Annotated in this window: 44 protein-coding genes (2 of these 44 running past the window's edge); 27 read left to right on the forward strand and 17 right to left on the reverse strand. The window is 59.1% G+C overall.

Annotation, left to right across the window (positions count from 1 at the left end; genetic code table 11):
- Positions 1 to 75, forward strand: partial view of an isocitrate lyase/PEP mutase family protein gene (locus CVS29_RS15065; protein ID WP_245932266.1) — the end only. It extends 639 nt beyond the left edge of the window; only the last 75 of its 714 coding nucleotides appear in the window; its start codon lies off the left edge, out of view; the stop codon is at positions 73 to 75.
- A 103-nt stretch (positions 76 to 178) separates the two neighbouring features.
- Here CVS29_RS15065 and CVS29_RS15070 read toward each other — a convergent pair whose 3' ends face one another.
- Positions 179 to 970 carry an SDR family NAD(P)-dependent oxidoreductase gene (locus tag CVS29_RS15070; protein ID WP_110107152.1) on the reverse strand — a complete coding sequence of 264 codons (792 nt, stop codon included), beginning with the start codon at positions 968 to 970 and terminating at the stop codon, positions 179 to 181.
- Between the two features lie 134 nt (positions 971 to 1,104).
- Between CVS29_RS15070 and CVS29_RS15075 the strand changes: the two genes are divergently transcribed.
- Positions 1,105 to 2,979: an AfsR/SARP family transcriptional regulator gene (locus CVS29_RS15075; RefSeq protein WP_110107153.1), complete on the forward strand. Its 1,875-nt coding sequence runs from the start codon at positions 1,105 to 1,107 to the stop codon at positions 2,977 to 2,979.
- Between the two features lie 100 nt (positions 2,980 to 3,079).
- On the opposite strand, the gene CVS29_RS15080 is transcribed toward CVS29_RS15075, so the two are convergent.
- The 4 genes from CVS29_RS15080 to CVS29_RS15095 all read right to left on the reverse strand — a co-directional run bounded on the left by CVS29_RS15080 (position 3,080) and on the right by CVS29_RS15095 (position 8,560).
- The gene (locus tag CVS29_RS15080; RefSeq protein WP_110107193.1) at positions 3,080 to 4,675 is read right to left on the reverse strand and encodes a fatty acyl-CoA synthetase; all 1,596 of its coding nucleotides are present in this window, start codon (positions 4,673 to 4,675) and stop codon (positions 3,080 to 3,082) included.
- A 330-nt stretch (positions 4,676 to 5,005) separates the two neighbouring features.
- Positions 5,006 to 6,481, reverse strand: a complete 1,476-nt coding sequence (locus CVS29_RS15085) for an alanine/glycine:cation symporter family protein (RefSeq protein WP_110107154.1) — start codon at positions 6,479 to 6,481, stop codon at positions 5,006 to 5,008.
- A complete protein-coding gene (locus tag CVS29_RS15090) occupies positions 6,481 to 7,311 on the reverse strand; it encodes a maleate cis-trans isomerase family protein (protein WP_110107155.1) in 831 nt (276 codons plus the stop codon). Before CVS29_RS15090 ends, CVS29_RS15085 begins: the two co-directional genes overlap by 1 nt.
- 1 nt (position 7,312) lies before the next feature.
- A complete protein-coding gene (locus tag CVS29_RS15095; protein WP_110107156.1) occupies positions 7,313 to 8,560 on the reverse strand; it encodes a M24 family metallopeptidase in 1,248 nt (415 codons plus the stop codon).
- 286 nt (positions 8,561 to 8,846) lie between these two features.
- On the opposite strand from CVS29_RS15095, the gene CVS29_RS15100 reads away from it, so the two are divergent.
- The 5 genes from CVS29_RS15100 (at position 8,847) to CVS29_RS18530 (ending at position 13,085) form a co-directional block, all read left to right on the forward strand.
- Positions 8,847 to 9,983 carry a diaminopropionate ammonia-lyase gene (locus CVS29_RS15100; protein WP_110107157.1) on the forward strand — a complete coding sequence of 379 codons (1,137 nt, stop codon included), beginning with the start codon at positions 8,847 to 8,849 and terminating at the stop codon, positions 9,981 to 9,983.
- Positions 9,984 to 9,997: 14 nt separating this feature from the next.
- Positions 9,998 to 11,179: an ArgE/DapE family deacylase gene (locus CVS29_RS15105; RefSeq protein ID WP_211315153.1), complete on the forward strand. Its 1,182-nt coding sequence runs from the start codon at positions 9,998 to 10,000 to the stop codon at positions 11,177 to 11,179.
- A gap of 38 nt (positions 11,180 to 11,217) precedes the next feature.
- On the forward strand, positions 11,218 to 11,700 hold the full coding sequence (locus CVS29_RS15110; RefSeq protein WP_110107158.1) for a RidA family protein: 483 nt from the start codon (positions 11,218 to 11,220) through the stop codon (positions 11,698 to 11,700).
- 42 nt (positions 11,701 to 11,742) lie between these two features.
- Positions 11,743 to 12,669, forward strand: coding sequence for a LysR substrate-binding domain-containing protein (locus CVS29_RS15115; RefSeq protein ID WP_110107159.1), 927 nt, complete (start codon positions 11,743 to 11,745; stop codon positions 12,667 to 12,669).
- A gap of 239 nt (positions 12,670 to 12,908) precedes the next feature.
- Positions 12,909 to 13,085, forward strand: a complete 177-nt coding sequence (locus tag CVS29_RS18530) for a hypothetical protein (RefSeq protein ID WP_170121001.1) — start codon at positions 12,909 to 12,911, stop codon at positions 13,083 to 13,085.
- Between the two features lie 633 nt (positions 13,086 to 13,718).
- Here the strand turns inward: CVS29_RS18530 and CVS29_RS15120 are convergent.
- Genes CVS29_RS15120 through CVS29_RS15130 form a run of 3 tightly spaced genes read right to left on the reverse strand, consistent with a single transcriptional unit; the run spans position 13,719 to position 17,860 of the window.
- Positions 13,719 to 15,131, reverse strand: coding sequence for an alanine racemase (locus CVS29_RS15120; protein WP_110107160.1), 1,413 nt, complete (start codon positions 15,129 to 15,131; stop codon positions 13,719 to 13,721).
- A 9-nt stretch (positions 15,132 to 15,140) separates the two neighbouring features.
- The gene (locus CVS29_RS15125) at positions 15,141 to 16,856 is read right to left on the reverse strand and encodes an FAD/NAD(P)-binding protein (RefSeq protein ID WP_170121002.1); all 1,716 of its coding nucleotides are present in this window, start codon (positions 16,854 to 16,856) and stop codon (positions 15,141 to 15,143) included.
- Complete coding sequence (locus CVS29_RS15130; protein ID WP_110107162.1) at positions 16,853 to 17,860, reverse strand: pyridoxal-phosphate dependent enzyme; 1,008 nt, start codon at positions 17,858 to 17,860, stop codon at positions 16,853 to 16,855. Before CVS29_RS15130 ends, CVS29_RS15125 begins: the two co-directional genes overlap by 4 nt.
- A gap of 729 nt (positions 17,861 to 18,589) precedes the next feature.
- Between CVS29_RS15130 and CVS29_RS15135 the strand changes: the two genes are divergently transcribed.
- The 13 genes from CVS29_RS15135 (at position 18,590) to CVS29_RS15190 (ending at position 34,009) form a co-directional block, all read left to right on the forward strand.
- Entirely contained in the window at positions 18,590 to 20,221 is a 1,632-nt protein-coding gene (locus CVS29_RS15135) for an NAD(P)/FAD-dependent oxidoreductase (protein ID WP_170121003.1), read from the forward strand.
- Positions 20,222 to 20,386: 165 nt separating this feature from the next.
- Entirely contained in the window at positions 20,387 to 21,130 is a 744-nt protein-coding gene (locus CVS29_RS15140) for an SDR family NAD(P)-dependent oxidoreductase (protein ID WP_110107164.1), read from the forward strand.
- 197 nt (positions 21,131 to 21,327) lie between these two features.
- Positions 21,328 to 23,535 carry a glycogen debranching protein GlgX gene (gene glgX / locus CVS29_RS15145; RefSeq protein WP_110107165.1) on the forward strand — a complete coding sequence of 736 codons (2,208 nt, stop codon included), beginning with the start codon at positions 21,328 to 21,330 and terminating at the stop codon, positions 23,533 to 23,535.
- Positions 23,535 to 25,910 carry a malto-oligosyltrehalose synthase gene (treY, locus tag CVS29_RS15150; RefSeq protein ID WP_110107166.1) on the forward strand — a complete coding sequence of 792 codons (2,376 nt, stop codon included), beginning with the start codon at positions 23,535 to 23,537 and terminating at the stop codon, positions 25,908 to 25,910. Before glgX ends, treY begins: the two co-directional genes overlap by 1 nt.
- 27 nt (positions 25,911 to 25,937) lie before the next feature.
- The gene (treZ, locus tag CVS29_RS15155) at positions 25,938 to 27,725 is read left to right on the forward strand and encodes a malto-oligosyltrehalose trehalohydrolase (protein ID WP_110107167.1); all 1,788 of its coding nucleotides are present in this window, start codon (positions 25,938 to 25,940) and stop codon (positions 27,723 to 27,725) included.
- Between the two features lie 34 nt (positions 27,726 to 27,759).
- Positions 27,760 to 28,122 carry a VOC family protein gene (locus tag CVS29_RS15160; protein ID WP_218868079.1) on the forward strand — a complete coding sequence of 121 codons (363 nt, stop codon included), beginning with the start codon at positions 27,760 to 27,762 and terminating at the stop codon, positions 28,120 to 28,122.
- 280 nt (positions 28,123 to 28,402) lie between these two features.
- Positions 28,403 to 29,383 carry an ATP-binding cassette domain-containing protein gene (locus CVS29_RS15165; protein ID WP_110107169.1) on the forward strand — a complete coding sequence of 327 codons (981 nt, stop codon included), beginning with the start codon at positions 28,403 to 28,405 and terminating at the stop codon, positions 29,381 to 29,383.
- Positions 29,383 to 30,228: an ABC transporter permease gene (locus CVS29_RS15170; protein WP_110107170.1), complete on the forward strand. Its 846-nt coding sequence runs from the start codon at positions 29,383 to 29,385 to the stop codon at positions 30,226 to 30,228. The genes CVS29_RS15165 and CVS29_RS15170 overlap by 1 nt, the downstream gene beginning before the upstream one ends.
- 241 nt (positions 30,229 to 30,469) lie before the next feature.
- The gene (locus tag CVS29_RS18970) at positions 30,470 to 31,054 is read left to right on the forward strand and encodes a helicase HerA domain-containing protein (RefSeq protein ID WP_245932267.1); all 585 of its coding nucleotides are present in this window, start codon (positions 30,470 to 30,472) and stop codon (positions 31,052 to 31,054) included.
- Positions 31,023 to 31,553 (forward strand): ATP-binding protein, encoded by a 531-nt coding sequence (locus tag CVS29_RS18975; protein ID WP_245932268.1) that lies wholly within the window; start codon positions 31,023 to 31,025, stop codon positions 31,551 to 31,553. Before CVS29_RS18970 ends, CVS29_RS18975 begins: the two co-directional genes overlap by 32 nt.
- A gap of 372 nt (positions 31,554 to 31,925) precedes the next feature.
- On the forward strand, positions 31,926 to 32,795 hold the full coding sequence (locus CVS29_RS15180) for an aldo/keto reductase (RefSeq protein WP_110107171.1): 870 nt from the start codon (positions 31,926 to 31,928) through the stop codon (positions 32,793 to 32,795).
- Positions 32,796 to 32,870: 75 nt separating this feature from the next.
- Positions 32,871 to 33,572: a type 1 glutamine amidotransferase domain-containing protein gene (locus CVS29_RS15185; RefSeq protein WP_110107172.1), complete on the forward strand. Its 702-nt coding sequence runs from the start codon at positions 32,871 to 32,873 to the stop codon at positions 33,570 to 33,572.
- Between the two features lie 218 nt (positions 33,573 to 33,790).
- The gene (locus CVS29_RS15190; RefSeq protein WP_110107173.1) at positions 33,791 to 34,009 is read left to right on the forward strand and encodes a hypothetical protein; all 219 of its coding nucleotides are present in this window, start codon (positions 33,791 to 33,793) and stop codon (positions 34,007 to 34,009) included.
- Between the two features lie 112 nt (positions 34,010 to 34,121).
- Here CVS29_RS15190 and CVS29_RS15195 read toward each other — a convergent pair whose 3' ends face one another.
- The 5 genes from CVS29_RS15195 to CVS29_RS15215 all read right to left on the reverse strand — a co-directional run bounded on the left by CVS29_RS15195 (position 34,122) and on the right by CVS29_RS15215 (position 39,904).
- Complete coding sequence (locus CVS29_RS15195) at positions 34,122 to 35,105, reverse strand: DNA topoisomerase IB (RefSeq protein WP_110107174.1); 984 nt, start codon at positions 35,103 to 35,105, stop codon at positions 34,122 to 34,124.
- Between the two features lie 297 nt (positions 35,106 to 35,402).
- Positions 35,403 to 35,630 carry a hypothetical protein gene (locus tag CVS29_RS15200; RefSeq protein WP_110107175.1) on the reverse strand — a complete coding sequence of 76 codons (228 nt, stop codon included), beginning with the start codon at positions 35,628 to 35,630 and terminating at the stop codon, positions 35,403 to 35,405.
- 46 nt (positions 35,631 to 35,676) lie between these two features.
- The gene (locus CVS29_RS15205) at positions 35,677 to 36,243 is read right to left on the reverse strand and encodes a Dps family protein (RefSeq protein WP_110107176.1); all 567 of its coding nucleotides are present in this window, start codon (positions 36,241 to 36,243) and stop codon (positions 35,677 to 35,679) included.
- Between the two features lie 142 nt (positions 36,244 to 36,385).
- Positions 36,386 to 36,781, reverse strand: coding sequence for a hypothetical protein (locus CVS29_RS15210; protein WP_110107177.1), 396 nt, complete (start codon positions 36,779 to 36,781; stop codon positions 36,386 to 36,388).
- Positions 36,782 to 37,081: 300 nt separating this feature from the next.
- Positions 37,082 to 39,904 carry a cation-translocating P-type ATPase gene (locus CVS29_RS15215; RefSeq protein WP_110107178.1) on the reverse strand — a complete coding sequence of 941 codons (2,823 nt, stop codon included), beginning with the start codon at positions 39,902 to 39,904 and terminating at the stop codon, positions 37,082 to 37,084.
- A gap of 1,262 nt (positions 39,905 to 41,166) precedes the next feature.
- Between CVS29_RS15215 and CVS29_RS15220 the strand changes: the two genes are divergently transcribed.
- Positions 41,167 to 43,623, forward strand: coding sequence for a phosphoketolase family protein (locus CVS29_RS15220; RefSeq protein ID WP_110107179.1), 2,457 nt, complete (start codon positions 41,167 to 41,169; stop codon positions 43,621 to 43,623).
- Positions 43,623 to 46,916 carry a beta-phosphoglucomutase family hydrolase gene (locus tag CVS29_RS15225; protein ID WP_110107180.1) on the forward strand — a complete coding sequence of 1,098 codons (3,294 nt, stop codon included), beginning with the start codon at positions 43,623 to 43,625 and terminating at the stop codon, positions 46,914 to 46,916. Before CVS29_RS15220 ends, CVS29_RS15225 begins: the two co-directional genes overlap by 1 nt.
- 689 nt (positions 46,917 to 47,605) lie before the next feature.
- On the opposite strand, the gene CVS29_RS15230 is transcribed toward CVS29_RS15225, so the two are convergent.
- Positions 47,606 to 48,640, reverse strand: a complete 1,035-nt coding sequence (locus CVS29_RS15230) for an IS30 family transposase (protein WP_110107181.1) — start codon at positions 48,638 to 48,640, stop codon at positions 47,606 to 47,608.
- Positions 48,641 to 48,734: 94 nt separating this feature from the next.
- Here CVS29_RS15230 and CVS29_RS15235 point away from each other — a divergent pair, with 94 nt between their 5' ends.
- Positions 48,735 to 49,589 (forward strand): GIY-YIG nuclease family protein, encoded by an 855-nt coding sequence (locus tag CVS29_RS15235; RefSeq protein WP_245932270.1) that lies wholly within the window; start codon positions 48,735 to 48,737, stop codon positions 49,587 to 49,589.
- Between the two features lie 283 nt (positions 49,590 to 49,872).
- Here the strand turns inward: CVS29_RS15235 and CVS29_RS15240 are convergent, their stop codons facing one another.
- Together CVS29_RS15240 and CVS29_RS15245 are read right to left on the reverse strand one after the other, a co-directional pair.
- Positions 49,873 to 51,144 carry a M20 family metallo-hydrolase gene (locus CVS29_RS15240; RefSeq protein ID WP_110107183.1) on the reverse strand — a complete coding sequence of 424 codons (1,272 nt, stop codon included), beginning with the start codon at positions 51,142 to 51,144 and terminating at the stop codon, positions 49,873 to 49,875.
- Between the two features lie 48 nt (positions 51,145 to 51,192).
- Complete coding sequence (locus CVS29_RS15245; protein WP_110107195.1) at positions 51,193 to 52,845, reverse strand: thiamine pyrophosphate-dependent enzyme; 1,653 nt, start codon at positions 52,843 to 52,845, stop codon at positions 51,193 to 51,195.
- A 127-nt stretch (positions 52,846 to 52,972) separates the two neighbouring features.
- On the opposite strand from CVS29_RS15245, the gene CVS29_RS15250 reads away from it, so the two are divergent.
- The 4 genes from CVS29_RS15250 to CVS29_RS15265 all read left to right on the forward strand — a co-directional run bounded on the left by CVS29_RS15250 (position 52,973) and on the right by CVS29_RS15265 (position 56,735).
- Complete coding sequence (locus CVS29_RS15250; RefSeq protein WP_110107184.1) at positions 52,973 to 54,154, forward strand: RsbRD N-terminal domain-containing protein; 1,182 nt, start codon at positions 52,973 to 52,975, stop codon at positions 54,152 to 54,154.
- Between the two features lie 179 nt (positions 54,155 to 54,333).
- Complete coding sequence (locus tag CVS29_RS15255) at positions 54,334 to 55,689, forward strand: MFS transporter (RefSeq protein ID WP_245932271.1); 1,356 nt, start codon at positions 54,334 to 54,336, stop codon at positions 55,687 to 55,689.
- Positions 55,686 to 56,081, forward strand: a complete 396-nt coding sequence (locus CVS29_RS15260; RefSeq protein ID WP_211315154.1) for a RidA family protein — start codon at positions 55,686 to 55,688, stop codon at positions 56,079 to 56,081. The genes CVS29_RS15255 and CVS29_RS15260 overlap by 4 nt, the downstream gene beginning before the upstream one ends.
- Before the next feature lie 3 nt (positions 56,082 to 56,084).
- On the forward strand, positions 56,085 to 56,735 hold the full coding sequence (locus tag CVS29_RS15265; RefSeq protein WP_211315155.1) for an RraA family protein: 651 nt from the start codon (positions 56,085 to 56,087) through the stop codon (positions 56,733 to 56,735).
- 65 nt (positions 56,736 to 56,800) lie between these two features.
- On the opposite strand, the gene CVS29_RS15270 is transcribed toward CVS29_RS15265, so the two are convergent.
- Positions 56,801 to 57,671: the 3' portion of an NAD-dependent succinate-semialdehyde dehydrogenase gene (locus CVS29_RS15270; RefSeq protein WP_110107185.1), read on the reverse strand. Its footprint extends 506 nt past the window's final position; only the last 871 of its 1,377 coding nucleotides appear in the window; its start codon lies off the right edge, out of view; the stop codon is at positions 56,801 to 56,803.

Consider the following 57,671-nt stretch of genomic DNA (forward strand, 5'->3'; position numbering starts at 1 on the left):
GACGTCACACCGGTTCCCGCCGCAACGCCGTACCCGGACATGCAAGCCATGCTGGAGGAGTTCCACAATAGGTGACGGATGCGTTCAGGACTAGGGCCCGGCTTAGGGCTGGATTTCGAGCCTGAACGCACCGAAGTGGTGGTTGATCAGACCCTTCAGTGACGTTTTCCCGCCACTCTCATAGCAACCCCGTCAGCACCCCGCCGTCCGCGCGCACGACGGCGCCATTCGTCGCCGAAGCCTTGGGGCTGGCAAGGAATGCTGCCATGTTCGCGATCTCCGCAGGTGCTATGAACCGCTCCAGCAGTGAGGTGGGCGTCCCGGCCATGATCGCAGCCTTCAGAGCATCGGCGGTAATCCCCTGCTGCTGAGCCAACGACTCCACCGTCTCCGCCACGCCATCGGAATAGGTAGGCCCGCCCAGCACGGAATTCACTGTGACTGCCGTGCCACGGGTGAGCTTTGCAAGCCCGTTTCCCAGGGCCAACATCGCTGCCTTTGTAGCACCGTAATGAATCATGTCCGCCGGCACGTTCACGCCAGATTCGCTGCTCACAAAGATGATTCTGCCCCAGCCGCGGTTCAGCATCGCTGGCATCACGTGCCGAGCCAGCCGCACTCCGCTGAGCACGTTGACCTCGAAGTAGAGCTGCCAGTCGTCGTCGGAAATGTCAGTGAAAGGTTTCAGCTCAAAGAGGCCCACGTTGTTCACTAGGATGTCCACACTACCCAGTTCCTGACACAGCTGTGCTACCTGAGCGGGGTCGGCAAAATCGGTAGCCGCCCCGGAAACCAAAGCTCCGGGCACCTCGAGTTCTAGGCTCCGGACCGATTCTGCTAGCTTTTCCGGATCCCGGCCGTTGAGCACTACCGCTGCACCCTCCCGAGCCAGTGCCTTCGCAATCGCGTAACCGATCCCCTGGCTCGATCCACTGATGAACGCCTTCTTGCCTGTGAGTTCCAGATCCATGTATTTCCCTTGCTGTTGAGTTCAGCCATAGCGGCCACGTCCCGCACCGGCGGTTCCGGCGCAGCACCATCTTGAGAATCCCATGGACGGATCAGCGCCCGATCAGCCCGGCCACGGCCCACTAGACTGGACGGATGAGCCAGCTTCGGATCCGCGTCCTCGGGGCCATTGGTGCGGACGTGAATGGAATCGCGGTGCGCCTCTCGAAAGCGCGGCATCGGGAGATTCTTGGCATACTGATCACTGCCCGTGGCCGAACAGTGTCTACCCAGCAACTCGTGGAAGACCTATGGGAGGAGCCACCGGCCGGCGCTGTTGGAGCTGTGCGAACCTTCATTGGCGAGCTGCGCCGCATCTTGGAACCACAGCGCCCACCCCACACTCCCCCTGCCGTTCTGCTCACCACAGGCGGCGGGTATTTGCTCCGTCTGGAACCCGACGCGGTTGACTTGCGGCGTGCGGAAACGGCCATCAAGGCTGCGGGCGGGATGGCTGCGGCTACCCGGGAATTCGTGCTGGCCACGGCGCTGCAGGAATGGCACGGCGCCGCGTTCGAGGAGTTCACCGACCGTGGCTGGGCCCGGGGTGAGTGCACTCGGATTGCCGGGCTGCGGGCCAACATCCTTGAGCAACTGGCCGCAGCGCGCCTTGCGCTGGGACGTCCGGAAGACGCCGTCGAACTTCTCGCTTCCCACACCGACGAACATCCGTGGCGGGAGGAGGGCTGGCGGTTGCTCGCGTTGGCGCACTACCGTGCGGCGCGCCGTGGAGAGGCTCTCGACGTGCTGGTCCGGGCCCGCAGCGTTCTTCAAGGCAGCCTGGGGCTCCATCCCGGCGCAGAACTGGCAGACCTTGAGCTGCGCATCCATCGTCAGGACCCCGCGTTGGACACGGACGACGCCGGTCACTCACTTTTGCTGCGCACCGTCACCGGGGCTGCGGGTGCCGGGACCCGTTCGGGGCTGGAGGGGGTTGCGGCGCTGGTACCGCTGCTGGCCGTGTCCGGCTCGGTTCACTTTGCCGCGCAGCAACGCCGCTCTGCCATCGAGGCCGCCGAGCAGCTGGGCGATCCGGAGCTGACGGCGCGTGTCATCACGGGGTTTGATGTTCCCAGTTGCTGGACCCGGCCCGATGATCCGGAAGTGTCGGCGGCTATTGTTGCGGCCGGCGAGCGCACCTTGGCAGCGCTACCGGCGGGGTCTTCGGAGCGGGTGCGGGCGCGGCTGCTGGCAACGGTGGCCATGGAGTCGCGTGGCACGGCGGACAGGCTGGCCGAGGCTGCCGAGGCGGAGACCATTGCCCGCCGGCTCCACGATCCGGCCCTGTTGTGCCTTGCGTTGAGCGCCCGCTATTTACAGACATTTTCGACGGCGGGCCTGGCCAAAGTACGCGACACGCTGGGTGGTGAAATCATCGCCCTTGCGGTGGCGGCGGAGCTGCCCACCTTCGAGATTGAAGGCCGCTTGATCCGTATGCAGGCGTTGTGCGCCCTGGATGACATTGCTGCTGCGTCCGCGCAGGCAGCTGCCATAGACCAGCTGGCTGCCCGCCACGACCGCGCCCTGGCGTCGGTGTTCACCGCATGGTTCCGCTGGACCTTTGCCGACGGTCCGCCTCCTCCTGCTGGCAGTGAAATGCCCGGGTTCAGGAGCGGGCTGGCAGAACTTGCTGCCCTAACCGCCGCTGTCCGGACCGGTGGCGAATTGCCGGATGAGGCTTTTGGTCCGTACGAGCCGTGGGTGCGGCCTCTGCTGCTGGTCCGCACCGGGCACACGGCTGAGGCGCTGTCTGCGTTGGGCTCCTGCCCGGATCCGCCGCTCGATCTACTCATGGAGGTGGCATGGTTTTTGATCGGGTTAGCTGGCCTGGAGTCTGGGCACCGGGCCGCCGTCCAGCGCGCGTACCGGGCACTGCTGCCAGCCGCCGGCGAGCGGGCCGCGGGCAGTGGAGCGGTTGACCTTGGCCCTGTCAAACCTCTGCTGGAGCGGCTGGGACGGTTCCTACTGTGATCTATTGAGAAGAAGTTGGAACAATACGAGATGCTAAATGGCTGGCGCGTAGTCCGGAAATGGCAGCAAGGCGTAACGCTTCAGGCGGACTGTCCGTGATCTAGTCGGCTCGTTCCGCGCGCAGTTCCCGTTTCAGGAGCTTGCCCGACTGGTTGCGGGGAAGTTCTGCGACGAAGTCGACGCGTTTGGGTGCCTTATAGTCTGCCAACCGGCTCTTGACGTGCGCGCGTACAGACTCTGCAGTGAGGGACGCCCCGTCTTTAAGAACAACAACTGCCGTGATCGCCTCAATCCACCTAGCATCTGCAATGCCAATCACGGCCACCTCAGCAACCTCAGGCAATTCGTAAATGCAATCTTCCACCTCCCTCGGCGCAACGTTCACTCCCCCAGTGTTGATCACGTCCTTGATCCGGTCCACGACTTGGATGTAACCATGGGCATCTCGGGTCACCTGATCCCCTGACCGGAACCAGCCATCAACAAAGGCTTCGGCGGTGGCCTCGGGCTTGTTCCAATAGCCAACCAGCAATTGAGGTGACCTGTACTGAATCTCCCCCGGCTCACCTGCGGCGGCGATGCTGCCGTCCGTGGTAACGACGCGCGCTTCCACATAGAAGACGGGCCGGCCGCAGGAGGCAGGACGCGTTTCGTGTTCCTCGGGGCGAAGAACTGTGCATAGGGGGCCGAGCTCGGACTGGCCGAAGCAGTTGTAGAACCCAATCTTCGGGTACCGGGAGCGCAACCGCTGAAGCACCGTTACCGGCATGATGGATGCCCCATATTGTGCTTTTGTCAGCGAGGACAAGTCCCGCGTCTCTAGATCTGGGTGGTTACTCAGTGGCACCCACACCGTGGGCGCCAAGAAAAGTGAGCCGATGCGCTCTTCCTCGACGAGCTCCAGAATCTTGCCGACGTCAGGACGTGCGATCAGCCGGATGGTGGCTCCGAGCGAAAGGTAAGGCAGCATGAATACATGCATGGCAGCCGAGTGGTACAACGGCATTGCAATGAGCGGCCGGTCATCAGCGGTAAGGTCCAGCCCGATGATGGAAGAGATGTATTCCGCAAGCAATGCCTTGTGGGTCATCATTGCCCCCTTGGGTGCGGAGGTTGTGCCCGAGGTATAGAGCAGTTGGAGGATCTCCTGTTCGCCACCCTCGTCCTCTACCGGGACCGTATCGACGTCGTCGGTCAGGGCCGTTTCCACGACGGAGGGTTCGGGGGAATCGGTTCCGGGGAACATCGGCCACACCTGTTCAAGCGCCGGAAGCCGGCTAGCGGATCTCAACTCGTCCACGAGCGGCAACAGCTCGGGATCAACCACCAAAACGCTGGCGCCCGAGTCGTTGAGCAGGTAGCTGAGCTCATCCCCTTTCAGGGCGAAGTTCACGGGCACGTGGACCAGCCCGGACTTGGCACACGCAAGGTAGAGAAGTAGGTAGGCGTCGGAGTTCGCGCCGTAGGCCGCAATCCGGGCACCTTTCGGGAGCCCAAGGTCCAGCAGACGGCGTGCAACCCGGTCAACACCCATTTCGAGCTGAGCATAGCTCCATCGCCGGTCTTGGAACAGTACGGCCTCCGTTGCACCGTTGCGTGAGACGGTACGGCGCAAGAGCGCTCCGACCGTGTCGGCGCCGCCATTACTGGGCGAGGCAATGAGGGGGTTGTCAGGCTTCGAAGGTGAAGCATTCATGGTGTAAATGTTCCTTTCGTCAATGCGATGGACCGCGGCCAAGAAACTTTCCATACACAATTGCACAGTGCTCCTGAACAATCTGATTCTTTCAACCTGCCACATCCAGCTAACAAATCAAGGCAACACTTGCCAGGGACGGCGATTCAGCGGCTTCCGTGGTGGCCCTCGTCAAACCAACCCTCACCCGCGGTTCAGAAGCACCCACCTACCCGCTACCGCGGCGGGTTAAATGAATAGCCCTCGACCACTGCGTCTCCGCAATGGTCGAGGGCCATTCATTTGGGTTCGATGTACCGCTCACCACAAGATGCGAGGCGGGACAGGGAACTACTTTACGTCTCTTCGCAGGCTTTGCGCAGGAGCCATAACAGGTTCCTTGACCCAGAAATCAGCTCCGTCAACTTTTGCAGCAACCGCATCAAAGACAGGGTCAATGCCGGCCTTGCGCTGCTTTTCATAGTCTCGCAATACCCGCAGGGCAGGTTTGGCCAAGAGGACAATCACTACCACGTTGATCCACGCCATGGCTCCATACCCTAGATCCCCAAGCGACCAGGCGAACGAGGCGGAGGTGACACTTCCCAGATATACGCATGCAAGGAAGCCGAGTTTGAGCACTACACCGGGCCATTTCCACGTGATCCCAAAGCAGCGTTTGATGTACGCCAGTCCGGTGTCTGCCATGTACATGTAGAACATCACGCTGGTGAAGGCGAAGAAGAGAATAGCAATTGAAAGCGTCCCTGAACCCCACCCCGGCAGGACGGACTCGATGGCGGCCTGGGTGTACAGCGGACCGGGTTCAACGCCGTCCAGGTGATTTGCCAGCGGCGCACCTGCTGCCGGAATGACGTTGTAGGACTTCGTAATGAGAATCATGAAGGCAGTAATGGAGCAGACGACCAGCGTATCTATGAAGGTGGCAAATGACTGAACCAGTCCTTGTTTGGCCGGGTGTGAAACCTCGGCAGCAGCCGGGGCATACGTCTCGCTTCCAAAGCCAGCTCCGTTCGAGAAGGCCCCGCGCTTGACTCCCCAAGCAATTGCAGCACCAATCATCCCGCCGAACGTGGCATTCGTGCCGAAGGCACTGGAGAGGATCAAGGCGAATAGCCCGGGTATCTCTGCGGCGTTCACCACCATGATCAACAGGCCCACCAGAATGTATCCGGCCGCCATGAAAGGAACCACAAACTCGGCCGTGCGGGCAATGCGTTTGATGCCACCGAAGATGATCAGTGCCAGAATTACCATCAGCGCAATCCCTGTGATGTGGGTGTTGATGGAGAAGGCTGAATTCAGTGATGCGGAGATGGCGTTGACTTGAACGTTCGGCAGCAGGAATGCGCCGGTGATCATGGTCATGATCGCAAAGATAATGGCGAGAGGGCGCAGTTTCAGGGCTTTTTCAATGTAGTAAGGAGTTCCCCCTCGGTATTCTCCGTCCTGCTTGCTCTTATAGACCTGAGCCAGGGTCGTTTCAATGAAGGAGGTGGCCATGCCGAGGAAACCTGTCACCCACATCCAGAAAACGGCGCCGGGACCGCCGTAGGCAATTGCTGTGGCAACGCCAGCAATATTGCCAACACCAATCTTGTCGCCCAAGGACAGTGCCAGCGATTGGAAGGAGGAGATTCCGGATGCGGAACTTTTCCCTTCAAAGGTCAGCCGGACCATCTCGAGGGCGTGCCTGACCTGGGCGAAGCGGGTGGCTATGGTAAAAAACAGGCCTGCGCCAAGGAGCATGATGACAAGGACCGGACTCCAGACAAGCCCGTTGAGCCACGTGATAAAACTTTCCATTACTTTGCACCTCCTTGGACCGCAGCGGTGGCGGTCCCTACGCTTTCATTGGTGGGGCTCAGAGGTAGTCGCAGCAGCCGCCCGTATCCGGGCAGTGCGTCATTGATGCCTGAGAGCCGGAGCATGTGCCAGGCGAGCGCCTGATTGCTGCTGATGACGGGCTTGCCGAGGCTGGCTTCAGCCCGTTCTAAAATGTCCAAGGTTCGCACGTTGGTGCAGGAGACAAAAACGGCATCGCAGGGCGAGGCCTGCCCCACCTTGAGGATCGCTTCGTAGACCGATTCAGGGGCGATCCGCGCCACCTTGCATTCCTCGGATTCCTCAAAGGAACCGAACCCGGTAATGGTGGGGCCGTCTTCTTCCAACGCGGACCGGAGCTTCTCGGACACTTCCGCTACATAGGGGGTGACGAATCCCAGCTGGCGGACGCCCAGGGCTTGGCAGGCTGCCCGTACTGCTGTCAACGGATCGGTGACAGCTGGCATCACTGAGGAGTTCTGAACCTCGGCAGGGTAGGCGGAGCGGACGGCCTTGGCCACGTTTTCGGCTCCGATGACGCTTGCGCCGGAGGTACATGCGTACCCAATAGCGTCGAAGGAACCCCCGGTGGGAAGCAAGCTCACAGCCATGGGGATGTGTTCTTCCATGGCCGCTAGTGTTTCCTCGGTGACGTCCAGCCCGCTGGGTACCCGGGTGTGGTGAAGCACGACGCCGGGTAGCTTCAGTAGTGTTTGGAATTCGTATTCGAGCGTTTCATCAACCTGCAGGACAATAACGCCCAGGCGGGCGCGGGTGGCAACACCCGCATCTGATTCATAGGACAGTTTCATCTCAGTGCACCTCAGGGAGTTGTTCGGGGGCGCGGCGGCTCAGAAGCTGAGGGCCATTGTTGCGAAGCACAAAGTTTTCTTCGTGCACCATGCCCTGACCGGGTTTCATATCGAGGGAAGGTTCAAGGGTGAGGACCATGCCGGGAACCAGGATGGTCTCATCCGCGTTGGTGTGCGAGGGCCATTCGGTCAGCTGCATACCCAGTCCGTGGCCTAACCGGCCCACATTGCCGCAGGCGTAGCCGTTGTCAACGATCACTTTTTGCATGGCTCTGAAAAGGTCCCCTGCTGTGGCTCCAGGCCGGGCAATCTCCAACGCGGCGTTGGTGGCCTCGAAGAGTGTGGCGTAACCATGCTTGGCTGCGGGGTCCGCCTTTCCGATGGCCCAGTTTCGGTCAAAGTCGCAAAAGTAGCCGTCGTAGACGGTGCCTGTATCAATCATCAGCACGTCCCCTTCGGTCAAGGGACGGTTCCCTGGGGGAGAAATGACATTGTCATACCCACCCGGAGCTGATGCGCCAACAAGGTAGGAAACATCGTCGGCCCCGTGCTTGAGGAGTTCAATCTTGACCGCACGGAAGGTTTCCACCAGCGGCTGGCCAGGGGTGGCGATGCTAGGGACCAGGTCATAAACGTCGGAGGCGATGCGGCAAATATGGGCGATCTTCTCAATTTCCGCCTCTGATTTAACCATCCGCAAGGTCTTGACCACTTCCGTTGCGTCATGGAAGCTGAATCCGGGCACCATTGCCCGGAGCCGGTCGTAGTCCGCCAGTGGCATGCGCAGGGTAGTTTCAGGGCCCATGGGCACTCCCACCCGGGCCCGGTCACCGAGGATTTCATGCATGGTCTCGGCCAGCAGGGAAACCCCCTCGTCCTGCGGCTGTGGGGACGTCCAGGTCCGAATGTCCTCAATCCAGGTCTGCGCCAGAGGAGGGTATCCAATCCCTGGAATCACGGCGGTGGGCTGACCGCTGGCAGGCACCAGAAGGAACCAGGGACGGGTGGGGCTTTGCCAGAACTGCGTCAAAAAGCCTGTGAAGTAGCGAAACTCAGCTTCCGTGGTGATCAGCATTGCGTCCATACCGGACTCAGCCATCAGCTGCTGCGCACGTGCCAGCCGGTTGGCGAACTCCGCAACGTCAAAGCCACGCTGTGGGGCTGGGTGAGAGCCGGAGGGCACAGACAGAATCCCGTTGTGCACGGTGCCGGGCCACACTGCGTGGTCGGGGATGGTTTTCTCTGACATCCGTTTGTTGCTCCTAGATATTGTGGCCGTTGCGTGCGAGATGACGCTCAAGTATTGATGGTGCCGGGTTGGATTGGGTGTGGCACCACCAGCTTTTACGAGTGGCCCACTCCATGTGTCCCCAGTCACTGCATTAAGTGTCCCGCATCATGAAGTAAACAAAAAGCGGTCAAATACGGCCTTTATCTTGAAGCAGAATTGGACAATTATATTTGAAGTAAAAGTGTAAGGAATTGACCACAAATAAACACTTTTACTTTCCCTTTCTTTGTTGGACGATGGATACATGCTTCCCACACAGACCTCCCTTTGGTACTCGAATCCCACCTCCCGCTCATGGCAGACCGCAGCGCCTGAATCTGCCCTGCCCTTTCACCGCAGCCTTGATGGCTACACCCCCACACCGCTGGTTAGCCTGCCTTCCCTTGCCACTGAGCTGGGTGTCGGCCAAGTCTTGGTAAAAGATGAATCGAACCGCTTGGGTTTGCCTGCCTTCAAAATCCTCGGCGCCTCATGGGCCGTATGCAGGGCCCTGTGCCAGCGCTACGATCTGGACCCCGAGGGAATGACCGTTCCCCGGCTCAAGGAATTTATCCACGCCAACGTAGACGTTGCGCAAACCCCTGTACTTGTCACGGCAACCGATGGCAACCACGGCCGAGCAATCGCCAGAATGGCGGCATTACTGGGCCTCACTGCCCGCATCTACGTTCCGGCAGGCCTGAGCTCCTCCGCAATTGCAGGCATCACCGGAGAAGGTGCTGAGCTGATCGAAACGCAGAACATCTACGATGATGTGGTCATGCTTGCCGCGAAATCCACAGAGGGCCAAGCCTGCGATGTGTTGATTCAGGACACGGCGTGGGAAGGGTACATGCAGGCTCCGCAGTGGATTGTGGACGGTTATGGCACCCTGTTTGGCGAGATTGATGATGCACTTCGGGAAATGAATGCATCCGGCCCGGACTTGGTGGCCTGCCCTGTTGGCGTTGGTTCACTCGCCCAAGCATTGGTGGAGCACTACCGGACCGCGGGCAATGCCGCTCCTGTCCTTTTGAGCACTGAACCGGAAACTGCAGCGTGCATTGCACAGTCCTTGCTGTCAGGGACTCCGGTAGTGGTGGATACCTCCTACCCGTCAATCATGTCAGGGCTCAATTGCGGCACCCCCTCAGAGCTGGGCTGGCCGGCGCTACTGGCAGGACTTGATGCCGCGGTGAGCGTTTCTGAGTCCGACTGCCGCCAAGCAGTCTTGGATCTTCAGGACCTAGGCTTGGATGTGGGCCCGTGTGGTGCAGCCACCTTGGCCGGTGTTCGAGCAGCCTTGTCCATCCCGCAGCGGAGGGAGGCGTTGGGGCTCGATGCAACGTCCGTAATCGTCTTGGTCAGCACAGAGGGCCTGGCAGCAAACCCGCTTCGATGAAAGGCTCTTTCCCCATGGAAATCAGCAAAAATTTAGTACCCAGCGCCATCATCAGCCTGCTGGAAGATCCTGTGGCGCTTTTGGAAGACCTGGTCAGGATCGATTCCGTCAATCCTGACCTTGTGCCAGGCGCAGCTGGAGAAACAACAATTGCGGACTTCACGGCAGCGTGGCTGGAACAGCGGGGATTCACCATTACCCGGCTTGAAGCCGTGCCTGGGCGCCCGTCCATTGTTGCCGTTGCAGCCGGTACCGGGCAAGGCAAGGCCCTGATGTTCAACGGACATTTGGATACCGTCACCCTCGCAGGCTTCGACGGGGAACCGCTGGAGCCGCGAGTGGAGGACGGGCGCATGTACGGCCGCGGCACTTTCGATATGAAAGCCGGCATCGCAGCGATGATGGTCGCCGCGGCAGCTGCGGCGTCACAGCCCCATGCTGGCGACATTATCGTAGCCCTTGTCGCGGATGAGGAATTCGCCAGCGCTGGTACGGAGGAGGTCTTGCGGCATTTCACCGCTGACGCGGCAATTGTCTCTGAACCAACACATGAGGACATCGTCATCTCACACCGTGGCTTCGTATGGTTTGACGTGACCATTCACGGTACCGCCGCCCACGGCTCCCGCCCTGATTTGGGGATCGATGCCATCGCAAAGGCCGGCAAGTTCCTCACCGGCCTCGATGACCTCAGCCGTTCGCTACCCCAGGGCGCCGCCCATGAGATGTTGGGAACTGGCAGCATCCACGCTTCCCTGATTCGCGGTGGGGAGGAGCTCTCCAGCTACCCCGCCTCCTGCACCGTCTCACTTGAACGGCGCACGGTCCCTGGCGAGAACTCGTCAACGGTGGAGGCTGAGCTGCGGAAAGTTCTCGATGACATCGCCAGCTCGGACCCCGATTTCAGCTACACCGTGACCGAGATCCTGGAACGGCACGCCTTTGAAGTCTCTGCCGAGGAGCCTATTGTCCAGGCCCTTGAAGCCGCGGCTGCCGCGGTCACCGGGAAACCCACCACCGTCCGCGGTGAAGCTTTCTGGACTGACGCATCCCTGATGCTCGAGGCAGGTATACCCGGGCTGCTCTTCGGCGTTGACGGTGGCGGAGCCCACGCCGCCACCGAATGGGTGGAACTGGACTCAGTGATACGAGTCGCTCACGCCCTTGCCACCACCGTCTCCAATTTCTGCCGCTAACACCAACTCGGCCACTAAAACCAACCAGAAGGATCACCATGACTGCCACTCCCACCGCATTCTCCCACCCCATTCTTCAAGAACGCCTCGCCCAGCTGGGCCTGACCCTGCCGGAAACCTCCTCGGCCGTGGCCGCCTACGTTCCCGCCATCCGGACAGGCAATACGGTCTACACCTCCGGCCAACTGCCTCTGCATGAGGGCACCATGGGAGCTCTTGGCAAGGTTGGAGCTGAGGTTTCTCCTGAGGTGGCGAAGGATTTGGCCAGAACGTGCGTTCTGAACGCTCTGGCCGCCGCTGGCGCACTGGGCGATCTGGACACTGCACGGATCCTGAAAGTTACCGGCTTCGTTGCATCAGCATCCGGTTTCAATGGACAGCCTGCGGTGATCAACGGCGCCAGCGAGCTGCTCGTGGAATTGTTCGGCAGCCGTGGAGCGCATGCCCGCTCGGCTGTGGGAGTTGCCGAGCTTCCCCTGAACGCACCCGTCGAGGTTGAGATTATCGTAGAGTTTCTCTAGCGGCACACCGGCCGCCCACGCCACACAGCAGAAGGAACAGACGTGCTGAACATCGTCCGGCTCAGGGTCTTGCGGGAGCTCTACCACCGCAAGACCCTCTCAGCCGTGGCCACCGCGTTGTCCTACAGCACCTCGGCAGTGTCACAGCAGCTACGCCTACTTGAAAAGGAAGTCGGCGTTCCCTTGGTTGAGCCTTCGGGGCGCCGCCTGCAGCTAACCCCTCAAGGTTTAATCCTTGTAGCCCACGCCGAGCAAATCCTGGACTTAGTGGAACGTGCCGAGGCTGATGTCTCCATGTCCGTGTCACAACCGCGCGGGGTGGTCAGGGTTGCCGCTTTTCAATCCGCGGCTCTGACAATTATTCCCGATGCCATTGCAGAGCTTCGCCGGCTCCATCCAGAGCTTTCGGTGGAATTCGAGCAAGGCGAACCTGAAGCCACCATGCCCTCGCTGGCCTCCTCGGAATATGACCTGGTTATTGCCGAGTCATTCCCGGGGCTTCCCCTGCCGGCGCAGCCGGGTATTGCTGTCACTACCATCATGGAGGATCCCTTGTGGCTGGTCATGGATGCAACCATCGCGGACGGTCTGGATCCCAGTAGAGACCTGATCTCCCAGCTCGCAGAGGCCCACTGGGCGGTGGAAACGGCTGCCTCCGCCTCCCGAACATGGCTGACAAACCAATGCCGCAAAGCAGGCTTCGATCCCAAGATAATTTGTTCTTCTGAAGACGTTTCGGTCCACTTGCGGTTTGTTGAAGCAGGATTAGCCGTGGCAGTGCTCCCTGGTCTCTCGCTCGTAGGAGCTTCCACCACAACTCGCAGATTTCCCACCTCCGGAATGCAGAACCGGCAGATTCTCCTTACCACCCGCGAAGCCTCGAGCCAGCGGCCGGCCATAGCGGCCGTTTCGGCCGCAATTCACCGTGCAGCCACCTCTTATGCCAGCGGTCGAATCAGCGAAAACTAACTTTTCCGGGATGGCTAGTGCCGCTGCTCGGCAGAGCGCTCCCCGCGCCCTTTTGGTCAATCCTGGGCGGGAATCTGATTCCAAGCCAATTTAGCCGTAGTCCCCACCGGCCCCGGCGGCAACGTAGACAATATTATGCTGGTGCATTCCGTGGGCCCCCACACGATAAAGGAGCATATGGCGCTTTATAAGAATGTGTTCCATCACCGGGATACCACCATGTCGTAAGGATGAAAGCCATGCTGCGGGAGGGCGCCCGGGCAGGGGCAATCCGGAGCGCCATCGAAGCCGGGGACCCCTCCGCGGCACCACTGGATGAAGCACAGCAGGCGTCCATGGTCTACGCCAGGAAGCAGAATGTAGCCCCTGCGGAGATGGTCCAGACAGACGTTCAGTTGCTGCGTGAGGAAGGATGAGACTACGGCGGCATTCTAGAAATCAATCACACTAAGAAAGCAGACTTCCGTTGCTATCCGGCGTTAGGAGCCACATGAGCGGCGGCTAGCCGAACTAGCTCGGGCTGAATTCGATTCGAGTCCTCGCGGCACCTGATGACTTTGCTGCAGGGAACGGGAGGGTAGGCCTTAGCCTAGAACCCAGCTATGCGCAGCAGCGTGGTGCTGGCATCAGCACAATCTCCGGCGTAAGTACGCCAGCCACGGTTGGATATTTTTGCCAACCAGAGGCTGCCACCTCAGAAATGATGGCCCGGGCATAAGACTGCTAGAGATGGAATGCCCAGGCCGCTCCAAGCAACGCCCTATCCCCTCGATGCGCAAGAATCCGTGATTGTGACCATGTCCAGCCATGGCAGTGTGCCGTCGTCAGAGTGTTGATACACCGTGCTGCATGGACCGTGTGTCCCGGATCAACACTGCCCGCCGAGCTCGTTTATCCTTCTGTCACGACTCTTGTGATGCCCGGCTCCGGATTCGTCACCGCGGTGGCGTCGCCACCGGGTTGAATTCCTTCTGGGTTGAATTCCTTCTGGACCGAGCAGTAGACGAGCCATCTGAACCACGAGCCGTAGGGTGCGGTGGGTTGACGTTTTAGAAGCTTAGCTTTTCCCGGTCGATGTCATCGGGCACCCATTGCGTGCCATCAAAGTGAATGTTGGCGGCGAGCGGCAATTGGTGGGACGCGCTTTCAACTATATGCATGAGATACCCGCCAGTGTTGGGGAACGCAATTAAGTCCCCGGCTGCTACCCCCTGCGGAAATTCGAAACGCCGGCGCAGCAGCAGCTCATCTTCAATACAGTAGGCGCCCACCAGAAAAGCGCTATCGGCAGCACGTTTCTTTCCGGCAGGGGCGGCGGGGACAAGGACCGGATCGAGCAGGAAGTCCGCCGACGTGGAGCGGCACTGGGTTCTATTCATGTGCAAGCCCACCAGTGGGACGCCGTCGCTGCGTTTCTTGGTGAAGGCCACCTCGGCAAGAGTGAGTCCGCATCCGTCCATCAGTGAACGGCCCGGCTCGCAGCGCAGTTGGATCTTGGCAGAACGGAGTGCGGAGGCAACGGATGGCGCCCCTGATTCTGGAACATATGATAGGACTTTATCCAACCACGCCCCGCGGGTGAGGTCTTGGTGGTAAGGGTAAACCCCGGAATTCGGGGCCTTGCCGGAGGAGCCAAATCTATCTGATTTCCAGGTCAGCGATTCATCACCTTCCGGCAAGGTGCCCAATGTTGACCAAAAATCTTCCCACTGGGTGGCACTCTCCAGATAGGACATGGGTATTCCGCCTCCCATATCCACAAAGGAAGGTTTATGGCCCAAGGTCTGCAATTGGCTGATGAGGTCTAGTCCTTGATGAATCCCGAGGGAACGCGCGTGGGCGTCATAGCCGTTGAGGTGAAAGTGAACACCGGCAACTGTGAGCTGTGCTCTCAACTCAACGTCATTGAGCACTTGCAGCCATGAAGATGCAGGAAGCCCAAAGCGCGTAGCCGGTATGGCTGGGTGGTTGATGGCCAGCCGCAAAGCCACATGAAGGGGCTCTGCGCTGTTGCTGCTCAGTTCAAGCACGCTGTGTAGTTCTTCGTCGTTATCCAGGCTAATGGTGGCCCCGGAGGCAATGGCCAGCTCCATCAATGCCTTCGATTTCACTGCGGCGCTGACAATGATCCGAGCGGCGGGCACGCCACGGTCAAGACATTGGCGTAGTTCATTGAGGCTCGCCACATCCACCCCACACTCTTCGTGAACGGCGCGATCAATGGCTGCCATGGTTTTGTTGGCTTTGCGTGCGAAGTAAATTTGGAAATCAATGTGATGCGCGGCTGCAGCGCTGTTGAGTTCCTTGACGTTCTTGCCCATGGCTGAATATTCGTGCAGGTTCACCGGCGATCCATAGCTATCAATGAGCTCTCGGCAACGAGTGGGATCGCTAAGGATTTCCTCCATCCACGGCTCAATCCGGGCGGTCAACCGTGCAGTACCGTACATTTTCTGGTGCATCACTTTTTCCTAGCTGTCAGGTTGAGCGGCGGCACGGGCAGCAACCCGTTGGGCCCACAAACGGTATTCTCCATGCAGGGATCTGTTAAGGGTGTCATGACCCAAGGTTGGATCTTCGGTAGGGCGGCCCAAGGCTGCCAACCGTTCATTTCTAGACCCATCACGAGCCAAGCATGTTCCGTCGAGATCGGTCAACAGGCCACGCTCTCCCGGACGCACCATGACTTCTCCGGCCCTCAAAAGCTGAGCCGCCAGGTCACTGTTGGGTTCGGCCTCTGGCGCTGGCCTCCGGAGCACTCCGGGTCCCGGGGTCACGGCATCAACGAGAACGGCACCTGCAGGCGGTTTCTCCCCGGCACCGGCAACATGGAGGATTCCGGCCTCTAATAGCGCCACCAACTTGCGCGCGGTGAGCTCCGGCGGACCGAAGGTAAACTTTTCCAAGTTTCGGGCCACCCGGGTAAAGAGGCGCCATTCGCCCGTGGTCCGCGGAAGCCTATCCATGGCCACCACCAGCTCAGCATAGAGCCCGGACCATACCCTGGCCCAAATCCACCCCGTCGTGACGGGCGCCCTGAGCTGATTGACGCAGAGGCTGTTCCGCAGCAGTACGGCTGCGTTCGTTTCCTGTGACAGCTTTCCTGTATCAGGGCTGGCGCTTACGGAGTCTCCTGTCAACGCTGTTCGCCACAACTCAAGAGCACCTGTCGGGGCCCCCATAAGACGTGCACACTCCATGGCACATTCGAGCAGGACGCGCCACATCCCGGCCAGCGCCTGTCCGGCCACTACCTGCTTCGCCAAGGCGTGCTCGGCCAGTACCCGCCCCGCTGGCCTGCGCCAGGATGGCCTCCGCCCGGCGTCGGAATTGGGATCCCGGGTCTGCACACCCCACTGGCGCAACCGTTGCCGGTACACATCAAGGCAGGGCGAAATCTCTGCTGGCACATGCTCGGGTTTGGGCTCCATCAACGCCCCGCTTCGGGAGAAAAAAGTGATTCGGCGCGGCTCTTCCCCGCTCGGGATATACAGAACGCCGTCGCTGCCGTCCCCGGAGGGCTGCCATGTTCCGCCCCGGCCCTCTGTGAGGAGCAGAGCTACATCGTAGGCCGTCAACGCTGCTCCCCGAATCCAAACCTCGGCTCCACCTGCAACGTCCGTCTTGTTCAGAGCGGTGTAGTCCCCCATCAGTGGGCTGGAATTGAGCGCCCCTGCTAGCGGATCCGGACGCAGTTCACCGGCAAGCCCGTGCCCCGTAGCCCCGTGCCCCGTAGCTAGGAGAACCTCGTCATACTCTTGTGAACTCAAGGGCCCGCTGACTCGCCACCGCGATCCGTGGCGCTCCACCCCGGTGACTACTAGCGGGATATGAGTGAGCCCAATGTTCCCGTGATGGTACAAAAGCTGGAATTGTTCATTCAAGTACCTGCCCACAAATACCCGCGGGGGATACTTTTCTTTCGATCGTTCAGGGGCAACGCGGGCAATCCAGCGAGTGAAGTTTTCCTGGCTCAGCGATGATGAGGCATCGACAATCCCCGCGTTGACATTGAGCCGCAGCACTTCTGGCTGAGTGACCCGCCAGACACTGCCCGCACCGGGCGGCAGTGGATCATAAACGTCAACACTAATCCGCGGTGACTGCGCGGCAGGGATGAGATCGTGCAGTGCCAGTAACGCGAAAAGGCACTTGGGCCCACCTCCAATGACAGCTATCCGGATCAAGGGTTCGAGCGTGTGTTGATGGTGAGATCTGCACGTGGTTCTTGGTCCCCCGCGGGCTCGGCATTGAGTGTGCTGCGGACCCATTCGTCATTGTAAACGCTCTGCAAATAAGGCACTCCGGAGTCATGGACCATAAAGGCTAAGCGTGTCCCGGCTTTTAGATTGGGCACCAGAGTATCCATGGCAGCAACAATGGCACCGGTGGAGGCCCCGGCAAGAATGCCTTCACTGTGGGCAAGCCGCCGGCAACCGCGCACCATGTCTATCTCCTGAATCTGGAACACGAGGTCCGGCTCGGCGGATGCGGCTAACTCCGGCAGTATTCCGGCGCCGAGCCCTGGTAGCCGGCGTGTACCTTCTTGCCCACCGAAGAGAACCGACCCCACGGAATCGACAGCCACAATCTTCGTTTTTAGCCCGTGCTCCCGCACGTACTGCTGGCACCCGAGCAGGGTGCCGGTGGTGCTCGTGGCAACGAACAAATAGTCCAGATTGCCCCCGGATCCGGCGATGATTTCAGGCATGGTCGTTTCAAAGTGTGCCCGTGGATTGGCCAATGAACCATATTGGTTAGTGGTCACGGAACCCGGATTCGTTGCCAACAGTTCGCTGACCCGGCGGCGGCGTGCTGCCAGCTTATTTCCGTCAGCTGGGGTCCGCACCAGATCAACCCTTGCTCCGTAGGCTTCCATGAGTTCCAAAGCCAAAGGATTTGCATTCTCATCCACCACAGCCGTGAACCGCAGACCCCTCACCACACACTGCCTGGCTAAGGCAATACCCAAATTCCCGGAGGTCGATTCGATGACCATGCCCCCAGGCTGGAGCGCAGCCGAGCCAAGAAGTTCTTCGATCAGCCCATTTGCTGTTCGTTCTTTGGTGCTTCCCGCCAGCTGGAGCAAGTCAAGCTTGGCGTAGACATCAACGTCATAACCGTCAAAGAGTCTGTGGACCTTGACCGTTGGAGTAACCAATGGCTGCAATAATCCCAAATCGTTCAACATAGCTTCCCTTACTCCTAACTTCTACGCACCAAAAAACGCTGCGCCAATAATTGTGAAAACTATTAGATTCTCTAACTCGCTAAAAGCTCACTGCCTTCACCCTTCTAGCGCCCCACGCAGATTTTTTACTCGTGTTGCAAATCTAGATTTCCGTTGCTTTAGAGTATTGCTCACCCGGGTGGAGAAAAGCTTGAAATACAGGGTCCTGTCATGAACCTGACCGGGCGGGGCTTGAACTAGCCAGACCGCGGTTGGCGCTCCTCAGCACGCAAAGGCGCAACGATGACTTGGTTGTACCGTTTGCTACTTGCATAACTTTTGTACCAAATTGCATGACTTTCATACCAGAAGCCTAGTGCTGGCAGGGATGAACGTCTTCACCCTAAGGGGTGAATTATTCTCCCCCGCAGCGGTGGAATAAGGGCCCTTCGTATCGACCTAGCGCCTCGAAAGTGGAAGGGGGGGGCTTCCCTCAGTGAGAAAACATTTTTACAGGGTTACCGCAATGCCTGTGATGCGTACTGCGGTGAAGAGTAACGCCTACTACGGCGAACAATGAACCGTAACCGTATGTGGCGGCGGCGGTTCATCGAGTTGGGCGCCTGCGCGGAGAGCGATCTTGTGAGGAGAATTAGAGGCCGTTCGCTCTCTTTCAGTGCCGGATCGAGGCTAAGCTCTGGTATCGGCGCAAAGTAGTGCGATGACTCCTGACCGAAGAGGAAAATTGCTGTGAAAGTAATTGTGATTGGTGCAGGACTAGCTGGGCTGCGTGCTGCAGGACTAGCTGCCAAAGAAGGGCACGACGTCACGGTGTTGGAAGCCTCCCAAAGTGTGGGCGGTCGCGTCGATACCGAGCTAATTGACGGATTTCGGTGCGACCGGGGGTTTCAGCTTATTAACCCGAGCTATCCAGATGCGCAGGCTGCACTGAACCTCAATGACCTCGATCTGCATCCATCAGGACGTGGTGTTGCTATTCGGAATGGTTCCGGCGTTCAGGTACTAGCGGATCCTTTCCGGCATCCCGCGTACCTGAAAGGGCTGCTAGGAGGTACCCTCACGTTAGGAGACGTCGCTGCGCTCATCCGTTGGAACCGCTTGGCCAGAAGCGACTCACTGACTCTGCAACAAACCATTGACAGCGCTGGTTTCTCGCTCCCACTACGCAAAGTCATTGAACAGTTCTTTTCAGGTGTGGTGGCAGATCCCGATCTAAAAACCGTGGCTTCTTCAGCTCAAACACTGGCCTGGTATTTCGTCAAGGGAATCCCGTCACTGCCGGCGCAAGGAATGGAGGCAGTGGCACACCAGCTAGCCGAGCCGATATTGGAACACATCCGATTCTCAACGCCCGTAGAATCGCTCATCAGCCACAATGGCCAAGTGCGCGTGGTCTGTAGCTCTGGTGAAGAGCTGATAGCAGACCGGGTGGTAGTAGCCGCAGGCCCCAGGACGAGTGCCCGGCTCACCGGACAGCCAGAACCCACCATGAATTCCCTGACCACGTGGTGGTTCGATGCTGCGCACCGTCCCAGTAAGTTGCCCTTCCTCTACCTTGATGTCCGAGAAGAATCCCGACTGATCCACACATCGGTGATCTCCAACATCTGCCCGTCCTACGCCCCTGCCGGACGCCATCTGGTGCAAGCAACAGCAGTAGGTGCGCATGGGTTGGAGGACAGCGAAGCCATGGCCCAAGCCGCCAGCATCATGGGAGTTCATAATCCTGACTGGAGACTGCTGGTGCGCCACGACATTGTGAATGCCTTGCCCTGCCTCGAACCCGGGCAACGTCCCCTGGAAAGTGGGATCGACGGCGTGATAATCGCCGGTGACACTACCGAACCCTCCATTCAAGGCGCTCTGGCTAGCGGCGTTGCAGCCGCACGGGCCTTGGGATCTCCAACAGGAGTGCTCCCAGCGCGTGAGCGCTTCAACGATACGTTCACCCTTCGAATTCGGTGTATCGGCGATGCTAGTGGCATCTGGGAAAAACTGACCAATCTGGATAACCACACCCGAGCCATTCCCCTCACCGTAGTAACGCCAGCACAAAGCCGGATGATCGACGGCCTGGAATTCGTTGGGCTCACGTCCTTGGGGCCAGTGAAAATGGCAGACCGCATGCTGGTCCGCCGAGCCGAGGCGCCAACTCCTGGAAAGCCGGGACTTCTCCAGGTCTCCAAATTTGGTCCGGTAGCAGGAGAAGTGGAGGCCAGCATTGCCCAACTCGGCTCCGAGGTAGAGGTCATCTGGCGCCAAAGCCTCCAGCCAGCCTGGTTGCCCCGTTGGCTCAGACCCCTGGGAACTGTTGTTGCACGGGCCGGCTACAGCATTGGGTTACGTAAACTGCTGACCTGAAAAGAGCTGTGCCGAGATGGCCCCGGTTGTAGCCATAAAAGAAGGCAAGGGAGTCTAAGCTTCGACGTTTCCAGCATGCACACAAGATTTTGTGATTGTGTATAGGGGCAAAGTGCAGAGGGGTGCTCAACACCCTCATATTATGAAAATGAATAGGGAGCCACCATGCAGCTCGAAAACAAGGTCATAGTCGTCACCGGTGGAGCTTCCGGAATTGGCGGCGCAATTTCCCGGGTACTGGTGGCCCGCGGTGCCAAGGTTGTGGCAGTTGATATCAACGCGGAAGCGGGAGAGTCCCTGACCAAGGACCTCGGCGCTAACGTGCGGTTCCTGCTCGGTGATGTCAGCGAGCAGGACGTTGCCACGAACGCCATGGAAATGGCCACATCAAGCTTCGGCGGGCTGGACGGGCTGGTCAACAACGCCCATGCATCACGGCAAGCCATGTTCAATGAACTGACCGAAGAGCAGTGGGACCTCTCCTTCAACACAGGTTTCCGCGCTACCCGCCAGTTCATGGCGGCCGCCTACCCACTTCTGGCCGTCAACGGCGGGTCCGTGGTGAATTTCGGTTCAGGCTCGGCCATCGTGGGGCAACAGACCCAGGCTGCCTACGCCTCCGCCAAGGAAGCCATCCGCGGGCTCTCACGTGTCACTGCCAACGAATGGGCTAAGGACAACATCCGTGTCAACGTTGTTTCCCCCATGGCATTGACCGCAGGGGTGAAGGCGTGGAGCGAGGCCTTCCCGAAAATGTACCAAGACTCGTTGGAGAAGGTGCCGTTGGGCCGTTTCGGTGATCCTGAAACGGATGTTGCACCCGTGGTGGCATTCCTGCTCTCCGACGATTCACGGTACATGACGGGGCAAACCCTGATGGCCGACGGCGGTGCGAACAAGCTCTACTGATTCCCGGCCGGCCCCTACAAAGTGGAAATGTGAGCACCGGGACAGGGGCCGGCGGCCGCGGCGCCCTAGCCGGCGCCAAAGCCGACGCGGGAGTTCACCGAGCAACAAGTTGACCCTGTCCATCAGGTATTGTGACGTGCACGCACTGAAAGCGCGTGCGGCACCGCACAACGCTGATCTCTCACTCTGGAGGACACTTGGAAGTTTGGCCTGGAAATGCCTACCCCTTGGGAGCCACCTTCGATGGAACGGGCACCAACTTTTCGCTCTTCAGTGAACGCGCCGAGAAAGTGATGCTGTGTCTTCTGGCCGAAGATTTGACGGAGACAGTCATCGAGATGGAGGAAGTGGACGGCCACGTTTGGCACTGCTACCTTCCTGAGGTGCAACCGGGCCAGCAGTATGGCTACCGAGTTCATGGACCGTACAGCCCTGGGCAGGGCCTGCGTTTTGACCCGAACAAGCTCCTCATGGACCCGTACGCAAAATCCATCCATGGTCAGATTGACTGGGATCCTTCCTTGTTCTCCTACCAGTTCGATGATCCGGACGCGCGGCAAGAAGAAGATTCAGCACCGCATGCCATGTACAGCGTGGTCATCAACCCATTTTTTAGTTGGGACGGGGACCGCCAGCTGCGCATCCCGTACCACGAGAGTGTTATCTACGAAGCCCACGTTAAGGGCCTCACTGCGCTCCAGAGTGAAATACCCGAGGAGCAGCGCGGCACCTATGCCGGCGTTGCCCATCCGGTGATGCTGGACCATTATCGAAAACTTGGCGTCACCGCCGTCGAACTCATGCCCGTCCATCAATTTGTCAACGATGGCACGTTGATGGAGAAGGGCCTCAGCAACTATTGGGGCTACAACAGCATCGGCTTCTTTGCCCCGCAGAACACCTACAGTTCCTCGGGTGAGCACGGCGGCCAGGTCCAAGAATTCAAGGCCATGGTCCGCGACCTTCACAAAGCGGGGATCGAAGTCATTCTCGATGTGGTTTACAACCACACCGCAGAAGGCAACCATTTGGGGCCTACCTTGTCCTTCAAGGGCATCGACAACGCGGCGTACTACCGTCTCGTTGAAGATGAACCCCAGTACTACATGGACTACACCGGTACAGGAAATTCGCTGAACGTCCGGCATCCCCACTCCTTGCAGCTCATCATGGACTCCTTGCGCTACTGGGTGCTGGAAATGCATGTGGATGGCTTCCGTTTCGATTTGGCGTCCACCTTGGCGCGTGAATTCTATGCCGTGGACAAGCTTTCCACCTTCTTTGAAATGATCCAGCAGGATCCGGTTATTTCGCAGGTGAAACTCATTGCCGAACCTTGGGATGTGGGCCCTGGCGGTTACCAAGTGGGTAACTTCCCGCCGCAATGGACCGAATGGAACGGCAAATATCGGGACACTGTGCGAGATTTCTGGCGGGGGGAACCGGCAACCCTTGCCGAATTCGCGTCCCGGCTGACCGGATCTGCGGACCTGTATGAAAATTCCGGACGCCGCCCCGTGGCCTCCATCAACTTCGTCACAGCTCACGACGGATTCACGCTGCGGGATCTGGTCTCCTACAACGAGAAGCACAACGAAGCCAACGGCGAAGACAATAACGACGGCGAATCGCATAACCGCTCGTGGAACTGTGGGGTTGAAGGCCCCACAGATGACCCTGCTGTGCTGACCCTGCGCGCACGCCAGCAGCGCAATATCATCACCACGCTGCTGCTCTCTCAAGGCGTTCCGATGATTGTGCACGGGGATGAACTAGGCCGTACCCAGCAAGGTAACAACAACACCTACTGTCAGGATTCCGAGCTCAGCTGGGTGCATTGGGATGCTGTGGACCAGCCCTTGGTGGAGTTTACGGCCAAGGTGAACCAGATCCGCTCCGACCATCCCGTTTTCCGGCGCCGCGGCTTCTTTGACGGACGGCCGGTTGTTCGCGGAGAAGGCGAAGCTCTCCCGGACATCGTCTGGATCAGGCCGGACGGGGCGGATATGCGCCCCGAAGACTGGGACAGTGGATTTGGCCGCTGCGTGGGCGTCTTCTACAACGGAGAAGGCATCAGGGAACAAGACAGCCGCGGACGCCGCATCACTGACAAGAGCTTTTTGCTTTTGTTCAATGCCGATGACCAAGCCCTGAACTTCCAACTCCCCCCTAAGGAATATTCTCCGTCATGGGAGATTCTGGTGGACACTGCAGGAGGCGCCGATAAAGAGCTTCCCGATGCTGGCGCAACCGTTGAATTGGCGGCAAAGTCCACGATGGTCCTGCGCGCCTATTCCGGCCCAGAAGAACTGGTTGACTACTCCGCCGCAGCGTCTTTGGCTGCCATGACCGCGGACACCACGGACGAACCCGAAGGTGACACCCCAGCCGAAGGAGCTGTGTGATGAGAGTCCCCTCTTCCACATACCGGCTGCAACTGAACGCCGACTTCACCTTGGTTGATGCGGCCAACACCGTGCCATACCTGAAGTTGCTAGGCGTGGATTGGGTGTACCTCTCCCCCATTCTGACGGCGGAAAAGGGCTCAACTCACGGGTACGACGTCACGGATACCTCCACCATTGATGCCGACCGTGGCGGTCCGGAGGGGCTGATGGCTCTCTCCCAGGCGGCGCGCGAGGCGGGTCTTGGCGTGCTGGTGGACATTGTGCCCAATCACATGGGAGTAGCAACACCCAAGGCGAACCCCTTGTGGTGGTCCCTCCTGAAAGAGGGCCAGGACTCGCCGTGGGCCAGCGCGTTCGACGTCGACTGGGCGGCCGGAGCGGGGCGGATCCGCATCCCCATTCTCGAAGATGACCAAGATGTTGAGGTCCTTGAGATCAAAGATGGCGAGCTCTGCTATTACGAGCACCGCTTCCCGCTAGCACAGGGCACGTTCTCGGAGGGCCAGACAGCGGCCCAGGTTCATGACCGGCAGCACTACGAGCTGATCGGGTGGCGCCGGGCAGACTTTGACTTGAACTACCGCAGGTTCTTCGCCGTGAATTCTTTGGCCGGTCTGCGTGTAGAGGACCCGGAGATTTTTGCCCAGTCCCACCAAGAGATTTTGCGCTGGTTTGATGATGATCTGGTGGATGGGCTGCGCATCGACCATCCCGACGGTTTGGCTGATCCGGAAGGTTACTTGCACCGGCTCAGGCAGGGAATCGGCGGCAGGTATGTGCTGGTGGAGAAAATCCTCGAGCCGGGCGAGGATCTTCTCCAAAGTTTCGATTGCGAGGGCACCACGGGCTACGACGCCTTGGCGGACCTAGACCGGGTACTCATTGACAACACCGGGCAGCCGGGCATCAATGCTGTCAGTGCCACGCTGCGCGGCGGTCCAATACCGGACTACGAGGAGACCATCCACGGCACCAAGCGGCGCGTCACGGATGGAATATTGCACTCGGAAATGCTGCGGTTGGCCCGGCTGGTGCCGGAGAACACCAGATTGGGTGTTGAGCACTGGGCTGATGCACTCTCTGAAATCATTGCCTGCTTCCCCATCTACCGGACGTACCTGCCAGAGGGTGCGCAGATTTTGCAGGCGGCGTGCGCCGAGGCTGCCCGCAGGCGCCCCGACCTCCAGGATGCGGTGGGGATCCTTTTGCCGCTGCTGCTGGAGGTGGGCCCGGACCACGGCGCTGAGCTGGGCCGTCGCTTCCAACAAACCTCCGGTATGGTCATGGCCAAAGGGGTGGAGGACACCGCCTTCTTCCGCCACAACCGCCTGGGCACTTTGACGGAGGTGGGGGCGGACCCCACGGAGTTCGCCATCCCACCGGCAGAATTCCACGCCCGGATGCGCCGCCGTCAGGAGCGGATCCCGCTATCTATGACCACGTTGAGCACCCATGACACCAAACGCAGCGAGGATACCCGGGCCAGGATTTCTGTTTTGGCGGAACTGCCGGCTGTGTGGGGGCAGTTTGTGCAGCGCATGCAGGCCTTGGCTCCGCTGCCTGACGGACCGCTGGCCAATTTGCTGTGGCAGGCCATAGCCGGTGTCTGGCCGGCGGACCGCGGCAGGCTTCACGCTTACGCTGAAAAGGCAGCCCGTGAAGCCGGGAAATCAACCGATTGGGCCCACCCGAAGGAGAGCTTCGAAGAGCGGTTGGCGGAGGTGGTTGATGCTGCCTTCGACAACCCGCAGGCGCACCGCGAGCTGGAGACGCTGGTTGCCCTGTTGGAGCCCTATGGGGCATCCAATTCTCTCTCCGCAAAAATTGTTCAGCTCACCATGCCCGGCGTTCCGGATGTCTATCAGGGTACCGAGCTGTGGGACCGTTCCCTCACGGACCCGGACAACCGCCGGCCCGTCGATTTCCGTGCACGCCAGCGGATGCTGGAGCAGCTGGACGAAGGCTCGCTGCCGGCGTCGGCCGCTGGGGAGCAAGCAAAGCTGCTGGTGACCTCGCGTGCGCTTCGGCTGCGCCGCACCTACCCACAACTGTTCGCCGGCTACACCCCCGTGTATGCCCAAGGCACGGCAGCGAAACACCTGCTGGCCTTCAGCCGCGACGGCGGTGACGGCCAAGGTGCGCTGACGCTGGCAACCAGGCTTCCCCATGGGCTGAAACAAATGGGCGGTTGGCGAGAGACTTACATCCGCCTAGCCAGCAATATGTCTGATGAGCTGACAGGCCGCAGCTTCACGGCGGGCGAGGTGCCCGTAGGGCAGATCCTTTCCAGCCATCCCGTGGCCCTCCTGAAACCCGAGACCCACCTCGAGCCGCTATCAAGTGGCCTGGCCCCGGCCGCTACCCCCGTTTAATCCCTCAAGAGTGAAAAGGAGAGTGCCTTGACCCACCAGGGACCAGAGCGCGGACGCTTCGATGTGTGGGCTCCGGCCGCAGATACTGTGATTCTGCGCGCTGACGGGACCGAACATGCCATGACGCGGTGCAGCGACGAGCCCGCCGGGGATGAGGGCTGGTGGACCTGTCCCGGTGCCCCCACGGGCGCTGAGGTGGACTACGGCTACCTGCTGGACGGGGACAGCACCGCCCTGCCGGATCCGCGCTCCCGCCGGCAGCCCAACGGTGTCCATTCCCTCTCGCGCACTTTCGATCCCACCGCTCACACGTGGAAGGACGGTCACTGGCACGGCCGGGAGCTGACCGGTGCGGTGATTTATGAACTGCACCTTGGCACCTTCACCGATGCGGGCACGTTGGATGCGGCAGCGCAGAAGCTGGATTACCTGACAGAGCTCGGCATTGATTTCATTGAACTTCTCCCGGTCAATGACTTTAACGGCACTCACAACTGGGGATACGACGGCGTGCTCTGGTATGCGGTCCATGAGGGCTATGGCGGCCCGGCCGCCTACCAGCGCTTCGTCGATGCGGCACACAGGGCGGGGATCGGCGTCATCCAGGACGTGGTGTACAACCATTTAGGTCCCAGTGGGAACTACCTTCCCCGTTTTGGCCCCTACCTCAAAGAGGGGGCCGGCAACTCTTGGGGCGATTGCGTGAATTTGGACGGACAGGGATCGGACACTGTCCGGAGCTACATTCTTCAAAACGCTGCCATGTGGCTGCGGGACTTCCATGTGGATGGCCTGCGGCTGGACGCCGTCCACGCGTTGGAGGATGAGCGGGCACGGCCCCTTCTTGAAGAGCTGGCAGAGATGTCCCAGGCCGTCTCTGCCGAGACCGGCCGGGCCGTGTCCATGATCGCAGAATCAGATCTCAACGATCCACGGCTGCTGTATCCGCGATCGGAAAATGGCAACGGGCTGCGAGCGCAATGGTGTGATGACTTCCATCATGCCGTGCATGTCAATGTCAGCGGCGAGACCGCGGGTTACTACGCAGATTTTGATTCAGTGGGAGCGCTTGCCAAGGTATTACAGGAGGGCTTCTTTCACAACGGGAGCTACTCCAGTTTCCGTGGCCGCCATCACGGCCGGGAGATCAACAAAAAGATGGTGCATCCCTCCGCGTTGGTGGTGTGCAATCAGAATCATGACCAGATCGGCAACCGTGCTGCCGGCGATCGTTTGTCACAGACCCTGGAGTATGGGCAGCTAGCAATCGCCGCTGTGGCAACACTAGCTTCGCCCTTCACACCCATGCTGTTCATGGGGGAGGAATTTGGGGCCAGCACGCCGTGGCAATTCTTTACCTCCCATCCCGAACCGGAGCTGGCTGAAGCCACTGCGAGGGGTCGTTTGGAAGAGTTCGCGGCAATGGGATGGGACCCAATGGTGGTCCCCAACCCGCAAGACCCTGAGACGTTCACCCGATCCAAGCTCAAATGGTCAGAAGTCGCCCACGGCGATCATGCACGGCTTTTAGACTTGTACAAGAGGCTGATCTCTCTGCGGCGATCCACCCCCGAACTTAGCCAGCCGGACTTTGCTGCCACCTCGGTCCTCTTTGAAGAGGACGCGAAGTGGCTGGTATTGCGCAGGGGCGGGATCAGTGTGGCCCTGAATTTTTCCGCCAAAATGGTGGACGTGCCTGTCCATGGACAGCATCTACTGTTAGCCACTGACGGCGGGACCCAGCTAACTGGTGCTGGTTCCGAGGCCGCGTTGACATTGTCAGGTTATAGCGCGGCCATCGTAGCGGATCGCTAAGTTGATTTTGCCGTTAGAAGGAGCCCCCGTGGACATGCGTTTGGAATTGGTTCCGCTGCCTTCAACGGATGTTGAGCGCAGCAAAGCGTTCTACATTGATCAAGTGGGTTTCAAACTAGATCATGACATTGAGCCCGGCAACGGCATGCGCGTGGTCCAGCTGACACCCCCAGGATCAGCGTGCTCCATTGTTATTGGCGTGGGCATCAGCGATCCCACAGCAGCACCAGTCCATGGCTTGCATTTAGTGGTGGATGATCTTGACACCATCCGCCGGACACTTCTTGGCACCGGGGTAGAGGTGTCCGAGGTCAGCGATATGGGCGGGGGCGTCCGTTACGCCTACTTCAGCGATCCCGACGGGAATTCCTGGGCTCTTCAACAAATCTCCCGTTGACACGCCAGGTGCTACCCAGCGGTTTATATGGACCCCGCCGGATCCAGTAAGCCGTCTGAAACTTGGTTGAGAGTTACATGCTGGCTGTAGTCACCCCACGGTTGGATGAGGATGCGCGGCAGATAGAGCTCTTGACGTGTCCGCTTCCTACCACTTGAGGAAGTGGTGATGGCGCAATGCTCCCGCACCCGCAGGGTCTGCCGCAATTTATCCAGTTCCTAGGACACATTGATGATCCTCACCTCTAGGATCATGAACTGGATTCACTTATGCTGTTTCGATGATGTTCGTTGAGGCCCAAGGCCTGACCAAGATCTACACGCCTAAAGGGGCACCACCGGTCCGTGCGCTCGACGGGCTTGATCTTTCCGTGCCCCAAGGTTCTGTGACTGCACTGCTGGGACCCAACGGTGCAGGCAAGACCACCACAGTCAAAGTGTTGACAACGCTGATCACGCCGAGCAGCGGGAGCGCCTTCATTGATGGAATTGATGTCCTAAAGCATCCTGGCAGCATTCGCCCCCTCATCGGAGTATCCGGTCAATACGCGGCAGTTGACGAGAACCTGACAGGCTTCGAGAATCTGGACATGGTGGGCCGGCTCTACCACTTGGGCGCCAAGGCATCACGCCAGCGTGCGCACGAGCTCATCGAACTATTCGATTTATCGGATGCGGCCAACCGCCCGGTTAAGGGCTTCTCCGGAGGGATGCGCCGGCGCATCGACCTTGCCGGAGCGCTGGTAACTCGTCCCAAAGTGTTGTTTCTGGACGAGCCCACAACAGGACTTGATCCACGCAGCAGACTGGGAATGTGGGATGTGATCACCACCCTTGTAGGGGAGGGCACAACCGTTTTGTTGACCACCCAATATTTGGAGGAAGCGGACAGGCTCGCTGACAGCATCTGCGTCATTGATGACGGCAAGGTAATCGCCCGCGGCACCGCGAACGAGCTCAAAGCCTCCTTTGGCGGACAGCGCCTGGAACTGAACCTTGTCACTGCAGGCGACAGCGCTACAGTGGCCCAGATACTGGCGCTTGTTGGGGATGCTGAGCCGGCCGTGTCAGCTGATGGCCATGAACTCAGCGTGAGCGCACAAAACGCCCCCGCCGCATTACAAGAGGTGCTCGCGGAGCTCGAATCCCGCGGTATCAAGCTCTATGATGCCGGGATGCGCCGTCCCACCCTGGACGATGTTTTTCTTCGGTTGACCGGGCATGGTGCCGAGGACCATGTTGCTAAGGACGGGGGTTCCTGATGATCGCCACGAACAGCTCAGAGCCGCCAGCCCCCACAGTAGCTGTGCGGTGGGCGCGTTGGTTCACGGATGGGTGGATCACCACCCGGCGCAACCTCATTAAAATCAAGCGGGTCCCCGATGTGCTGGTCTTCACCACGTTGCAGCCCATCATGTTCGTATTGTTGTTCACTTACATTTATGCCGGGGTCATCGATATTCCGGGCAGCAGCTACAAAGAGTTCATCATGGCAGGAATTTTCGCCCAAACCGTTGTTTTCGGTTCAACATTTTCCGGATCCGCGATGGCCCAGGACCTTCGTGACGGCATCATTGACAGGTTCCGGACACTGCCTATGAGCCCTTCAGCGGTGCTCATAGGACGCACCAACGGCGATCTTCTCATCAATGCCATCTCCATGGTGGTGATGATGGCGACTGGCTTGATAGTGGGTTGGAGAGTGCGCTCCAGCTTTCTGGAAGGCGCCGCCGCCGTGGCACTGCTATTGCTGTTTGCTTACGCCTTGTCATGGATGATGGCATACCTTGGGATGCTGGTCAGGAGCCCGGAAGTCATCAACAATGTCTCCTTCCTGGTCCTGTTCCCGCTCACCTTCATTTCCAACGCCTTTGTGCCGAGCGCAACGCTGCCCACACCTCTTCGGGTCTTCGCCGAGCTCAACCCAGTCTCGGCCTTGGTACAGGCAGCACGGCAACTCTTTGGAAATGTGCGCCCTGGTCCACCCGTGTCAGATGTCTGGACCCAACAACACCCCATAGCTACAGTGCTCATTGGCATTGTCATAGTCCTGTCAATCTTCGTTCCGCTGTCCGTCAACCGATTCAAGAACATCAGCTCACGCTGAAAAACTGTTCGTGCCAGAGTGGGAGTACGCCGCGTTTCGGGCTGGAAGCTGTGCCCCACCACTGGTAAAAAACCTTCCCTGGAAATGACTATGAGACGGAGCCCTTCATTATGCTGGAACAACAGAGCCTCTAACACTTCTTCATCGAGGGAATTGCACCATCCCCTTCACCTGAACCGCCCCGCCACCCGCACGCCCACCCAGCCACACGATCAACGAAAAGTAGGAGACCACGACTGACTTGATTATTGGTTCGCGGAACGACGGTTCCGATTCCGGCGTTTCCCTGCGGGCTGAGCGGTTCAACAGGCACACTTTTTGGTGCGGGCAGAGCGGCTCAGGGAAAACCTATGCCTTGGGTATGGTGTTGGAACAGCTTCTCCTGCACACAGAGCTGCCGTTGCTAATTCTGGATCCGAACGCTGACTTCACCCGGCTAAATGAAGTTCGCAGCGATGCGGACACGGAAGAAGCTAGGGCATTGGCAGAAATTCCCGTGCGAATCTTGCATTCCACCAGCACTGACGGAGAGCAAGTGCGTGCACGGTTCACCGATCTCTCCGTTGCCTCAAAGGCTGCAGCGCTCCAGCTGGACCCCATCTCCGATGCAGAGGAATTCAATGTACTGCTGCACACCGATGTGGATCCCAAAACATTTAACAACGAAAGTTTCATCACCGGGCTGCGAGCCAGCAACGATCCCGGCAAACTGAAACTGGCCAACCGGATCGAGAATTTGCAGGTTCTGGAGTGGGATCTGTGGTCAAGGGGCGTAGAAGCCATCACGGACGTCATTGACACCCACCCCCGGGCAAACAGTCCTTGACCTGGGCGGGTTCACTGATCCTGCCGAGTCCAAGGTGGCTGCTCTTGCCGTCTTGGAGCACCTCTGGAGCACACGCCATGCACGCAAGCCCGTACTGATCGTCATCGACGAGGCGCACAACGTCTGCTCCCCCACGCCGTCCACTCCGGTAGAACGGGCACTGACCGAACAGCTTGTCCAAATAGCGGCAGAGGGGCGCAAGTTTGGATTGTGGCTATTTCTCTCCACACAGCGCCCCACTAAAATCCACCCTAACGTTCTCTCCCAATGTGACAATGTGGGGCTCATGTGCATTAACTCACCGAGGGACTTAGTGGAGCTCGCCGAATCGTTTGGCTTCATTTCCGAAGAGCTGCTGAACCAGGCACAGGACTTCCGCCAGGGCCAATGCCTCTTTGCCGGAGGATTTGTTGACGGAACGGTACTGGCCCAGATGCGCACACGAATTACTGCCGAGGGCGGCTCAGATGTTCAGGTGCCAGTTCCACGCAGCAGGTAGGGTCATCACTTAGTAATCTCACAGCGCGTCCGCAGAAGTCTCATTCCTGATCTTGTTCGCGAGCACACTGCGCTGACCCTGCTCATGCCACCGGCATTCGCCGCCCCTACGGGATCAATGCTGGTTCTGACGGACACACCGGTGAACATTATTCTCTCCTAGATGACTATGGACGTTCCTGCCCTACTGCTCATTGGAATTGCAAAGTTTTATGTCCAGCTGATTTGGCCGTTTTACGGGTGATTGAAGAGTCAAAGCCATCGGCAAGATCCGCTGGGGTAGCGCTGGGCCTCCCTGCTTATAAAACGCTGGCGTGATTTTTGGACGGTGCCATGAGGGAATACACCGCAGTCTTAGCTGGTTGTCGCCCCTATGAACCATGACAACTCAGCGAATACTCAAGTATCAGCCACCATCGATCTGTTAGATCTTGGAACGGTCCATCGCCTAGGGTTCGGTGCCATGCGCATTGTCGGGGACGGGGTTTGGGGTGAGCCTGCAGACCGGGACGCCGCGATCGCCGTCGTACGCCGTGCCGTGGAACTTGGGGTCGATTTCATTGACACTGCTGATTCATACGGGCCCAATATCAGCGAAGAAATCCTGGCCGAGGCGTTGCATCCGTACAAGGATGGCCTGAAGATCGCCACCAAGGTGGGCTTTGCCCGCACAGGACCCGACGTGTGGGTTCCCGTGGGCCGCGCCGAATACCTGCGCCAGCAAACCGAGCTGAGCCTGCGCAAGCTCAAGGTGGATTCCCTGGATCTGCTCCAGTTGCACCGGATCGATCCGAAGGTGGATCAAGAAGAGCAATTCACGGTTCTGCGCGAGCTGCAGCAGGAGGGCAAGGTCAAGGCGCTGGGACTCTCTCAGGTCAGCGTGGCCCAGCTCGAGGAAGCGGGAAAGTACTTCACCGTCTCTACCGTGCAGAACCGCTATAACCTTACGGACCGCAGTTCCGAGGACGTGTTGAACTACGCCGAGCAGAACGGCATTGGCTTCATCCCTTGGGCCCCCATTTCCGCTGGTGAGCTGGCACGCCCCGGCGGAGCTATGGCAGAGGCTGCGAAGCGGCTCGGTGCCACAACCTCGCAGGTGGCTTTGGCATGGCTGTTGCGCCGCTCCCCCGTCATGATGCCCATTCCCGGCACAAGCTCCGTGAAACACCTGGAAGAAAACCTGGGCGCGGCCGGCGTGGTTCTTGATGACGCTACGTACGCCGAACTCGAAGCTGCGCACTGACCGCTTCCCACCGCAACAACAAAACACCACTATCCGCTGACCTAAGAAAAGGGCCGGCAGACCAGGAGCAAAAACATGGCTAACGTACTGATGGTTGTTTCCGCCGCAGATTCCCTCACCATGAGGGACGGCAGCGAACACCCCACCGGCTACTGGGCAGAGGAGCTTGTGGTTTCACACAAGACCCTGCTCGACGCCGGCCACACAGTTCACATCGCAACTCCGGGAGGCGTGAAGCCCACGGTGGATCAGGTGAGTCTCTTGGACGATCCGGCAGGGGGCAAGGAACGGGCAGATGGTTTCCGCGATTACATCGCTTCGATAGATGCTGAGCTGAGTGCCCCGCTGGTGCTGGCCGAGGTGAACGCCGAGAGCTACGACGCCGTCGTGATGCCCGGTGGGCACGGACCCATGACTGATCTCTACAAGGACACAGATTTGGGGCAGCTGCTGATTGCGGCCAACACCGCCGGGGCAATCATTGCCCCGTTCTGCCACGGTCCGGCAGGTTTGCTAAGTGCTGTGGATACCGACGGGAAGTTCGCGTTCGAAGGGCGCCGCCTGACCGTCTTCACCAATGAGGAAGAACTCAATGGCGGCACGGGACCCAACACTCCCTGGTTCGTGGAAGATGCCCTGCAGGAAAAAGGCGCCATCATCGAGAACGCCGGCGCCTGGAGCTCCCATGTGGTCCGTGACGGCAACCTCATCACCGGACAAAACCCACAGTCCAGCGAGGACGTCGCCAAAGAAGTCATCAAAGCCCTCCAGCAGTAGCAGCTGATCGCAGACGGGCCCAGGCGCTCTGGGCCCGTCTGAGGCAAAGCCCCCTTGGCGGGTTAAGTCACATCGCGGCACGTCACACTCGAAGGAAAACGTGCCTGAGTTGTGACCGAAGGCTTGTCAAGAGGCCGCCCACCCATTATCTTGAACGGTGACCGTGCAATCCATAGCTGAAATACAGGGAACCACTCCCCTCAACCCCGGAGACGATCATGACCCCCGAGAATAATGAAAATAACGAAGAAATCCAAACCTCGCATCAGGCTCCTGAACAGTCCGGAGCTACGGATCGTGAAGACACAGCAGAGGCGCCAGTAGATTTGCCTTCTGCGGAAGCTCCCATCACTGACGAAAATTCCGGTCCAACCCGTGCTGATCGCGAGTCATTTTCTTCTGAACCCGACCAAGACGCCACCGGCGGCAAAGAATAACAATCAAAAGCACTGGCCAGTTTCCACCATAGCGCGAGTTGTCAGCCAACGTGGGTAACGGACGGATGTGAGTCAGTGAATGCTGGCCCGGTGTGCCGCTGTTGACGGCGATTTATTGGGCGCTCCCGGTTGTCAGCAGCTCAAGAACAGCGCTGTCTCGTTGGCGCTTCGGCGCAGCAACTTTGCCCTGTTCAAACAGCGCAATAACACGAGGATTGACGTAGGATTCTTTGGCTATGGTGGGGGTGTTGTGCAGCCATACGGACGCGTCCCGAATAGCTGCTGTGACAGCGTCAGGGGATGAGGCGCCCAAACGATGGGAGCGAGCCAGCGAAACGGCAGCAACCGCCGTACCTTGCCAGGTTCGGAAATCCTTGGCGGTGAAGCCGCTACCCACTATTCTGCCCAGATACGCGTTAACATCTGAATCGGAGACGGAGTGCCACTGTTTGCGGCGCCCACTCTTGACCGGAAAACACAACGCGGGACCTTGGCGCGGCTTGGCTGGCATGGTGGTGAAGTACTCCCCCAGCAACGCATCCGATAGTTGCACGTCCCACGCACCCGCTGACTTGCCCCGGAACACCAGCCGGATCTCGGAGCCTTGGACGCTAACGTGCCGCCGCTGCAATGTTGTGGCGCCAAAGGAACCGTTTTCATCGGCATAGGCGGCCCCGCCTACTCGCAACCCGGCACTGTCAATGAGACGCACCGCTGCTGCGAGCGTCCGCCGCTTGGCATCGTCTTGTTGTTGGAGGTCCCGTGTCACCGTCCGGCGCATGCTGGGCAGACGCTGGGCGAAGGCCAGCGAACGGATGAACTTCTCATCATCGCGGAGTTCTCGCCAGCGGGGATGATAAATGTACTGGGTGCGGCCTGCGGCGTCCACCCCGGTAGCTTGAATATGCGCCCGTGAATCTGACGCGATCCAAACCTGCTGCCACGCCGGCGGGACAGCTAGCGCATCAATACGGTTGATTAACTTTTCAGAGCTGATTCTCCGCCCATTTGCCGAAACATAGCTAAATCCACGGCCTGCGATCTTGCGAGATATCCCTCCAGATCCAGGTTCTACTCGGAGCAATTGTGCAGTCATTATTCTCTCCCCCTTCGCAGATCTTCTAGGACTTTTGATAACCCTATTATCGTTAACTGTTCATTGCCTAGAGCCTGTGCTCTGCGAGAAGCTTGTCCAGGGCGTTTCTTGCCCCGGTGACCCGGCGTTGGCATTGGCATTGGCGTTGACGCAATTGTGCCCCGCACTGCAAGCAGTGCGGGGCACAATAAGTTCTTTGCACCGGCAGCTTCCAGAGCCCAGTGTCAAGAGGCAGAGTGTCAGGCGGCAGAGTGCCAAGAGACAGTGACTAGTTGCTCAGAGCTCAGCTCAGATGCTCTACTCCGACAATGTGGCCGAACCTTCGGCTGTGGCGCCACCTTCGTCGGTCCAGTCCTGACCTAGTCCGTCATTGAGCGCGGGATCCGATTCGACGTCTTTTGGCTCGGGGGTCTGCGCCACTTCAGACGCTTCTTTTCCTACTTCAGGTTCACCAGCGCTATCCTCCATCAGCTTTTTGTCAACGCGGGGGCTCTGGGTGGGGTCAAAGTTCTCTGTGTTTGACATGGTGTTGCTCCTATTTTCGATGTGTAGGCTGTTGTTCCGCTGAGTTCTACTTTTTCTTCGTCTTCGCCGCGGCGGACTTCTCCGTGTGCGTCTCAGCGTTGAGGAGTGTCCCACCGGAATTTTCCAGGTGCGCGCGCATGAACCACTGGAACAACTCCAGCTTCGCGGTCTGCCCAATCAGCATGTCCTCAGTGATGGGATCAAGTTTTCCAATAACAGAGATGGCGTCGCGGTGGCTGGAGACCACACCTTCATAGACAACGTCCAGAGCGGCCAAATGCTCCATAGTGGAGGCTCGTCCAAGCGCGTAATCGTTCCAGTCCCGATCTCTCACCAACGCTCCGGGTAAACCGTTAGGCGAATCGCCCAGAGTAGCAATACGTTCCGCTGTCTCGTCAATCATCGCCCGGACCAGTTCAATCTGAGGGTCAAGCATGGTGTGAACACCAATGAAATCCCTACCCACCACATTCCAGTGCGCATGCTTCAATGTCAGTTGGAGATCATTCAAGGCGTGGAGCCGTCCTTGCAGGGTGGCTGCCACTTGGTGACCGTCCGCAAGGGACAGGCCAGGGACCGTAAATTTCGCTGTGGAAGTTGTCTTGGAAACCATGGAAACTCCTCTCAAAGCGGCCGCTCTCAAACGGCCGGTGTAGTTCTTACGGTAACGATTCGATCACAAGAACGCCAGCCCAGCGGGGCACCGGCCCGGCGCACTAGCTGCTTAGCTGCTTAGCTGCTGTATGAAATCCGGCTCAGAACATTATTGGAATGAATCCAGCCACAGTACACAGGATTGCCACAGACACGAGTATCCAGCCGATGATCAAAAAAGGGTTATCGTTTCGGGGCGGCTCCAGCCCCCACCGGACAGGGTGGCAATGATCGTAATGGATCTCGATTCGGGTGCCAACATCCACTCCTTGGGTCTCGCCGTGATCGTGCAAGGAGACGTGCGGCATGTCTTCACTGTCAATCCAGCGGAAGCCTTTATATCCGCCGGCCTCGAACACCTCGGCAGTGGTGTTGATCCATTGGCAACGGCGGTTGGCCACAATCCAGCCCACAATAACTAGTGGAATGCCGAGTACAAAACCCACCCACGACATCACTTCCAGCATCGGGCCAAAAGCGTCTGCGGGTCCGTTCATGCTCTGATCTTACGCGGAAGGTAGGTGCTGTGCTGAAAAACCGGCTGTGCGGGAGCGTTGCGTTTAAAAAAGGATGACATCCGCTGTTGGCGCCGAGAGCGGACTTTAGCAGGTTCGCCGCACTACTGAGAGCAGAGAAGGGCACGATGGAATCAAAGCCTGCGCGGTCAAGGCAATGAGCGTCTATTGTGTGCGGGCGAAAATGCACCACTGAAAGCATCTCCCCCAGGACTAAAGCGCAGGTCAGACCACTTACGTACGTGAGCTCCAGCGATCATCCGGCGGGGGGTCCGTTCAGCGCTACTGTGGCTGGCGTAGAGTCCGTTTTGATATTGCACGCATAAGAATTTTGCGGATCTCGTCGAACCAGAGCACAGCCGATCCGAGTGCCACGCATGCGGCCCAGTGAGTGAGATCCATGGACGCAGTTCCGAAAGCCAATTGAAGGATCGGGACTTGGACAACAAGGATCTGAAGCGCCACGCTGAGTGTTATGGCACCCCAGAGCCACTTATTCGCGAACAGCATCCGGAACGCGCTGGTCGTCTCCGAACGGGCGTTCAACGCGTTAAACAGTTGGGCGAATACTAAGGTGGTAAAACCGGCCGTGCGTGCAACGGTGAGCGTGTCATTACCCTCGACGAGACCTCCTGGCAGGAAAAGATCGATGGTAAACAGCGTTGCCAATGCCATCACCAGCCCAATGGAGAGGATCCCGCCCCACATACGCGCGTCGATGGTCCGGTCGGTTAGTTTGCGCGGCTTCCGCGCCATCACGTCGTCAACCTCAGGGTCGAGTCCCATCGCAAGGGCGGGAGTTGAGTCGGTGATCAGATTGATCCACAGGATCTGGGTTGCGATCAGCGGCAGGACCAGCGCATCGCTACTGGCGTCAGTGAGTCCAAGGACACCGGCGAAAATAACGCCCAGAAAAACCGTGAGCACCTCGCCGAGATTTGATGAGAGCAGGTAACGGAGGAATTTTTTGATGTTTTCGAAGATCACCCGTCCTTGACGAACCGCCGCCACGATGGTGGCAAAGTTATCGTCGGCGAGGATCATGCGCGCGGCACCCTTGGTGACTTCGGTTCCGGTGATTCCCATCGCGACGCCAATGTCCGCAGACTTGATTGCGGGGGCGTCGTTGACACCGTCACCGGTCATCGACACGATTTGCTGATCGGCCTGCAGGGCGTCGACAAGGCGAAGCTTATGCTGGGGCGAAACGCGCGCGTACACGGATATCTCGCGTGTGAGATTGCGTAGGTCGCGGTCGTTGAGAGTGTCTATTTCAGCTCCGGTCACTGCACGTGCCGAGGGTTCGATAATTCCGAGCTCGGCTGCAATCCTTGCCGCAGTCGTTGGATGGTCGCCAGTGATCATAATGACGCGGATACCCGCGCGGTGCGCTTCGGAGATCGCCTTGGCAGCTTCAGGTCTGGGCGGATCAACAATTCCAACAAAACCTGCGTAGACGAGGTCCTTTTCAAACGACGGGTCGACGGCGGTTGCTGAGACTGCGGTGTCGAGCACCCGATAGGCCACACCAAGGGTGCGGAACGCCTGCGCCGACAGTGCCTCAATCTCATCGAGCGCCTCTTGCCGGAGAGTCTCGGTCAGGGGGACTGTGCTCTCACCTACCTGAAGCCGGGTGCAGCGGCCCATCAGCACATCGGGGGCACCCTTGCTTAGCAGCAAAAGAGCCCCATCGGCCTGGTCCTGATGCACAGTTGACATCAGCTTCCGCTCCGAGGTGAAGGGAATTTCCGCCTGCCGTTCGAAGTGAACCACCCGCTCCATGGTGCCCTCAAGCTTGCGAGCCGCCACAAGGAACGCAGCCTCGGTCGGATCACCCTGAATGTGCCACTCGCCGTTATCTTCAGAGAGCTGGGCATTGTTTGCAAGGGATCCTGCGCTGAGCACCAGCTGCACCTCAGCGCGGAGGTCCCCGGATAGCTCCTCACCAAGGCTGAGTACCGAACCTCTGGGGCGGTACCCGGCACCAGTGAGGCTAGCCCGTCCCGATGCGGTGACCACGCGTTGGATCGTCATCTCATTACGTGTCAATGTACCTGTCTTATCGGTGCAGATCACCGACGCCGAGCCGAGCGCCTCAACTGCGCTGAGCTGTTTCACGACCGCATTGCGCTTTGCCATGCGCTGAACGCCAATCGCGAGTATCACCGAAAGCAGCGCAGGGAGCCCCTCTGGCACTGCAGCCACCGCGAGTGAGACCCCCAGCAGCAATACTCCAACGAGATCGCTCGGAGCCGAGATGCCCTCAACCAGAACCACGGTGAGCATGACCACGAGAGCGACTATCACGACGATGATGCCGAGCAACTTGCCGATGCGGTTGATCTCAACTTGCAGTGGCGTTGGTTCTTCAACGGTTGCGTCAACCATTCCGGCGATCGCCCCGACCTCCGTCGACATCCCAACCGCCGTAACAGCCGCACGCCCAACGCCCTGGGCAACGGATGTGCCTTTGTAGACCATGTTCACCCGATCACCGAGCGATGCCGGCCCCATCAGGGTCGCCGGGTCCTTGAATACCGCTTCACTTTCTCCCGTCAGGGAGGCCTCTTGGATATGTAAAGAACTCGCCGTCAGTATCCGGGCATCGGCTCCCACCGCGTCTCCTTCGCCCAGGACAAGTACATCTCCTCGCACCAGATCTGCGGACGGAACGGTCCTGAGTTCACCGCCCCTCCAAACCGTTGATGTTGCGGCAGTCATCCTACTCAGCGCGGCCACGGCGTCTTCGGCCTTAGCTTGCTGTGTATAGCCAAGGATGGCGTTGAGAACGATGATCGTGGCGATCACGACGGCGTCGACGGGCACACCCTCGGCACCTTCCACGACCCAGACGACCAGCGAGATCGCGACCGCTGCGAGCAGCAGATAAATCAACGCATCCTGAAACTGGGCTATGACTTTCCGCCAGGCTGGCACCGGGGCTTTGCCACGCAAGTCGTTGGGACCGTCCACTAGGAGCCTCCGGGCAGCTTCTTCCTCGGAAAGTCCTGTCCTCGGGTCCACGCCCACCCCAGCCGCCACCGCTTCAGCGTCGAGAAGGAACGCATCGTCCGGTGGCATCGGTACGGTGAGGAAGTCTGGCATTCCATCCCCTTGCATCCTGAAGCGTTGTCTTTGCATATTGGCGAGCTAACTAGAATTCGAGCGTATGTCCTGCACGCAGCACCACTGTATCCTCTTCCCTCACCTTCAGGGTTGTGTTCTCTTTCGGAACCAGTCAGCGCAACAAAGTGGTGCCTGTATGGCTGTGCGAAAAAGTTTCGGAGTGTGCTCGCGCTGACTTGAATCGGGACCTCTGATGCCAGAGCCTTGCAAGTAACCTGGCCACCTGGCCCAGACCCGCCCCAGACGCTGCCCTGCCAGACCCGAGACGCGCACTGTGGATCCCGCAGACGCGTGGCGCCCCAAAAACTAGGCAACCACTAAAAGCGTCATACCCTGCCAAACTCCCTCCATTCAACATCTTCTACGCATAAGACCGTTCGATGCCAGCGGATGTCATTCCGGTTGCGCGCAGGGCGCATACTGCGCGTTCCACTCAGCAAATAGGGCCATAGGCTTTTTTCTGGCGAGCAGACGCGCGGCGGGCCTACCCACCTCCAATGGGCGCCGTCCGGATGCGCACAGGTCGGTCAAGTTCCGGCCACATCTGGTTGGTTTTTCACAACATTCCGTACCTTAAACACCCTCAGCAGGTGGACACTGACCCTCCTCGGGTGGGCACCAGTGAAGCTAGGCCAGCGCTTGCGCTGTGGCGGAATAGGTGCGGACGGCAGGACGGCAGGACGGCAGGACGGCAGGACGTGATCCTCGATCATGCGGAAGTTGAAGGTGGGCGAGAACTCAAGGCTCAGAGAGCTTACGCCGGCCAACATCGGAAAAGTCCTCGGGGTAAGCGGCGCCACGGTGTACCCAACTTCCGTGGATAATACGCCGGGGCCGTGGGCGGTGAAGGAGGCCCAGATGCTGCTTTAGCAAACGTGTCGCTATGATCTGCAAGTTGCCTCACTATCTTCAATCACAGTGCACAGGCGCTGGCACAGACGTTTCGAAGCAGTCTTTTGGTAGTGAAAGAAAACCACACTTTCAAACGATCAATCGATATGGGCACCTTTTTAGATTCGAGGGTCTGCGGCGTTCGCGTGCAAGGTGCGTGGGCTAGTGTCAGGTATAGGCATACTCCCGCGAAACCCATTCCGGAGGAAAATACCACTGACGAGCTCCATGCGGTCCTGGCAATGTCTGATTCCCCGTCCAGGCACCTTTGGATCGCACACCGATAATCGGCTATAACCTTCACCGGAAATCACTTCCGCCAGAGTTCCCATCGTCCTTCAGAGGAGAAAATGATGAAGATCCAAGAAAATGATACTTTTCCGATTCCAGCACAGGGCCCGCTCACCGCTGAGCAGCTGCAGCGTCTGGATGCTTGGTGGCGAGCGGCGAACTACCTCTCTGTCGGCCAGATCTATCTGCTGGATAACCCGTTGCTGCGGGAGCCATTGACACTGGAGCACATCAAACCGCGCTTGTTGGGCCACTGGGGAACAACGCCGGGGCTGAACCTGATCTACGCGCACCTGAACCGTGTCATCAAGGCCGGGGACCTGAACGCCATCTACGTGACGGGACCAGGACACGGCGGTCCAGGGCTGGTGGCCAACGCCTACCTCGACGGAACCTACAGCGAGGTCTATCCAGACATCAGCACCAACGAGGAGGGGCTTCGACGTCTGTTTCGCCAGTTCTCCTTCCCGGGCGGGATCCCCAGTCATGTAGCACCGGAGACCCCAGGGTCCATCCATGAAGGCGGAGAGCTGGGGTATTCGTTGATGCATGCCTACGGTGCGGCCTTTGACAATCCAGATCTCTTGGTGGCCTGCGTTATTGGGGATGGGGAAGCGGAGACCGGACCGCTGGCTGCCAGCTGGCACTCCAACAAGTTCTTAGATCCGGTCCATGACGGTGCGGTGCTGCCGATCCTGCACCTTAATGGTTACAAAATCGCCAACCCCACCGTTTTGGCGCGCATCCCCGATGAGGAACTGATGGCCCTGATGAAGGGGTATGGGCACCAGCCGTATCTAGTCAGCGGTGACGATCCTGAGCAGGTGCATCAGCAGTTCGCCGCGGTTCTGGATCACGTTGTAGCCGAGATCGATCGCATCCAGCACGATGTCCGGCACGGTGCCGTGACGCAACGGCCTCGCTGGCCGATGATTGTGTTACGCACCCCCAAGGGATGGACCGGACCTAAGGTAGTGGACGGGCTGCCTACCGAAGGCACTTGGCGCTCCCACCAGGTGCCACTGTCCGGTCTCCAGGACAACCCGGAACACCTGCGTCAGCTCCAAGACTGGCTGGCCTCCTACCATCCGGAGGAACTCTTCGACGCCGAGGGTGCGTTGCGGCCCGAGCTGGCCGATCTTGCCCCTAAAGGTGTCCGCAGGATGAGTGCAAACCCGGTAACAAATGGTGGTCTGGTCCTGGAACCACTCCACCTACCGGACTACCGCGACTACGCCGTCGCGCTTGAATCGCCGGGGACAACCGTCGCAGAGGCAACCCGGGTCTTGGGCACCTACCTGCGTGAAGTCATCGCCAACAACCCCTCCACGTTCCGCCTGATGGGACCCGATGAAACAGCCAGCAACCGGCTCGGCGCCGTCTTCGAGGCCACCAACCGCGTCTGGCAAGGAGAAACGTTACCCACAGACGAGGGCCTAGCCCGGTCAGGGCGGGTGATGGAAGTCCTTTCTGAGCACCTGTGCCAGGGCTGGCTAGAAGGCTATCTACTCACTGGACGGCACGGCATGTTCTCCTGCTACGAGGCGTTCATCCATATTGTGGACTCAATGGTGAATCAACACGCCAAGTGGCTCAAAGTCGCCAACGAAATCCCGTGGCGAATGCCGATTGCCTCATTGAACTACTTACTGACTTCCCACGTTTGGCGCCAAGACCACAACGGGTTCTCCCACCAAGACCCAGGCTTCATAGACCACCTGATCAACAAGAAATCCGAAATTGTCCGCGTCTACCTGCCCCCGGACGCCAACACGCTGCTCTCGGTGGCAGATCATTGCCTGCGCAGCCGCAACTACATCAACCTCATCGTTGCCGGCAAGCAGCCGGCACTGTCCTACCTCACGATGGACGAAGCGGAACTGCACTGTCAGCGCGGGCTGGGCATCTGGGATTGGGCAGGCAACGAAACCCTTGCCACTGGTCCAGGAACGGGCCCTGCCGGGGTGATACCCGATGTGGTCATGGCGTGTGCCGGGGATGTTCCAACCCTGGAAACGCTTGCCGCCGTAGACCTGCTGCGCCAACACTTGCCGGAGTTGACTGTCCGGGTGGTCAACGTGGTGGACCTGATGCGTTTACAGCCGGAGACTGAGCACCCGCACGGGCTCCCGGAGGCAGAGTTTGACGCTGTCTTTACTGTCACTGCGCCAGTGATCTTTGCTTACCACGGCTATCCTGCACTGATCCACCGTCTGACCTACAGCAGGAATAACCACCAAAATTTCCATGTACGCGGTTTCCGTGAGGAGGGCACCACTACCACTCCGTTCGATATTGTCATGCTCAACAGTCTGGATCGATTCCACCTGGTGATGGACGTCATCGACAGAGTCCCGGGCTTGGCCGAACGGGCTGCCGGGCTGCGTCAGCGGATGGTTGATGAACGTGTCCGCGCCCGCGCTTGGACCCGGGCCTACGGAGAGGACGATCCGGCCATCAGCGGCTGGAGTTGGCCCCATGCCCAGACTGCTGCGCCGGCGGTGGATGGCTCCTAATGCACCGAGGGAACTTGCACCGCCTGCCGCCGGCACCAGAGCCTGAGCATGGGCATGGGAGCGCCGGTAGTGTCTGCGGCTATGCAGCGGTCATTTTCGACATGGACGGTGTGGTCACTGACACCGCCGGGGTCCATGCGGCGGCGTGGAAGGCGCTCTTCGATCAGGTCCTTCCTCGGATCGATGACACGCAAGTACCCTTTGACGCGGAGCAGGACTACCGTGCCTTCGTTGATGGGCGGTCCCGGGAGGACGGGGTGAGAACGTTCCTGGCCTCCCGGGGGATTAGCCTGCCTGAGGGCAGTGCTGAGGATACGCCCGAGCATCTCACTGTCAACGGATTGGCCACCCGCAAGCAGGATTTCTTCGCCGCCGAGCTGAGCGAGGGTGGGGTGACGGTCTTTCCTGATGCGATGAAGCTGCTGCAGGACCTGGCCGCGGGGCAGGTGCCCGTTGCGCTGGTGACCTCAAGTCGCAACAGCGCAGGGGTCCTTGATGCCGCCGGGATTACAGACCTATTCCCTGTCCGGGTCGACGGCACGGATGCATTGGTGCTGTCCCTGCCAGGTACACCAGATCCTGCCATGTTCTTGGAGGCCGCCCGCCGCCTCCAGGTGGCACCGGCCGATGCCGCGGTGATCGAGGACGCCGCGGCCGGGGTCAAGGCAGCCGTCGTCGGCGGCTTCGCCCTGGTAGTGGGAGTGGACCGCACCGGCACCGGTGAGCAGCTGGCCGCCGCTGGTGCGGACGTGGTGGTCCGGGACCTAACCGGCCTACAGTCTGGACTTGCAGATGCTGCAGCGGACCCGGATGCTTCCTGGAGCGGGGGCGCCAAGACAGGCACTCCAGGGGTGTGGAACCTCGTTTATGACAAGTTTGATCCAGAGCAAGAAAGCACACGGGAGGCGCTGTGCACCCTGGGTAACGGGTATTGGGCCACCCGCGGTTCAGTGCCGGGTAGCACGGCGGATGGCGTGCACTACCCGGGGACTTACTTGGCCGGTATCTACAACCGGCTCATCAGTGACGTGGCCGGTCGGAAGGTCGAAACCGAGCACCTGGTCAACGCCCCTGACTGGTCCTTCCTGACCGCCCGGCCGAAGGACGGGCCCGTCCTCCGTCCAGGCATTGCGGAGATGCTCAGCCACCACCAAGACCTGGATCTGCGCAGTGGGGTGCTGACCCGTATCAACTGCTACCGTGATGCAGCTGGACGGAAAACCCGGATCACCTCCCGGCAGTTTCATTCTTTGGATGACCCACACTTGGCGGCCTTGGAAGTTACCCTCGAGGCCGAGAACTGGTCAGGCGAAGTGGTCGTTGAATCGGTAGTTAATGGCGCCGTGGCCAACCGCAACGTGAGGGCCGACTTTGTTCTTGCCCATGAGCATCTGGTCCCGTCCGGGTCTGTGGTACCGGACGCTGAAACGGTGATCTACGAGGCTGCAACCAGCCAGTCCGGTATCAAGATCGCCACTGCTACGCGCACGCGAATCGGAGCCGACGGCGGCGCCACCCACCGCCGGTTGATCCAAGAGTCAGCGCGCGCCGGGCACCAGATCACGCTGCGCCTAGCACGTGGAATACCAGTAACAATTGAGAAGATTGCCGCGGTAGCGACCTCCAGAGACCGGGCTGTCTCCACTGCTGCGCTCGACGCCGGTCACAGCATCGACCGGGCTCCGGGGTTTGGGGTTCTGCTGGTCGCCCACGCCAGCAAGTGGGAGGAGCTGTGGAACCGGTTTGGAATCCAGCTGCAGACCAGACCCAGGCAGTCGTTGGCCCTGAACCTGCACGTTTTTCACGTGTTGCAGACCGTCGCTGCCGCCAGTCCTGACTTGGATGCTGGTCTTCCTGCCCGGGGCCTGCATGGGGAGGGCTACCGCGGTCACGTTTTTTGGGACGAGCTATTTGTCTACCCGATGCTGACTCTCCGGCGGCCGGAGCTGACCCGAGCACTGCTGCTTTACCGGTTCCGTCGCCTGGACTCTGCCCGGGACGCTGCCCGTGCCGAAGGCCTTGCCGGAGCGATGTTCCCCTGGCAGTCCGGCAGCGACGGCCGCGAGGAAACACCGGCAGAACTCTTCAACCCCCGTAATAGAACGTGGATGCCGGACAACTCTCACCGGCAACGTCACGTCGGCCTGGCGGTGGCCTACAGTGTCTGGCAGTACTACCAGGCCACCGCCGATCTAGGCTTCCTCACCGACTACGGGGCAGAGATTCTCGTGGAGGTGGCCCGGTTGTTCGCCTCCCTTGCCGTCCATGATCTAGGTGATGACCGTTTTGACATCAGCGCAGTGATGGGCCCGGACGAATACCATGATGGCTATCCTGATGCCCCAGGACAGGGACTGCGCAACAACGCCTACACCAATGTGCTGGCCGCGTGGGTATTGGCACGTGCCGCCGAGACGGTGCAGCTGCTGGCTGGCCATGATTGTGACCTTTTCCAGCACCGGCTCGGCGTGGAGCCAGAGGAAGTTGCGCACTGGGAAAGGATCAGCCGGCGGTTGCGCATCCCCTTTCATGAAGGAGTGATCAGTCAATTCGAGGGCTACGAGCATCTGCAGGAATTCGACTGGGACACCTACCGGAGCCGTTACACGAACATCGGCCGGCTGGATTTGATCTTGCAGGCCGAGGGTGACACCACTAACCGGTACAAGCTCTCCAAACAGGCAGATGTCTTGATGCTGTTCTACCTTTTTTCCGCTGAGGAACTACGCGAAATTTTTCTCCGCCTGGGATATCCGCTGCCGCCGGATCTCATCCCGGCGACGGTCCGCTACTATCTGGCCCGTACCAGCCACGGCTCGACCCTGAGCAGGCTCGCCCACGGCTGGGTGTTGGCCCGTACCAACCGTGCCCGGTCTTGGTCACTGTTTGAACAGGCCTTGGAAGCGGACCTGGCAGACACTCAGGGTGGAGCCACCCGAGAAGGTATCCACCTCGGGGCCATGGCCGGGACCGCTGACATGGTGATGCGCTGTTATGCCGGTGTGGAAACTCGGCAGGACGCTCTCTGGCTGCACCCGGTCCTTCCCACCGAACTGACTGCGGTCTCGTTCCAGCTCAGCTACCGAGGTCAACCTGTCAGCATATGCCTAACCCACGACCTGCTGAGCCTGCGGCTAGCTCCATGTGCCGCCGATGCCATCGATGTCTGTGTCCAGGACACCCGGAAAACTCTTCGCCCCGGACAGATTTGGGACGTGATTTTAAGGCCTGTAGCTGCGCGTACCTGGCCCCGCTCTCCCAACGGCCACGGAACGTCGAGCATTGGAGGATGACGCGGTGGCTGGCTGGCAGGGCACCTCCGCATGACGCTGAACTGCGAAGCCATCCAACACAACCGCATTCCGTGGACTAGCCTCAGACGAGTCGCCTGAGGCCGAGCCCGTTGCGTTTGAACACCAAAGCCATTTGAACGCGAATAGACGGGGCTGAAACCGTCCCCGTCACTGCCAAAAGCCCCGTAAATCCGTACTTTTGGTCTTCTAAAACTCCAGGGCCTCCTGTCAGATTCGTACCGACGCCCCCGGCTTGCTGATCAGCGGTCAATTCGCGGTTGCCAATATCCCGTTTTGGCCTGTTCCTGTATGGCGTTATTGCAACAATGCAGGATACTAAATAGTCGCTGTTGCGTGTTCAAAAGTATGAGTTTTGTATGACGTGGTGGGAACTGCCGCCCGACTGCTGCACGGCACTGAGCACGGCCTATTTGCCACCAAATCTGTACTCTCCATTTTGCTCTTGATGCATCCCGAGCTGCCAGGCAGACATAGGTGCTCCGGATATATCCGTTCCCCATTCATGCCTGAACATTTCTGGGTTCAGGACTTCTGCGAGCTAAGTAAGTCAAGCGGTACCGAGCTAGCCCCAACCTGATTTTATTCTGGCGGTAGATTTGATCCCATATATAGCCTTCCGCAGGAGAACCCGACTGCAGAGCAATTCACGTCCCCAAACGATGGCGGTGTCAAGCCGTCTTAGCAACACTGTCGTTGAGTAGCTTGGTGAATACTTCTCGTGGTGTGAGGAATCCCAGGACGGCGCGGGGCCGGTCGTTGAGCTCATCAGCGATGGAGTCCAGGTAGGGCTGATGACTGGTCAGCTCGATGCCCTTGGGCAGGTACTCCCGGATCAGCCCGTTTGTATTCTCATTCGACGGGCGTTCCCACGGTGAGTGGGGGTGCGCGAAGTACACCGGCAGATCCGTGGCCACGGTCAGTTGTGCGTGGCGGACCATCTCGGTGCCCTGATCCCAGGTCAAGGAACCGCGCATCAGGGCCGGCAGGTCATTGACCCGATTGATGAGGATATCGGCGAGTCCGTCGGCCTTCTTGCCTTCGGGCAGGCCAAGCATGATCAGGAACCTGCTGTGTCTCTCGACGAGGGTTGCGATGGCGCTCTTGCCTCCCTTGCCGACCACCAGATCCCCTTCCCACGCACCTGGAACACGACGATCAGCTGCTTCCTCTGGACGGTCGTCGATGCTGACCATGCCAATGATCCTCCCGCCGGTGCGTTCACCCAGCGGCTTCACTGATTTACGCTTCGTGCGCTTGGACTGGAGCAGGATTCCGGGCTTGGCAAGCTCGCCCTTGGGCAGGGCGTAGATCCAGCGGTAGATCGCCTCGTGGGAGACGGTGCGGCCTTCGGCGTCGGGTGATTTCGTCATGGTCTCAACGCTGGCGTCTGTGGCTTCTAAACGCAAACGGCCGGCGATCTGTCGCGGTGTTCTGGATCTGGCCAGATCCGCTTTAACCCGGGCTGCAAGGACCACATCTGTATCGATTTTCCGTGCCTGCGGACGTTTGCGCCGGCGCTCAGCAGCACAGTCCGCACTCACCGGACGATACCCGCGGGTCTTCGTCGAATTCCTGTGGCGTTCCCGCCAAATGATCGTGTGGTCACGGCCAAGATCCGCACCGATCTGACGATCAGGCTTGCCAGCCAGGATGCCTACAGCGATGTCCGCCCGATCCGAAAACGACAATCGCCTACGCCCCACCAGCAACTCCTCTATTCAACTAACTTGTTGCTTCGAGGGTATGACACCGCCGATTCAGATCTTTCTACCTCACGGCGATCCATCCGGCATTCGCATGGCAGAAATCACTACCCGCACAGTGCGCGTCTTCGACGTTCCTCGTTCCCTGCTCAGTGGCTTCCTCTCGATGGCTGAAGCGTCGCAGGTGGGACTGTACTTCCTATTTGGCGGTGATTCAGAAGATGGCGTCTCCTGCTACATCGGGCAAAGTGGCAACGTCGGTGGCAGGCTGAAGCAGCACGTTGCTGGCAAGGAATTTTGGGAACGCGCCATCGTCGCTGTTTCTTTGACGAATACCTGGACAGATACTCATGTGGGATTCATGGAATGGGAAGCCATTTCTCGCGCTCTCCAGGCGGCTCGATACCCCCTGTTGAACGGTAATGCGGCTTCCAATCGGCACACGCCAGCTCCCTTGGAAGCCGACTGCAATGAGTATCTGGAGACTATTTCTCTCTTGACTGCCACCCTCGGCTATCCGGCACTCGAATCAATCCGCAAAGACGCCCACGATTCGCCGAACGAGGTTGCAGCTGAACGGCTCTACCTTCGACAGTCCGGGTGCCAAGCCGACGCGGACCCTACTTCCGAGGGGCTTGTGGTTCTTGCCGGTTCAGTGGGGAATTCACGCCCACGCCCCTCTGCACCGAAGTCGATCATCCGTGGCCGTCAATCGCTCATCGAACGCGGAATTGCAGAAGTGCATGGAGAGCAGCTGATCATGGCCCTAGACCACCTATTTTCAAGTCCTAGCCAAGCAGCGGCGATACTGGTCGGAGGAAGCGTCAACGGCCGTGACAGCTGGAAGAACTCCGCAGGACAATCGGTCAATGAGATCGAAGCCGACGTTGTCGCAAAAACAGTCACAAGCCCAGACATCATGTTGAGTGGAACACCATCAACTTTCTAGGACGTGACAGCGGGCCCCATTAGAGAAATATCGAGAACAGCAGTCCAGAAATTGTTGCGAGGACCGTGAAAGCAATGATTCATCCCCAGTTCGCCGCGGCGACATCCTCGTAGGGATGAACTCAGCGTTCATCCCTACGTGAGCGCAGCCAACAAGGGACAGTTAGAGCCCATCTTGGCGTTCCTAATCGCAGACACCGCACGCCTATGACAGAGTGAAAAGCGAGGGTCGTCAATTGGCTTTATACATGAGTAGGTGAGCTGAGCCAGCCTAGATAAGCTGCCTAATTCAGCTCACCTTCCGCGAGGCGGCCCACTACATCTGTGAGCATGTGGACTCCGGAGACGATGTCCTCATCACGCGTGTACTCATGCTCATTGTGCGAGATGCCATCAACTGAAGGTACGAACAACATGACAGTGGGGACAATATCTTTCATATTGGTGGAGTCGTGGCCCGCCAAGGTCTTTACACGCTGGTGGGGTAGTCCAAGGTTGGCTGCAGCTTTCTCTGCTAGTTCGACGCCGGCTGGCTGGTAAGGTGTCACCGGCCAGCAGTGCGAATCCTCCTTAACAATCGTCACATTGGCCAGCCTCTCGATCTTTTCAATGTGCCCGTGGAGTTGGAGGTCGGCTTGCGCTAGCACGTCTTCATCCGCAGAGCGCAGGTCCAACAGCAAAGTGACTCGTGAGGGAACCACCACCGGTGAGTTGGGGTAAACATCCAGTTGACCCACGGAAGTGTGGAGGACGCCGGGGAAGCTATCGGCGAGCTCTCTTGCGGCTACCACCAGCATGGATGCGCCCAACAGGGCATCTTTGCGGTCGGCGATGACAGTGGATCCGGTATGTGCCTGCTCGCCATTGACAATAAATTCGTATTTATTGGCGGCCCAGTTTGAGTCGACGATCCCGATGGTGATCCCCCCGCGCTCCATACTGCGACCTTGCTCAATGTGGATTTCCGCACAGCACGCGGCCTTCGGCCCTGCCCCCGCACCGAGGCATCCAATGGCTGTGAGCGCCTCGGCTACCGTCACGCCGTCGCGGTCCTGCGTCGATAGTGTCTGATCGAGTTCCAGCTTGTTGGTGTATACGGCGCTGCCCATCATGGAGGGTTTGAAGCGTGAACCTTCCTCGTTAAACCAGTTGACGACCGCTATGTTGTACTTCGGCAGTCTTCCGGAATTCTTGTAGGCAGCAACTACGCGGAACGCGGCGTGTGCAGCGGCAAGTACGCCATATGCGCCGTCGTACCTGCCGGCAGTTGGCTGGGAGTCTAGGTGGGAACCGACGAGAACGTAAGGGGCGCCAGGGACCAGTTCGTAGGTCCCGAATTGGTTGCCAATCCGGTCAAATTCAACGGTGAAGCCGTGGCCCGTCAACAGCTGTGTGAACCATGTTCGTTGTTGGCCGTCGGCGGCGGATGCGGCTAGTCTGTCAACGCCTCCATTGGCGGTGGCACCGAAGGTGCACAGCATGGCGAAATCTGCCATGAAATCGGCGTCGTCACCTGTGAAGTTGTCTGGATTGGGTTCGAGAATTGTTTTCAACATGAGGGTTCCTTAGGCATTGTGTGGGGAGGCTACCGCGGAGCGAGACGGCTAATCTGATGTTTTTGGGGACCTGGTTAGTGGATCCTGTAAAACGTGCAGGATGGCAGGTAGCTCGCTTTGGACGGCCCGCTGGAACGCGCCCCTGAAATCCTCGGTGCGCTCCACTCGCTCCCCATAGCCGCCGTAAGAGCGCGCTAGTGCGGAAAAGTCCGGGTTCACAAGCCCGGTACCGGATGGCCTTCCCGGGTAGTGGTTTTCTTGGTGCTCTCGGATGGTTGCGAAGCATTGGTTGTCGACGACGATCACAACAAACTTCGCACCGTAGGCGATGGCTGTTGCTATCTCTTGGCCGTTCATCATGAAGCAGCCATCTCCGGCAACGGAAACTACTTGGCGGTTTGGGTACACCATGCTTGCCGCCACGGCCGCGGGAATGCCCACTCCCATCGCGCCGTTTCGGGGGGCCACCAAGGATTGTGCCGCAGTGTGCTGGAGGTACCGCGCGGGCCACAGCGCATGGTTGCCCGCACCGTAAGTGATGATCGCATCTGCTTGCAGTTCCTCGCGCAGGACCGTCATACATGCGCTCATGTCGACGTGGGAACCGCCGTCTAGATGAGGCGTTGAGTATGCTTCATATTCGTCGCGTGCACGTTTGAGCCATTCCGGCAGAACTGCCATCTTCAAGTCCAGCTCGGCTAGCTCATTAGCGAAGGTACTGACATCCGCCACGATGTGTTGGTCAATCCGGCCGAAGTGTCCCAAAGTGTCTCCAGGCATTGCTACTACAGTCTCTGCAGTGAGTCCACGAGTGAAACCGTCGCTGAGAACGTCTGCGCGGGGGCATCCGATGAACACGAGAAGATCTGCTTCGTCTAGTCGCTGGGCGTTCGCGTCGCTGCGGGCGTAGCCGAGGCTGCCAACATAGCTGTTGCCGCCCGGGAGCGCGTGCGGCACTGCGTCGTAGGCCCGGAAATCTGAGACCACTGGCACTCCGTGGCTGGCGGCCCAAGATACCAGCGCTGTGCCGCAGTCCTGCGTCCAGCCTTCGCCACCCACGACGATCAGTGGCTTTTTTGCTTCTGACAGCTTGTCTCCCAGCTCGGCGAGCGCGGTCGTCGTCGGCCCACTCAGGGCCCGTGCGCGCATGGGTACTGTAGCGCCACACGGGACCATGTGGGTCAGCACATCTTCGGGCAGTCCGATGACCACCGGGCCCATCCTGCCGCTCATTGCAGTGTGAATGGCATCTTCAACCATCGAGGCCGCTGAGGCAGCATCGTCGAGGACCAGGACTTTCTTGGCCGTGCTTCCAAACCAGGAGGTGATATCGAATTCCTGGAACGATTCGCGGCCCCGGTCCGCTACGGGGATCAACCCGACGAAGAGAATCAAGGGTGTGGCGTCTTGGTATGCAGTGTGAACGGCGATGAACGCGTTGGCGGCGCCAGGCCCACGGGTCACCATGGCGATGCCCGGCAAACCTGTGAGTCTTCCCTCCGCTAGTGCCATAAAACCGGCACCGCCCTCGTGTCTTGTCACGACGGTGGTGATAGGTGATTCATGGAGCCCATCAAGCATGTCGAGATAGCTCTCCCCCGGAACACCATAGACGCGAGGGATGGCTGCCGCTTCGAGCTGGGAGACAATGAGATGCCCTGCGGAGACGGCCCGCTCTGGTGCCAAAGTGGAGGAGCTCATGTCAGACAACCTTTCAAGTGTTTTCACAATAGTGGCGTCCGTGAGGACCGCCACTACCCATGATGGCAGTTGTGGTTGCGGGGCGAACTAGCCAGGCTCAACGATTTTCCTCGTCTAGGCTGTGCTTATGCACATTCCTTCTGTTCCGCTCCGTCCATCCCGCGATGAACCTGAGGCGAGCGAGGGTCGCTGGGTACTGCTGGTGACGGAGCTCAAGGGCAGGCTCCCCGCCATGCAAAAGCTATTCGTGGAGCGGGTGCAGGCCATTGCAGGTTACTCGGGCGATTCCTTCGCTGTCGAAGAGTTGGAAAATTCAGCGGTCGTATCTATCGGTCTCATCCTCAATTCCATGGCCGGTGAAGAACACTATCCACGCATGGTGGAGTTCGCCACCGGCTTGGGCGCGCGCCGCGCCCGCCAGGGAGTGGCGGCCGAGGCGCTCATGTCGGCAGTGCGCCTAGACTTTCCCATCATCTGGTCCACACTCCTGCGCCTGTCCACCCCCGCTGATGCATCTCTCATGGCTTCACGAGCCGAGGATGTTTGGCGCGTGGTCGATGACTATGCCTCCGCGATCCATTCAAGCTATCTATCAACACGAGTTGCTATGGCGCAGCAAGAAGCCGGGGTAAAACAGGAGTTCATCTCAGCTCTTTTCAGCGCTCAGGGTCGACATGTAGAGACACGCGAGCGGTTTGCCCGTGCCTTCGATGTCAATGCAGACGCCCAATACGCCATTGCTGCCGGCAAAGGGCGGCGGGCGGAAGAGCTCCGCAAACTGGCCGCGTTCCCCACCCCCTCAAATCCGATCTTCCTTCACGAATCCGCCGATTACACCTACGTATTCTGGCCTATCCCGGAACTTAAATTCGGTACCCAAGATGCATTACCCACTGGGGTGGCAACCATTCCCTGCGGCGTGGCAGTCTCTGCAGATGGCCTGATGGGGTTGGCAAGCGCCGCACGAGTTGCCGCCGCTCTCTCGGAACTGGCCAAACCCACTGACCACGCTCCCGTAACTGTGGACAAGCACTGGGCGCGGCTTGCGAGAACTCGCTTAGACGAGACTGGCGTCGACCTCAGGGCGCTTCTGGAGTTGCAGTTGGGCAGCTGCCGTGCGGAAGAGCTTGAACGGCTGAGGGAAACGGTGACCTGCTTTTTGCTCAACGGCAATGTTGCTGTCACTGCAGAGACCTTGTTCTGCCACCGAAATACCATCCTCAACAGGTTGCGACGGTTCAAAGAAGTGACCGGGATCGATCTGACTGTTCCCACCGAAATAGCCCGCGTCGTTATTGCCTGGGCGTAGTCAGTCATCGTTGTTGCTGTAATGGCGGATCGTGAGTGTGCATCTGCCCAATCCCAGGCTCCCAAACGTGTGCGGATCCGCCTTGTGACTCACGGCACCTCGAATGGATAGTAGAACAAGATGTTGAAGTTACTCCTTCCTATTCTCCTCGCCCCGGATCATCACCATTGGAGCCCCACATGACAACCGACGTAACACGTATCACTGCGGAAGCAGAAAAACTGGACCGCAGTAAAATGCGGAAAATTGCCACTGCCAGTGTCATTGGCACAACTGTTGAATGGTACGATCTGTTCCTTTTCGGAACGGCATCAGCCCTCGTATTCAACAAGATTTTCTTCCCGGATCTCGACGGTGCGATTGGTACCATACTGGCGTTCATGACTTTCGCCTCGGCCTACGTGGCCCGCATGGTTGGCGCCATCATTTTCGGTCATTTCGGAGACCGAGTGGGCCGCAAATCAATGCTGTTGATCTCCCTGATCGGCATGGGAGTTGCTACCTTCGGAATTGGCCTGATTCCAGACTTCAATACCATTGGTGTCGCAGCGCCCCTACTGCTGCTTACCTTGAGACTGTGCCAAGGACTTGCGCTGGGTGGCGAATGGGGTGGCGCTGTCCTGATGACCGTGGAGCACGCTCCAGCGGATCGGCGCGGGTTCTTTGGTTCCATGGTTCAGATCGGTGTCCCGATCGGAACCTTGCTGGCCAACGTTGCCTTTTTGATCGTGGCCAGCACTCTCGATGAGGCAAGCCTGCTGAGTTGGGGTTGGCGCGTCCCCTTCCTCCTCTCCGCAGTTCTGGTTGCCGTGGGAATTTACATCCGTTTGCACATCGAAGAAACGCCCTCCTTCAAGAAGGTCCAGCAAACCGGCGCCAAAGCCAAAATTCCGTTTGCCGTCCTGATGAAGAAATACTGGCGCCAGGTAGTCCTTGGCGGCATCGCCACGCTGTCCACCGGCAGCACCTTCACTCTCTTGGTCGCTTCAGGCGTCAACTACGGAACCAAGGAGCTAGGCCACTCAAAGACACTGCTGCTGTGGGCAGTCATGTTCGCCTGCATCGTGGCCTTCTTTGCCATTCCATTCTTTGGCCGGTTGTCAGACAAGGTTGGGCGTAAGCCCATCATCTTTGCCGGCGTGATCGCCGAGGCTTTGCTCGCTTTCCCTCTCTTCTGGATGATGGATACTGGATCTCCCGTATTATTGTTCCTCGGCTATGGCCTGATGATGCTAGCCTTCTCCGCCAACTACGGACCCATCGCTACGTTCCTCGCTGAGCTGTTCGGCTCCAAAGTTCGTTACTCCGGCCTATCTATCGCCTACATGCTCTCCGGCTTGTTGGGCTCCGCTGCCACACCAGCAATCACCGTGGCTCTACTTGCGGCGACAGGTCAGAGCTCATCCATCGCTTGGTACGTCATGGGCGCGGCAGTCGCCTCGTTGCTGGCCCTTCTGCTCCTTACTGAAACCCGATACGGAAATATCCACGAAGTCGAAGATGCCCCGTCAGATAGTGTTGAGGTTTCCAAATGAGCATCCGGCGCATTCACGCCGCACCTGGCCATGTGGCGCCCGTGGGACCTTACTCCCAGGCCGTGGTAGCCAACGGGTTGGTGTTCACTTCCGGTCAAATCCCAGCCAGGAGTGACCTCACTGACCAGCCTGCGGAGTTTTCGGACCAAGTGCGCCAGACCCTTCAAAACCTTCAAGCCATTCTTGAAGAGGCCGGATCGGACTTGGATCATGTTATTAAAGTGAACACCTACCTAACGGACACTGAGCAGCTGGCTGAGTACAACTCCGTCTATGAGGAGTTTTTCGGAGCGCATAAGCCGGCGCGAACCTCAGTGTGTGTCTCGCTATGGGGCGTCAGCCTGGAAATCGAATGCGTTGCCGCACTCATCGAACCAGCCAAGGAGCTGTAGCGAATGACTGAACCATCTGTGGACTTGGTAGAGCAAGACTTATTGGAACAGCTCGGGACGCTCAGCCTGCCCACGTTAGGGCATTTTTTGGAAGATGGTTTTTGCTCGCCAATGATTGCCACTATTGTCCCTGGCAGCAGGATGCTCGGGGTCGCCTCCACCGCTCTCATTCCCGATGCAGACGCCATCGCGGTCAATCAGGCTCTGGTTCGGTTGCGCCGAGGCGAAGTGCTGGTTCTGGATATGGGCGGCGATACCATCCATGCCCCGGTAGGCGCAGTCACTGCTGCGGCTGCCAGGTCAAAGGGTGCCGCCGGAATTGTGGTCAACGGCCCCGTTACTGATGTGGCCGAGCTCCGCGAACCGGCGGAGGACGGTTCTGTGCTGCCGGTCTTCTCACAGGGCAGCACCTGCCTGACAACCAAGCGGCACAACTCTGGCCGTGGCGTATTTGGCGTTCCAGTTACCATCGGGGGCGCAACAGTGCACCCGGGTGATCTGATCATGGGTGATGACAACGGCGTGGTGGTTCTGAGCAAAGCGACAGCCGCTGCTGTGATCGACAAGGCACAAGCCTCAGATCTTGCAGAGCCAGCCATTCTCGGGCGAATTGCCAGCGACGAGCCCCTGGAGAACATCTTGGCACTGGGTTAGGAGTTGCAGGCGAAAGTAGTGGCCCCGTTTCCCTCGAGGGAAACGGGGCCACTACTTTTTTTGGGCTATGCAAGCGGAGTGCGGATGAGTTTCTTGTTGACGAATTCACTCATGCCGTACTTAGCCAGTTCCCGGCCAACACCGGAAGCTTTGACACCACCAAAAGGGAGGTCGGCCTGGGTTCCAGTGGGGCTGTTGATCCAGACCATCCCTGTGTCCAGGCGATCCGCCACCTTCTTTGCTTTTTCGGGGTCAGCGCTAAAGACCGATCCGCCGAGACCGTAGGCCGAACCATTAGCTAAGGCGATGGCCTCCTCTGCATTCTTGACTTTGTACACTACAGCCACCGGGCCAAAAATCTCCTCGTGAAAAGCACGCATGTCAGGAGTGACGTCTGCCAGCACGGTAGGGTGCATGAAGGCGCCTGGGCCTTGGAGGCGCGTTCCTCCTGTCAACAACGTTGCACCCTTGGCGATTGCGTCATCCACTTGGCTAATAACTCCTTCCACTGCAGCTTCAGAAGCCAAGGGTCCGAAGCGAGTGGAGGCATTAGTGGGGTCATCTGGGATAACAGCCGCCATTTTAGAAGTAAAGGGCTCGAGGAAATCGTCGTAAATATCTTCCAGCACTATGAATCGCTTAGACGCAGTGCAAGCTTGTCCACCATTTCCCATGCGTCCGGACACCGCGGCTTTGACCGTGGCCGCCATATCTTGGGAGTCGAGCACGATGAAGGGATCCGAGCCGCCCAGTTCAAGGACAAACTTCTTCAGATTTCTGCCCGCAATCTCACCGACCGCCGAACCTGCACGTTCGCTGCCCGTCAGAGAAACACCCTGGACCCGGGGATCGGCAATAATGGTTGCCACTTGATCATTAGTGGCGAAGAGATTGATGTACGCGCCATCAGGAAGAGCTGCTTCTGCGAAGATCCGC

Origin of the sequence: Arthrobacter psychrochitiniphilus (assembly GCF_003185915.1) — a bacterium.
In the GTDB taxonomy this organism is placed as follows: Bacteria; Actinomycetota; Actinomycetes; order Actinomycetales; family Micrococcaceae; genus Specibacter; species Specibacter psychrochitiniphilus.

Excerpts from the sequence above, each read along its gene's own strand:
- CVS29_RS15085 (WP_110107154.1), bottom strand. The coding sequence starts at position 6,481 with ATGGAAAGTTTTATCACGTGGCTCAACGGGCTTGTCTGGAGTCCGGTC.
- CVS29_RS15190 (WP_110107173.1), top strand. The coding sequence starts at position 33,791 with ATGACCCCCGAGAATAATGAAAATAACGAAGAAATCCAAACCTCGCAT.
- CVS29_RS15180 (WP_110107171.1), top strand. The coding sequence starts at position 31,926 with ATGAACCATGACAACTCAGCGAATACTCAAGTATCAGCCACCATCGAT.
- CVS29_RS15095 (WP_110107156.1), bottom strand. The coding sequence starts at position 8,560 with ATGTCAGAGAAAACCATCCCCGACCACGCAGTGTGGCCCGGCACCGTG.
- CVS29_RS15225 (WP_110107180.1), top strand. The coding sequence starts at position 43,623 with ATGCACCGAGGGAACTTGCACCGCCTGCCGCCGGCACCAGAGCCTGAG.
- treY (WP_110107166.1), top strand. The coding sequence starts at position 23,535 with ATGAGAGTCCCCTCTTCCACATACCGGCTGCAACTGAACGCCGACTTC.
- CVS29_RS15160 (WP_218868079.1), top strand. The coding sequence starts at position 27,760 with ATGCGTTTGGAATTGGTTCCGCTGCCTTCAACGGATGTTGAGCGCAGC.
- CVS29_RS15070 (WP_110107152.1), bottom strand. The coding sequence starts at position 970 with ATGGATCTGGAACTCACAGGCAAGAAGGCGTTCATCAGTGGATCGAGC.
- CVS29_RS15200 (WP_110107175.1), bottom strand. The coding sequence starts at position 35,630 with ATGTCAAACACAGAGAACTTTGACCCCACCCAGAGCCCCCGCGTTGAC.
- CVS29_RS15215 (WP_110107178.1), bottom strand. The coding sequence starts at position 39,904 with ATGCCAGACTTCCTCACCGTACCGATGCCACCGGACGATGCGTTCCTT.
- CVS29_RS18530 (WP_170121001.1), top strand. The coding sequence starts at position 12,909 with ATGCTGCGGGAGGGCGCCCGGGCAGGGGCAATCCGGAGCGCCATCGAA.
- CVS29_RS15235 (WP_245932270.1), top strand. The coding sequence starts at position 48,735 with ATGGCAGAAATCACTACCCGCACAGTGCGCGTCTTCGACGTTCCTCGT.
- CVS29_RS15170 (WP_110107170.1), top strand. The coding sequence starts at position 29,383 with ATGATCGCCACGAACAGCTCAGAGCCGCCAGCCCCCACAGTAGCTGTG.
- CVS29_RS15265 (WP_211315155.1), top strand. The coding sequence starts at position 56,085 with ATGACTGAACCATCTGTGGACTTGGTAGAGCAAGACTTATTGGAACAG.
- CVS29_RS15140 (WP_110107164.1), top strand. The coding sequence starts at position 20,387 with ATGCAGCTCGAAAACAAGGTCATAGTCGTCACCGGTGGAGCTTCCGGA.
- CVS29_RS15165 (WP_110107169.1), top strand. The coding sequence starts at position 28,403 with ATGATGTTCGTTGAGGCCCAAGGCCTGACCAAGATCTACACGCCTAAA.
- CVS29_RS15185 (WP_110107172.1), top strand. The coding sequence starts at position 32,871 with ATGGCTAACGTACTGATGGTTGTTTCCGCCGCAGATTCCCTCACCATG.
- CVS29_RS15090 (WP_110107155.1), bottom strand. The coding sequence starts at position 7,311 with ATGAAACTGTCCTATGAATCAGATGCGGGTGTTGCCACCCGCGCCCGC.
- CVS29_RS15110 (WP_110107158.1), top strand. The coding sequence starts at position 11,218 with ATGACTGCCACTCCCACCGCATTCTCCCACCCCATTCTTCAAGAACGC.
- CVS29_RS15120 (WP_110107160.1), bottom strand. The coding sequence starts at position 15,131 with ATGCACCAGAAAATGTACGGTACTGCACGGTTGACCGCCCGGATTGAG.
- CVS29_RS15105 (WP_211315153.1), top strand. The coding sequence starts at position 9,998 with ATGGAAATCAGCAAAAATTTAGTACCCAGCGCCATCATCAGCCTGCTG.
- CVS29_RS15260 (WP_211315154.1), top strand. The coding sequence starts at position 55,686 with ATGAGCATCCGGCGCATTCACGCCGCACCTGGCCATGTGGCGCCCGTG.
- CVS29_RS15205 (WP_110107176.1), bottom strand. The coding sequence starts at position 36,243 with ATGGTTTCCAAGACAACTTCCACAGCGAAATTTACGGTCCCTGGCCTG.
- CVS29_RS15250 (WP_110107184.1), top strand. The coding sequence starts at position 52,973 with ATGCACATTCCTTCTGTTCCGCTCCGTCCATCCCGCGATGAACCTGAG.
- CVS29_RS15195 (WP_110107174.1), bottom strand. The coding sequence starts at position 35,105 with ATGACTGCACAATTGCTCCGAGTAGAACCTGGATCTGGAGGGATATCT.
- CVS29_RS15080 (WP_110107193.1), bottom strand. The coding sequence starts at position 4,675 with ATGAATGCTTCACCTTCGAAGCCTGACAACCCCCTCATTGCCTCGCCC.
- CVS29_RS15130 (WP_110107162.1), bottom strand. The coding sequence starts at position 17,860 with ATGTTGAACGATTTGGGATTATTGCAGCCATTGGTTACTCCAACGGTC.
- CVS29_RS15245 (WP_110107195.1), bottom strand. The coding sequence starts at position 52,845 with ATGAGCTCCTCCACTTTGGCACCAGAGCGGGCCGTCTCCGCAGGGCAT.
- CVS29_RS15240 (WP_110107183.1), bottom strand. The coding sequence starts at position 51,144 with ATGTTGAAAACAATTCTCGAACCCAATCCAGACAACTTCACAGGTGAC.
- CVS29_RS15255 (WP_245932271.1), top strand. The coding sequence starts at position 54,334 with ATGACAACCGACGTAACACGTATCACTGCGGAAGCAGAAAAACTGGAC.
- CVS29_RS15220 (WP_110107179.1), top strand. The coding sequence starts at position 41,167 with ATGATGAAGATCCAAGAAAATGATACTTTTCCGATTCCAGCACAGGGC.
- CVS29_RS15100 (WP_110107157.1), top strand. The coding sequence starts at position 8,847 with ATGCTTCCCACACAGACCTCCCTTTGGTACTCGAATCCCACCTCCCGC.
- CVS29_RS15075 (WP_110107153.1), top strand. The coding sequence starts at position 1,105 with ATGAGCCAGCTTCGGATCCGCGTCCTCGGGGCCATTGGTGCGGACGTG.
- CVS29_RS15210 (WP_110107177.1), bottom strand. The coding sequence starts at position 36,781 with ATGAACGGACCCGCAGACGCTTTTGGCCCGATGCTGGAAGTGATGTCG.